Annotated in this window: 52 protein-coding genes (2 of these 52 running past the window's edge); 22 read left to right on the top strand and 30 right to left on the bottom strand. The window is 56.5% G+C overall.

The window, feature by feature from the left end:
• Both GS636_RS01345 and GS636_RS01340 read left to right on the top strand, forming a co-directional pair.
• Positions 1-9, top strand: partial view of a Ppx/GppA phosphatase family protein gene (locus tag GS636_RS01345; RefSeq protein ID WP_171668188.1) — the 3' portion only. Its footprint begins 1104 nt before the window's first position; only the last 9 of its 1113 coding nucleotides appear in the window; the start codon falls outside the window, past its left edge; it ends in the stop codon at positions 7-9.
• Positions 9-731: an RlmE family RNA methyltransferase gene (locus tag GS636_RS01340; protein WP_171089921.1), complete on the top strand. Its 723-nt coding sequence runs from the start codon at positions 9-11 to the stop codon at positions 729-731. Before GS636_RS01345 ends, GS636_RS01340 begins: the two co-directional genes overlap by 1 nt.
• On the opposite strand, the gene GS636_RS01335 is transcribed toward GS636_RS01340, so the two are convergent.
• The 3 genes from GS636_RS01335 to GS636_RS01325 all read right to left on the bottom strand — a co-directional run bounded on the left by GS636_RS01335 (position 728) and on the right by GS636_RS01325 (position 3765).
• The gene (locus GS636_RS01335) at positions 728-919 is read right to left on the bottom strand and encodes a hypothetical protein (protein WP_171183099.1); all 192 of its coding nucleotides are present in this window, start codon (positions 917-919) and stop codon (positions 728-730) included. The two genes, GS636_RS01340 and GS636_RS01335, sit on opposite strands and share 4 nt — an antisense overlap.
• A gap of 87 nt (positions 920-1006) precedes the next feature.
• A complete protein-coding gene (locus GS636_RS01330; protein ID WP_171668187.1) occupies positions 1007-2902 on the bottom strand; it encodes a multiheme c-type cytochrome in 1896 nt (631 codons plus the stop codon).
• Complete coding sequence (locus GS636_RS01325; protein WP_171183096.1) at positions 2899-3765, bottom strand: YihY/virulence factor BrkB family protein; 867 nt, start codon at positions 3763-3765, stop codon at positions 2899-2901. The genes GS636_RS01330 and GS636_RS01325 overlap by 4 nt, the downstream gene beginning before the upstream one ends.
• 170 nt (positions 3766-3935) lie before the next feature.
• Here GS636_RS01325 and GS636_RS01320 point away from each other — a divergent pair, with 170 nt between their 5' ends.
• The 8 genes from GS636_RS01320 to GS636_RS01285 all read left to right on the top strand — a co-directional run bounded on the left by GS636_RS01320 (position 3936) and on the right by GS636_RS01285 (position 12372).
• The gene (locus GS636_RS01320) at positions 3936-5021 is read left to right on the top strand and encodes an AI-2E family transporter (protein ID WP_171668186.1); all 1086 of its coding nucleotides are present in this window, start codon (positions 3936-3938) and stop codon (positions 5019-5021) included.
• Between the two features lie 3 nt (positions 5022-5024).
• Complete coding sequence (locus tag GS636_RS01315) at positions 5025-6137, top strand: acetoin utilization protein AcuC (protein WP_171668185.1); 1113 nt, start codon at positions 5025-5027, stop codon at positions 6135-6137.
• 117 nt (positions 6138-6254) lie between these two features.
• On the top strand, positions 6255-7232 hold the full coding sequence (locus GS636_RS01310) for a MoxR family ATPase (protein WP_171183091.1): 978 nt from the start codon (positions 6255-6257) through the stop codon (positions 7230-7232).
• Positions 7233-7249: 17 nt separating this feature from the next.
• Positions 7250-8197 (top strand): DUF58 domain-containing protein, encoded by a 948-nt coding sequence (locus GS636_RS01305; RefSeq protein WP_171668184.1) that lies wholly within the window; start codon positions 7250-7252, stop codon positions 8195-8197.
• Complete coding sequence (locus GS636_RS01300) at positions 8194-8667, top strand: DUF4381 domain-containing protein (RefSeq protein ID WP_171183087.1); 474 nt, start codon at positions 8194-8196, stop codon at positions 8665-8667. The genes GS636_RS01305 and GS636_RS01300 overlap by 4 nt, the downstream gene beginning before the upstream one ends.
• Positions 8667-9650: a VWA domain-containing protein gene (locus GS636_RS01295; protein WP_171668183.1), complete on the top strand. Its 984-nt coding sequence runs from the start codon at positions 8667-8669 to the stop codon at positions 9648-9650. Before GS636_RS01300 ends, GS636_RS01295 begins: the two co-directional genes overlap by 1 nt.
• A gap of 80 nt (positions 9651-9730) precedes the next feature.
• The gene (locus GS636_RS01290) at positions 9731-11152 is read left to right on the top strand and encodes a VWA domain-containing protein (RefSeq protein WP_253762612.1); all 1422 of its coding nucleotides are present in this window, start codon (positions 9731-9733) and stop codon (positions 11150-11152) included.
• The gene (locus tag GS636_RS01285; RefSeq protein WP_171668181.1) at positions 11149-12372 is read left to right on the top strand and encodes a BatD family protein; all 1224 of its coding nucleotides are present in this window, start codon (positions 11149-11151) and stop codon (positions 12370-12372) included. Before GS636_RS01290 ends, GS636_RS01285 begins: the two co-directional genes overlap by 4 nt.
• A gap of 2 nt (positions 12373-12374) precedes the next feature.
• Here the strand turns inward: GS636_RS01285 and GS636_RS01280 are convergent, their stop codons facing one another.
• A complete protein-coding gene (locus GS636_RS01280; protein WP_171668180.1) occupies positions 12375-13055 on the bottom strand; it encodes a Crp/Fnr family transcriptional regulator in 681 nt (226 codons plus the stop codon).
• Between the two features lie 198 nt (positions 13056-13253).
• Here GS636_RS01280 and GS636_RS01275 point away from each other — a divergent pair, with 198 nt between their 5' ends.
• The 3 genes from GS636_RS01275 (at position 13254) to cls (ending at position 17346) form a co-directional block, all read left to right on the top strand.
• Positions 13254-14864 (top strand): arylsulfatase, encoded by a 1611-nt coding sequence (locus GS636_RS01275; protein ID WP_171237539.1) that lies wholly within the window; start codon positions 13254-13256, stop codon positions 14862-14864.
• Positions 14865-14937: 73 nt separating this feature from the next.
• The gene (locus tag GS636_RS01270) at positions 14938-15912 is read left to right on the top strand and encodes an HAD family phosphatase (protein ID WP_171668179.1); all 975 of its coding nucleotides are present in this window, start codon (positions 14938-14940) and stop codon (positions 15910-15912) included.
• A gap of 21 nt (positions 15913-15933) precedes the next feature.
• Positions 15934-17346: a cardiolipin synthase gene (gene cls / locus GS636_RS01265; protein ID WP_171668178.1), complete on the top strand. Its 1413-nt coding sequence runs from the start codon at positions 15934-15936 to the stop codon at positions 17344-17346.
• Here the strand turns inward: cls and GS636_RS01260 are convergent.
• Positions 17343-17777 carry a two pore domain potassium channel family protein gene (locus GS636_RS01260; RefSeq protein WP_171668177.1) on the bottom strand — a complete coding sequence of 145 codons (435 nt, stop codon included), beginning with the start codon at positions 17775-17777 and terminating at the stop codon, positions 17343-17345. The two genes, cls and GS636_RS01260, sit on opposite strands and share 4 nt — an antisense overlap.
• Positions 17778-17953: 176 nt before the next feature.
• On the opposite strand from GS636_RS01260, the gene GS636_RS01255 reads away from it, so the two are divergent.
• The 3 genes from GS636_RS01255 to GS636_RS01245 are packed head-to-tail and all read left to right on the top strand — an operon-like array spanning position 17954 to position 22042.
• Positions 17954-18601 carry an ABC transporter ATP-binding protein gene (locus GS636_RS01255; protein WP_171668176.1) on the top strand — a complete coding sequence of 216 codons (648 nt, stop codon included), beginning with the start codon at positions 17954-17956 and terminating at the stop codon, positions 18599-18601.
• A complete protein-coding gene (locus GS636_RS01250) occupies positions 18598-21012 on the top strand; it encodes an FtsX-like permease family protein (RefSeq protein ID WP_171668175.1) in 2415 nt (804 codons plus the stop codon). The genes GS636_RS01255 and GS636_RS01250 overlap by 4 nt, the downstream gene beginning before the upstream one ends.
• The gene (locus tag GS636_RS01245) at positions 21002-22042 is read left to right on the top strand and encodes a lipocalin-like domain-containing protein (protein WP_171668174.1); all 1041 of its coding nucleotides are present in this window, start codon (positions 21002-21004) and stop codon (positions 22040-22042) included. Before GS636_RS01250 ends, GS636_RS01245 begins: the two co-directional genes overlap by 11 nt.
• Before the next feature lie 14 nt (positions 22043-22056).
• Here GS636_RS01245 and GS636_RS01240 read toward each other — a convergent pair whose 3' ends face one another.
• The 3 genes from GS636_RS01240 to GS636_RS01230 form a co-directional block, all read right to left on the bottom strand.
• Complete coding sequence (locus GS636_RS01240) at positions 22057-22488, bottom strand: universal stress protein (RefSeq protein WP_171183065.1); 432 nt, start codon at positions 22486-22488, stop codon at positions 22057-22059.
• Positions 22485-25094: a TRAP transporter permease gene (locus GS636_RS01235; protein WP_171183062.1), complete on the bottom strand. Its 2610-nt coding sequence runs from the start codon at positions 25092-25094 to the stop codon at positions 22485-22487. The genes GS636_RS01240 and GS636_RS01235 overlap by 4 nt, the downstream gene beginning before the upstream one ends.
• A gap of 98 nt (positions 25095-25192) precedes the next feature.
• A complete protein-coding gene (locus GS636_RS01230; RefSeq protein WP_171089876.1) occupies positions 25193-26161 on the bottom strand; it encodes a TAXI family TRAP transporter solute-binding subunit in 969 nt (322 codons plus the stop codon).
• A gap of 397 nt (positions 26162-26558) precedes the next feature.
• Between GS636_RS01230 and GS636_RS01225 the strand changes: the two genes are divergently transcribed.
• On the top strand, positions 26559-26906 hold the full coding sequence (locus GS636_RS01225) for a hypothetical protein (RefSeq protein ID WP_171668173.1): 348 nt from the start codon (positions 26559-26561) through the stop codon (positions 26904-26906).
• A gap of 160 nt (positions 26907-27066) precedes the next feature.
• Here GS636_RS01225 and GS636_RS01220 read toward each other — a convergent pair whose 3' ends face one another.
• The 4 genes from GS636_RS01220 to GS636_RS01205 form a co-directional block, all read right to left on the bottom strand.
• Complete coding sequence (locus GS636_RS01220) at positions 27067-27948, bottom strand: fructose bisphosphate aldolase (protein ID WP_171668172.1); 882 nt, start codon at positions 27946-27948, stop codon at positions 27067-27069.
• A 73-nt stretch (positions 27949-28021) separates the two neighbouring features.
• Positions 28022-29371: a cytochrome P450 gene (locus tag GS636_RS01215; RefSeq protein ID WP_171668171.1), complete on the bottom strand. Its 1350-nt coding sequence runs from the start codon at positions 29369-29371 to the stop codon at positions 28022-28024.
• The gene (locus GS636_RS01210; RefSeq protein ID WP_171668170.1) at positions 29368-30582 is read right to left on the bottom strand and encodes a hypothetical protein; all 1215 of its coding nucleotides are present in this window, start codon (positions 30580-30582) and stop codon (positions 29368-29370) included. Before GS636_RS01210 ends, GS636_RS01215 begins: the two co-directional genes overlap by 4 nt.
• 62 nt (positions 30583-30644) lie before the next feature.
• The gene (locus tag GS636_RS01205; RefSeq protein WP_171089861.1) at positions 30645-31397 is read right to left on the bottom strand and encodes a cytochrome c biogenesis CcdA family protein; all 753 of its coding nucleotides are present in this window, start codon (positions 31395-31397) and stop codon (positions 30645-30647) included.
• A gap of 106 nt (positions 31398-31503) precedes the next feature.
• Here GS636_RS01205 and GS636_RS01200 point away from each other — a divergent pair, with 106 nt between their 5' ends.
• Complete coding sequence (locus GS636_RS01200; protein WP_171668169.1) at positions 31504-31737, top strand: sulfurtransferase TusA family protein; 234 nt, start codon at positions 31504-31506, stop codon at positions 31735-31737.
• Between the two features lie 48 nt (positions 31738-31785).
• Here GS636_RS01200 and GS636_RS01195 read toward each other — a convergent pair whose 3' ends face one another.
• From GS636_RS01195 to purC, 7 genes are all read right to left on the bottom strand, one after another.
• A complete protein-coding gene (locus GS636_RS01195; protein ID WP_171668168.1) occupies positions 31786-34692 on the bottom strand; it encodes a ribonuclease E/G in 2907 nt (968 codons plus the stop codon).
• A gap of 497 nt (positions 34693-35189) precedes the next feature.
• The gene (locus tag GS636_RS01190; RefSeq protein ID WP_050603452.1) at positions 35190-36524 is read right to left on the bottom strand and encodes a sigma-54 dependent transcriptional regulator; all 1335 of its coding nucleotides are present in this window, start codon (positions 36522-36524) and stop codon (positions 35190-35192) included.
• Positions 36525-36536: 12 nt separating this feature from the next.
• Entirely contained in the window at positions 36537-38282 is a 1746-nt protein-coding gene (locus GS636_RS01185) for an ATP-binding protein (RefSeq protein WP_171668167.1), read from the bottom strand.
• A gap of 69 nt (positions 38283-38351) precedes the next feature.
• Entirely contained in the window at positions 38352-39020 is a 669-nt protein-coding gene (gene purQ, locus GS636_RS01180; RefSeq protein WP_171668166.1) for a phosphoribosylformylglycinamidine synthase subunit PurQ, read from the bottom strand.
• An 11-nt stretch (positions 39021-39031) separates the two neighbouring features.
• Positions 39032-40075 (bottom strand): zinc-dependent alcohol dehydrogenase family protein, encoded by a 1044-nt coding sequence (locus tag GS636_RS01175; protein ID WP_171668165.1) that lies wholly within the window; start codon positions 40073-40075, stop codon positions 39032-39034.
• A gap of 4 nt (positions 40076-40079) precedes the next feature.
• Positions 40080-40310 carry a phosphoribosylformylglycinamidine synthase subunit PurS gene (gene purS / locus GS636_RS01170; RefSeq protein ID WP_117872765.1) on the bottom strand — a complete coding sequence of 77 codons (231 nt, stop codon included), beginning with the start codon at positions 40308-40310 and terminating at the stop codon, positions 40080-40082.
• A 237-nt stretch (positions 40311-40547) separates the two neighbouring features.
• A complete protein-coding gene (gene purC / locus GS636_RS01165; RefSeq protein ID WP_171089849.1) occupies positions 40548-41303 on the bottom strand; it encodes a phosphoribosylaminoimidazolesuccinocarboxamide synthase in 756 nt (251 codons plus the stop codon).
• Positions 41304-41490: 187 nt separating this feature from the next.
• Here purC and GS636_RS01160 point away from each other — a divergent pair, with 187 nt between their 5' ends.
• Positions 41491-41808, top strand: a complete 318-nt coding sequence (locus tag GS636_RS01160) for a DUF1476 domain-containing protein (RefSeq protein ID WP_171089847.1) — start codon at positions 41491-41493, stop codon at positions 41806-41808.
• A gap of 121 nt (positions 41809-41929) precedes the next feature.
• On the top strand, positions 41930-42943 hold the full coding sequence (gene bmt / locus GS636_RS01155; RefSeq protein ID WP_171183043.1) for a betaine--homocysteine S-methyltransferase: 1014 nt from the start codon (positions 41930-41932) through the stop codon (positions 42941-42943).
• A 5-nt stretch (positions 42944-42948) separates the two neighbouring features.
• On the opposite strand, the gene GS636_RS01150 is transcribed toward bmt, so the two are convergent.
• From GS636_RS01150 to GS636_RS01105, 10 genes are all read right to left on the bottom strand, one after another.
• Positions 42949-43725, bottom strand: a complete 777-nt coding sequence (locus GS636_RS01150; protein WP_171668164.1) for an enoyl-CoA hydratase-related protein — start codon at positions 43723-43725, stop codon at positions 42949-42951.
• Between the two features lie 75 nt (positions 43726-43800).
• A complete protein-coding gene (locus GS636_RS01145; protein ID WP_171668163.1) occupies positions 43801-44256 on the bottom strand; it encodes a cytochrome c-type biogenesis protein in 456 nt (151 codons plus the stop codon).
• Entirely contained in the window at positions 44253-46217 is a 1965-nt protein-coding gene (locus tag GS636_RS01140) for a heme lyase CcmF/NrfE family subunit (RefSeq protein ID WP_171183040.1), read from the bottom strand. The genes GS636_RS01145 and GS636_RS01140 overlap by 4 nt, the downstream gene beginning before the upstream one ends.
• Positions 46218-46292: 75 nt before the next feature.
• A complete protein-coding gene (locus GS636_RS01135; protein WP_171668162.1) occupies positions 46293-46871 on the bottom strand; it encodes a holin family protein in 579 nt (192 codons plus the stop codon).
• Positions 46862-47473: a holin-associated N-acetylmuramidase gene (locus GS636_RS01130; protein WP_171668310.1), complete on the bottom strand. Its 612-nt coding sequence runs from the start codon at positions 47471-47473 to the stop codon at positions 46862-46864. Before GS636_RS01130 ends, GS636_RS01135 begins: the two co-directional genes overlap by 10 nt.
• A 149-nt stretch (positions 47474-47622) precedes the next feature.
• A complete protein-coding gene (gene ccmE, locus GS636_RS01125) occupies positions 47623-48069 on the bottom strand; it encodes a cytochrome c maturation protein CcmE (RefSeq protein ID WP_171089834.1) in 447 nt (148 codons plus the stop codon).
• A 7-nt stretch (positions 48070-48076) separates the two neighbouring features.
• The gene (argC, locus tag GS636_RS01120; RefSeq protein ID WP_171668161.1) at positions 48077-49105 is read right to left on the bottom strand and encodes an N-acetyl-gamma-glutamyl-phosphate reductase; all 1029 of its coding nucleotides are present in this window, start codon (positions 49103-49105) and stop codon (positions 48077-48079) included.
• 94 nt (positions 49106-49199) lie between these two features.
• Entirely contained in the window at positions 49200-50009 is an 810-nt protein-coding gene (locus tag GS636_RS01115) for a glutamate racemase (protein ID WP_171183034.1), read from the bottom strand.
• Positions 50010-50017: 8 nt separating this feature from the next.
• A complete protein-coding gene (locus GS636_RS01110) occupies positions 50018-50896 on the bottom strand; it encodes a lysophospholipid acyltransferase family protein (protein ID WP_171183032.1) in 879 nt (292 codons plus the stop codon).
• Between the two features lie 78 nt (positions 50897-50974).
• The gene (locus GS636_RS01105; protein WP_171668160.1) at positions 50975-54394 is read right to left on the bottom strand and encodes an indolepyruvate ferredoxin oxidoreductase family protein; all 3420 of its coding nucleotides are present in this window, start codon (positions 54392-54394) and stop codon (positions 50975-50977) included.
• 169 nt (positions 54395-54563) lie between these two features.
• On the opposite strand from GS636_RS01105, the gene GS636_RS01100 reads away from it, so the two are divergent.
• Positions 54564-55472 carry a LysR family transcriptional regulator gene (locus GS636_RS01100; protein WP_171089824.1) on the top strand — a complete coding sequence of 303 codons (909 nt, stop codon included), beginning with the start codon at positions 54564-54566 and terminating at the stop codon, positions 55470-55472.
• Between the two features lie 191 nt (positions 55473-55663).
• Here GS636_RS01100 and GS636_RS22620 read toward each other — a convergent pair whose 3' ends face one another.
• Positions 55664-55864: a hypothetical protein gene (locus GS636_RS22620; protein ID WP_253762611.1), complete on the bottom strand. Its 201-nt coding sequence runs from the start codon at positions 55862-55864 to the stop codon at positions 55664-55666.
• Between the two features lie 46 nt (positions 55865-55910).
• On the opposite strand from GS636_RS22620, the gene GS636_RS01095 reads away from it, so the two are divergent.
• On the top strand, positions 55911-57309 hold the 5' portion of the coding sequence (locus GS636_RS01095; protein ID WP_253284717.1) for a mechanosensitive ion channel family protein. The gene runs 701 nt beyond the window's last position; 1399 of the gene's 2100 nt are visible here — the first part of the coding sequence; the start codon lies at positions 55911-55913; its stop codon lies off the right edge, out of view.

Here is a 57309-nt window from a genome sequence, read left to right as displayed (position 1 = left end):
CCGTTCTGATGGCGAAGACACCAACTGGTAAAAACAACTCGGGCCGCGGGCAGCGCGACCTGAAGGTCAAGGTTAAAACCGCGCGCGGGCGCAAGCTCAGCTCGACCCGGTGGCTTGAACGACAGTTGAACGACCCGTATGTCAAACGCGCTCAGGCCGAAGGGTACCGCGGGCGCGCGGCTTTTAAGATACTGGAACTGGACGATAAATTCAGGTTTCTCGTACCGGGTGCGCGCGTCGTGGATTTGGGCTGTGCACCCGGAGGCTGGCTGCAAGTCGCGGTTAAACGCGTAAACGCCCTGGGCGAGAAAAGCGGTAAACGGATCGGCACTGTTTTGGGCGTCGACCTGCAAGAAGTCGAACCCGTTGCTGGAGCAACCGCCCATGTTCTGGATTTCATGGAAGACGACGCCGACGTAAAAGTCAAAGAATGGCTTGGCGGCAAGGCCGACGTTGTGATGTCAGACATGGCCGCTGCGTCTTCGGGCCACAAACAGACAGACCATTTGCGCATCATGGCCCTGTGCGAAACGGCGGCTTACTTTGCGTTTGATGTGTTGGAAGAAGGTGGCACCTTCGTAGCCAAGGTTCTGGCAGGAGGCGCCGAGGGCGATTTGCAAAAGCTGTTGAAGCAGAAATTCCAGAAAGTCGCCAACGTGAAACCTCCTGCTTCACGCTCGGACAGTTCCGAAAAATTTGTTGTGGCAACAGGGTTTCGCGGCGGAGATTAATCCTCGAGACGAATACGATCTTCGGTCAGGCACTGCGCACGGAAAGAGGCGTTTGCCATGCCCTGCAACATCAACGCTTCTCCATGTGACACGTATACTGGTGCGCGTCCGCGCAGCTCTTCTATGCGTTGGGCAAGTGAAACCGAACTGACACCCACAGTTGGTCGCTTTTTCGCATCATTGGACATGTTTCACCTCTGAACAGCACACTCATCCCGTCCGTAACGTGAAATTTTGCCCTGAAAATGGAGCAATTCGGGCGGGGATGTGCCGGATCAGGGACCAAGCTGTTGCGACAATTGCCGAAGGTTCGGGTCGTTTGGTAGCAGGTTCAGCGCCTCACGCAGCACAGCGCGCGCGGCATCGGGACCGCGATTGATATGCGCCAGTTGCACCAACATGGGCCACGCCTCGCCCCTTTGCGGGTCCAAAGTTACGACTTCGCGAAACGCCAGCTCGGCTGCTGGCGCGTTGCGCAGTGTCAAAGCCATACCTCCCAGAACAAGATGGGTTTCCGGGAAATCCAATCGGTTCGCAATTGCCTGCTGCCATTCTGACATGCCCTGCCCGGCCAGCGATTGTTGCTGAGGTGACAGAGCTTGCGGTGGTATCGTCAGGAACTCTTTCGCGGCAGCAATACGTACATTGCGCAACGGGTCTGACAACAAAGGCTCCAAACGCTGCACCTGCTCAACTGGGTTGGCCTGACGCTGCAGAGCAGCTGCATTGGCGCGGATCAAGGGGTCATCCTCTTGCAGCAATGACGAAGTCGCCGCGGCCAAGTCCGGGGAAGCGAAGGGTTGCAGCAAGTAGGCCGCTGTTGCCCGCACGATTCCGGCATTGGATGGGTCCATCGCAACGGCCAGCAAACCTTCGGGCGTGTCCAACCTGCCTTCAGCAGCGGCATTGAAAACCGTCCCAAAATGCAGGCCACGATGAGCGGCATCCGGGAACCACTCTTCAATCTGATTGGCCGCCCAGCCCTGATCCCGATCTTCATGACAGTCGGTACAGGCATCGACGCCCAGCCCCAGATCAGGCCGTGGGATGCGGAAGCTGTGATCGCGGCGCCCATCGACGCCCATATAAACCCTTTCAATCATATGGCAGCTTTTGCACTGCGCGCCGTCACTGTTTTCAGGATGATGATGATGCGCTGGCGTATCGTATTCTTTTGCTGTGAGCGTCGGGAAGTCCGGGTTCCCCGCCGGAGAATGACACTGCGTGCAAACACCGTTTCCTTCCGCTTTCAGTTCAGCGCTGTGGGGTTCGTGGCAGTTCATGCACCCAACGCCTTGCGCGTACATCTTGGATTGCAGGAACGAACCGTAGACATACACCTCATCCAATATCTGCCCGTCCGGGTGGTACGATCCGGGGCGCAACAGGGCCAGGTTATAGGCGTCGTGATAGGGCGTGCCGGGCATAGGGTTGCCATCGCCATGCGCCTCGCGCCGGGAATGGCACCCGGCACATTGCTGGATTTCCGACTCGGTTTGTCCCTTGCCCCAGTTCATCAGAAATCCTGCTGGTCCCAGGTCTTCTGAAATGACCTGTCCTTTCACCCAATCTATGTGAACAGAGCCAGGACCATGACAGGCCTCACACCCCACGCCGATTTCAACCTGTTGCGACGCATAGGATCGGGTTTCAGCGGAATAGTTCTTTTCGAACCCAGTGGCGTGGCACTCGGCGCAGCGACCGTTCCAATTTTTGTAAGGGCCAGTCCAATGCAACCCGTCATCCGGCGGCAAATCCTGATCGGGATAGAGATGAAACCACTCCTTGCGTTCCGTATCCCAGACCACGTCAAAGCTTTGTAAACGCCCCGGTTCGGTTTCAAACAGGTACTGCTGCAACGGCTCGATCCCGACGACAGAATGCACGTCATAGTCTGTTGCTACACCGTCCTTTTCGGTGACGCGGGCCGTATAACTGTCTGCGTCTTTTCCGAACTCGACTGTCATCCCATCAAGGTCAAATCGGGTTCCGTCAAAATCTGCAACCAGCGCGCCGTCATCCACTTTTGTCCAGGCCAGCGCATGGTGAGAGGTTGCCCAGGCTTCAGCTTCTTGCTGGTGGCAGTCGATACATTGATCTGAGCCTACATAGTCTTGGGCCTGCGCCCCACCGGCCAGCAGCAAGCAGAAAGTAAGAACAAAGGACCTCATGCCTTATCTCCGTCTGCTGCGTTGTTCAGGTCCATCAAAGCGCCGTTGTATTCTGCACCAAGGATCAGCATCGCCGAACACAGATACAAAAAGATCAAAGCGGCCATCGCACCAGCCAGCCCCGCATAGGTGGCGCTGTAGGTGGCGAATTGGCTGATGTAGATCGAAAACGCCCATCCACCTGCCGTCCATAATGCCAAAGTCAGCACCACTCCGGGCAGAATTTGCGAAAGCTTATGCCGACGGGTCGGCAGGATGAGATGGGCCAGAAGAACCGTGCCAGCTGGCACCCCCACCGTGAATGTCCAGCGCAGGCGATCGACCGAAAACCATTGCGTTACGGCTACGTCAGTGTGCTCAGCCACCAGATTGGTGTAGACCGGCAAAATCACTTCTACCGCGGCGATGACCAGAATAGCTGCACCCCCAAGTATAACCAGCACCAGACACAGCAGCCGGGTTTTCCAAAACGGCCAGCTGTCCTGATCGTGATAGGCTTGGTTCATGGCGGCGCGCACTGCTGCCACGCCGTTCGACGCAAAATAGATCGCCAGAAGACCACCCAACGTAATGACACCTGTGCCCGACCCGGCCAAAACCGCGCGTAGTTCAGCCACTATTGGATCTGCCACATCCTTGGGCCACGCGCCGAAAATCAACTCGATCAACTCATCGGTCACATAGCCTTGCGAAAGTGAACCGGCCAAGGCAACAGTGAACAGCACAAATGGAAAGAGTGCCATCATCAACGACATGGCGACATGGCTGCTCATGACGGGTCCATTTTTTCTGCCGAACCGGCGTAGCGCCAGCCACAGGGCCTGAACCAGTCGGCCGAATAGAGGATTCGCAGGTTTGGTCATCCTTCAACCCTAACCCACCGGAAAAAAACACAGAACCCGTCATCGGTATCAAATCGAAAAATGCGGTTAATCGCGTTGGTGAACGCATTGCATCCGACCGATTGCGCGTGCAGGATTACGCAGCACAATACCTCGAAGGCGCAGGCATCGTCGAACGAACAGGAAGGCAAATGACCCCGGATCAAAGTAACACCGATGTTCGACCCAGGTTGCGCCTGTCAGCGGTGCGCGACACATGTATCGTCGCGACTCTGATTGTCGTGGGTCTCTATGCCGGGGCGACGTTTTTGATTCCGCTGGCCATGGCGCTGCTTGTCAACGTTCTGATCCTCGCGCTTAGTGACCGGGTTTCAGCATTAACGCGCGCGCCGGTCTGGCTGGCCAATATTGCCGGCGTCACTGTGGTTTTAGCTGGTTTGTTCATGATTATGTACGTCCTGGGAAGCCAGGCCACACAGTTTGCACGGTCGATCAGCACTTATGAAAATCAGTTCGACGGCGCGGTGGAACGCATCACAGGACTGGTTGGAAATGACGTCACCAGGTTCATTCGGGACAATCTGGTCAATATTGACATGAATTTCATAGGTCGCCTGCTTCTGGGCAGCGCCACATCATTGCTGAACCAGTTCTTTCTCATCAGCCTCTATGTCGCCTTTCTGATGGCTGAACGTCTGGCTTTTCGCAAAAAGATCCAACTCGCCGCCGGAGATCCGAAGACCGGAGCTGAGTTTGCAACCATGCTGGATGCAATCTCGGTCAGCCTGCAGCGCTATGTTGGGGTTAAAACGCTGATCAGCCTAATTACCGCAGGCATCAGCTATACCGTGTTTCGCGCTTTAGGGCTGGAATACGCGGAAACTTGGGCGGTTTTGACCTTTGCGCTGAATTTCATCCCTTCCATCGGGTCAATCATCGCCGTGTTCTTTCCTGCCATGATCGCGTTGGTTCAGTTCGAAACCATCGGTCCGTTTCTGGTCATTGTTTTTGGCTGTGGGACACTGCAGTTTTTGATCGGCAATTTTCTGGACCCCGCGATGCTGGGACGCTCGCTAAACATGTCGGCATTTCTGGTTATTCTGGCCCTGACATTCTGGACAACTGTATGGGGCCTTATCGGTGCATTCCTGAGCGTTCCGATGACAGTGTGTATCCTGATTGTCTTTAGCCATATTCCTGCGTTGCGCCCGGTTGCCATCATGATGTCCCTGGATGGCAGATTGGGCGAGGATGATCGTCAGACCCCTGCCCGTTAAATCATGCAGAGTCCTATTTTCATCGGATCGGAAATCTACAGAAACTCCACCTACGGCTCGAAACACCCGCTGGCCATACCGCGGGTTTCCACCGTTATCGACCTGTGCCGCACGCTGGGTTGGCTGACGCCTGAAAACTATCGCGTCAGCCCCTGCGCCAAACCCAGTGCGTTAGAGACGTTTCATGCCCCGGATTACATCGCCGCACTGCAAAAGGCGGAACAGGAACAGTACGTGTCGGACCAAACGCGTGATCGTTACGCGCTGGGCACTTTGTCGAACCCGGTTTTTCCTGAAATGTATCGACGCCCTGCCACGGCTGCAGGGGGCTCCATGCTAGCAGCGGAGCTCATCCGCGACGGCGGTATCGTTTTTAACCCGGCGGGTGGAACACATCATGGGCTGGCAGATCGGGCCAACGGGTTTTGTTACCTCAATGATCCAGTCCTGGCGATCCAGACCCTGTTGAATGCGGGGCTCGACCGTGTGGTCTATGTCGACATTGATGCCCATCACTGTGACGGGGTTGAGGTTGCGTTTCATGGATCAACAAACCTGCGTATGATTTCCATGCACGAAGCGCGGCGATGGCCTTTTACCGGTACTCTAGACGATGACGCAGGCGGGGCCGCTTTCAACCTTCCGGTTGCCCGAGGCCTGAACGACAATGAATTTAGCGCGATCCTGGACGAACTGATCCTTCCTGCCACGGCAGCCTTCAAGCCGCAGGCCATCATCCTGCAATGCGGTGCGGATGCCGTGACAGAGGATCCTTTGTCGCGTTTGACCTTGTCCAACTCTTCGCACTGGAACGCGGTCGCCGCGCTAAAGGAACTCGCACCCCGATTTCTGGTGCTGGGCGGTGGCGGATACAATCCGTGGTCCGTCGGGCGGTTGTGGACCGGAGTGTGGGCCACTCTGAACGAGTTCGACATTCCCGATAGGCTAGACATAGACACCCAAGCAATTCTACGTGCGTTGACCTGGAACCGGTCGGCAGGCCGGAACCCACCCTCGCACTGGTTGGACACGCTGCGGGACATTCCTAATTTCGGGCCGATCCAAGATGAACTGAAACAGGACTTGCGCCGATTAGCCGCGCGGATTTCGTGGTAGATCGTCTGAATGAACATTGCTAACATACGGGCGTCACGACAGATTTTCTGCTCTCAGCCCTTTTTTTGAACAACCACGTTGCTGACGCCGAATGTGGACGCCGATTGGACCCGCTAAATGAATGCACTTAATCAGATAAATGATCTCAAGGCCCGCATGGGGCAATCCATCATCGGACAAACAGACGTAATCGACCGCTTGTTGATCGGGATGTTGGCCAACGGCAATTTGCTGATCGAAGGACTGCCCGGTTTGGCCAAAACCCGCGCGGTAAAGGCGATGGCCCGCAATCTGGACGCAAGTTTCAGCCGCATCCAGTTCACGCCCGACCTTTTGCCCTCGGACGTCACTGGTACTGAGGTCTTTCAGCAAACCGAAGAAGGCGGAAACTTCCGGTTCGAGCCTGGCCCGATCTTTGCCAATATCGTTCTTGCAGACGAGATCAACCGCGCACCCGCCAAGGTTCAGGCAGCGCTGCTTGAGGCAATGGAAGAGCGGCAGGTAACCGTCTCAGGTACCACACATAAAATGGAACCGTTGTTCATCGTGATGGCAACGCAGAACCCGATCGAACAAGAGGGTACCTACCCCTTGCCGGAGGCGCAGATGGACCGGTTCCTGATGCATGTCCAAATCACTTACCCCCCGGTCGAAGACGAAGTTGAAGTAATCCGACTAGTACGCAGAGAAGAGATTGCCGCAGGCCAAGGCGGGGCTAAGGATGCGCCGACGACGATCCCTCAGGACGCCGTATTTGCTGCGCGCGCCGAGATCGGGCAGATCCACGTTTCTGATGCGATGGACCGTTACATGGCCGATCTGGTGCAAGCCACTCGGACCCCCGGTGCGCTGAGCGAGGAATTGGCCAGTTGGATAGACATCGGCGCTAGCCCGCGCGCTTCGCTGGCACTGGACAAATGCGGACGCGCCCATGCCTGGATGAACCAGCGTGATTATGTAGACCCAGCCGACGTACGCGCCATCGCCCATGACGTATTCCGACATCGCATCACCCTAAGCTTCGAGGCGCAAGGCAGCGCGAAATCCGCCGATGATGTGATATCGGAAATCCTGCAGCTTGTTGCGCTGCCCTGATAGCTAAGGAACGCCGCGTGTCCCAGACCGCCGCATATCCCGACGACCCGCGCATCCATGTGGATTCGGACCACCTGCTACGGTTGGGGCCAAAGTCGCGCGCGATCAGCCTTTTGCCGCGTCAACCCGCCCGTTCTATCCTCAACGGACGGCACGCTTCGCGCTTGCGCGGGCGCGGTTTGAACTTTGAAGAGCTGCGCAACTATCTGCCCGGCGATGACATTCGCACCATCGATTGGAAAGTCACGGCTCGCACAGGAAAGCCGCACGTTAGGGTTTATACCGAAGAACGCGACCACCCGGCCCTTTTGCTGGTCGACCAGCGCGTTTCGATGTTTTTTGGCACACAAGTGTATATGAAGTCCGTGATCGCGGCCGAGGCTGCGGCGATTTCCGCCCACAGAGTGTTGGGCCAAGGCGACCGGGTCGGAGGGCTCGTCTTCGGCGACACTGATCTGGCGGAACATCGCCCGCAACGGCGACCTGCCGCGCTAACGCGTTTTTTGTCATCACTGGGCGCGCTGAACAGTAGTTTGCGCGCCTCGCAGCGCGACGATGCGACCGTGACTTTGAACGCCGTGCTGAAACAGGCCGCCCGCATTGCGCATACCAACACACTGATTTGCGTCTTTTCGGATTTCGACGGGTTGGACGACAGTTCCGAGATTTTGGTGCGTGAACTTGCCGCTTCTAATGATTTAATTTTATTCAATATTTCAGACCCAAGCTCTCGCGAGTTGGTTCCCAACCTCAGGCTGACTGTTTCGGATGGAGACAACCAGATCGAATTGAACAGCGCGGACACAGGTTTGTCGGACCGTATCCGTCATGCGATGGAAGATCGGCTGTCTCAGTTGCAAACTTGGTCACGCCGCTATGGCTTCCCCATCGTGCCATTGACGACGGCGGAACCAACCCTCGACCAACTGCTGAGGCTATTTGGCCATGCCGGAGGCCGCAGATGAGTGTAGACGTCGAAGGCAAATCACTGGTCGATCTGCTGGACATGCTCGAGCCCGCTCCTGCACCGGACCCGGTTTCCATGGTGCCGCAAACTTGGGGATGGCTCGCTCTTGCCGCTCTTGTTGCAGGACTGATTGCTTTTGGTTTTCATGCGTATTTTCGCCATCGACGGATGAATGCCTATCGGCGCGAGGCGCTGACTGAACTGGCGGTGGCAAAAGACAATCCCGCGAAGATCGCCGAGATCATGCGCCGCACAGCACTTGTTGCCTTTCCACGTAGTCAGGTTGCTTCCCTTCATGGAGACGAGTGGGTCAGATTTCTGACGCAAACTTCTGACCATACGCATTTTTCTGATGTAGAGGCTCGCGTTCTTACGGCGGCGCCCTACACCACCATGCCCGCCAGTCCCGAACTGACGAAGCTAGCACAGCAATGGATCAGGTCCCACAAACGCGAAAGGAATGCGTAATGTTTTCTTTTGCCGCGCCTTGGGTGTTCGTCCTGCTTCCGCTTCCCGCTTTGGTGTACTGGCTTGCCCCGCCTCACCGCGAGAAAAGCAGCTCGATCCGCATTCCTTTCTTCCGCCATGTTGCAAAGGCCGCTGGTGTCGAGCCCCGATCAGGGTCTGTCATCCCGCGCCGTGCGGCCTTTCAGACGGGAACCGTCGTTGTGATCTGGTGCCTTCTGATTTTTGCGATGGCCCGGCCTGAAAAGTTGGGAGAACCGGTCGTTGTTGAAAAGTCAGCTCGAGACGTGGTTCTGGCTTTGGACATCTCGGGTTCAATGGACCAGAGGGATTTCACCTCGTCAGACGGCGCGCCAACTCAACGCCTTGCTGCGGTCAAGGACGTATTGCGCCAGTTTATTGCGGAGCGACAAGGCGACCGGATGGCCTTGATCATCTTTGGCACCCGCGCCTTTGTGCAAGCCCCGTTTACCGAAGACCTCAACAGTTTGAACGGCTTTCTGGAGCAAACACAAGTCGGCATGGCTGGACCAAACACGGCTCTTGGGGATGCCATAGGACTGGGTATTCGCACCTTTGAATCCAGCGAGGTTGACCAACGTCTGATGATCGTCCTGAGCGACGGCGCTGACACCTCTAGCCGCATGACACCGGTCAATGCGGCGGCTATTGCAGCGGAAAAGGGCGTTGTCATCTATACGGTCGGCGTTGGCGACCCAGACGCGTCGGGCGAGGATCGCGTCGACCTGGATGCGCTAAAGGATATCACAGACAGAACAGGTGGAGCGTATTTCTTTGCCAATGATCAGGATGCGCTGGCCAAAACATACGCCCGCATTGATGAGCTCAACCCAAGAATTGTGGAAACGCAAAGCTATCGACCACGAGAAAGCCTTGCGCATTATCCACTTGGATTGGTCGTTGTGTTGATGCTGATGACATTGTCTGTCCAGCACGTCGCCCGACAGCACAAAGGTGCTGCATGACTGGCGTTTTAGCAGATTTCCATTTTATTCGAGCGGTTTGGCTCCTGCTCCTCATACCGATTGCAGTTCTGTGGTGGCTGATGCGCCCCAAGCCTAAACCCCGTGTTCAAGAGATGTCCGGGATTGCACCGCACCTTGCTGCTGCGCTTGAGTTGGGGGCTGACAATGCGAGACGCCTCTATCCAATTGACGTTGCGATGATTGCGGCGATTCTGGTCACACTGGCTGCCGCGGGGCCAACATGGTCACGGGCACCCAACCCGTTGGTCGCGGACACCGCTCCATTGGTAATCGCCCTGAAGGTAACCGACAGCATGGAAGAACCAGACTTGGCCCCGTCCCGACTGGATCGCGCCAAGTTCAAAGTCACCGATCTGATCAATGCGCGCGTGGGTGCCCGAACTGCCTTGATCGCATATGCTGGCACCCCGCATCGCGTCGCACCTTTGACCGAAGACGCCAATATCCTGCGCCCGCTGCTAGAGGGCCTCAACCCCGCCGTTATGCCAAAACAGGGGGATGCAGCCGCGAATGCGCTGACGCTGGCCGAGACGATCCTGAACGATAGCGAAACGCCCGGCGCTGTCCTGTTCGTGTTGGACGACCTCGACCCCTCGCAACTGTCGGATTTCGAGACCGCCACCGTGCCAGTGTTCTTTCTGACAATGCTGCCAAATGGTCAAAGCATCACGCAACTCGACGGCTTGAAAGGGACAACTGTGGTTCCGTTCTCAAGCGATGATCGGGATATCAACCGCTTACAACGTCAAATTCAATCAGCATACACAGCCGCACTGGATGATGATGACGGCCTAGACTGGCAAGACAAAGGATGGTTGCTGGCCTGGCCAGCCGCCTTTCTGTCATTGCTTTGGTTTCGCAGAGGTTGGGTGATCCGGTTGATACTGCTCACCTTCTGCATTTGGTCCCCGTCTGGCCCGGCTTATGCCGACGGCTGGCGGGATTGGTTCTTGACCCCGGACCAACAGGGTCAAATCGCGATGAACCAAAAGCGCTATGCAGAAGCGGCCGAGTTGTTTCATGACCCGTATCAGGAAGGCTATGCACGCCTAAAGGCCGGGCAATACCCTGAAGCTGCTGCGATTTTTGCCGAGCTGGATACGCCCGAAGCCGCGTTTTCCGAAGGTATGGCGCGCATACGTAACCGCGAGTATCGTCCGGCCATCGCGTCCTTTGAAGTCGCATTGGAACGCCGGCCGGATTGGCCAGAAGCTCAGCATAACCTCGAGGTCTCGAAAGCGATCCTCGACTATGTTGAAACTACGCGCGAACAGTCTGATACAGGTGAAGAAGCAGGGATCGGGGCTGATGACACGGTCTTTGACAACGACGCAGGGCGTGGTGAACAGACGAGCATTCAAGCCCCGACAGACGGATCGCAGGCCATGTCCGCTGATCAATGGATCAGCACGATTGATACCGACATGCAGGACTTTCTTCGCAACCGGTTCCTGTTAGAAAATCAGGAGCAGAAGCAATGAGATACCTCGCCCTTCTTATGCTTCTAATACCGACTGAACTGTTCGCCCAGACCGGCGTCCAGCCACAGGTGACCGCCGAAACACCTACGGAACCCGTCATCGTTGGGCAACCCGCAATTGTGCGCATCAAGGTACTAGTGCCAACATTCATGCCCTCGCCTCCGGTGTTACCGTCGCTTGAGCAGGAGAACCTGCTGGTGCGCCTGCCGGAACGTGCTTCGGGACCAGTGAGTGAAACCGTCGAAGGTGAAACCTGGTCCGGCGTTCAACGCAGTTATCGCCTCTATCCCCTGAGCGCCGGAGAAATTGCGTTTGGTGCGCAGGACGTCGTAGTCACCTTTGCCGACCCCGAAACAAATGCGCCGGTTCAGGTCAGCGTGCCCTTGCCGGACTTGACCCTGAACGCCGTGGTCCCAGAGGGCGCACGCGACCTGGATCCGCTTATCATCGCAACCGGTCTTACGGTAGATCAGCAGATCGACGGGGACCCAAATATGGAGAATGGTGGATTAATCACGCGCCGCCTGACCGCCAAAATCTCTGGAACAACGCCGTTTCTGGTGCCCGAATTGATCCCCGGCAACCCGGACCCGCTGCTGCGAGCCTATCCTAAAGAGCCACGCTTTACTGAAAATGAGGACCGGGGCGTTCTGTCCGGGCAGCGTGTGGACGAGGTCGTCTACCTTGCGCAGGACGGCGGCCAGACGCAGCTGCCTCCGATCTCGATTCGCTGGTACAATCTGGACAGCAACCAGGTCGAAACCATCGACATTGCCCCGGTCGACTTGACACTGGCCCGACCGCAATGGCAACCGCCAGACACAGAAATCATACTAAGGTTCGCAGTTTGGTTGGCCGCCTTTGCGTTGTTCTTATGGCTTACCATCCGTTTCCTGCGCCCGCGTGTCGACCGATTGCGCCAGCTTCGGCGGGATGCGTTCCTGGCTTCGCCCGACTTTGCGTTGGGTGAACTCAAGAATTCACTGCAAGATCATGATATTGCAGCGGCTTACACAGCTTTGGAAATGTGGAAGTCCCGCAGCGGCATGGCCAGTCAAACCACCAGTTTGGACCAACACCTCGCCCAGATTGGAGCCGCCAGATACTCGGCGCACCCCGACACCAAGACCGAGGATTGGGCCGCGGCGTTGTCGGCGCTCGCGTCACTGAAGCAATCCGCGCAATCGCCAGCGAACCCGTTGCCGCCGCTCAACCCCTGAGCTCAGCACTGACATGAGGCAATCAACTGCCGTCGGTCCTTCAGGCGCACACGCCCATACCCAAGCTCGATCAGCCCCAAATCCGCGAGACGATGCAAGTTGCGATGTAACGTCGGTTGGGAAACGGCCACCATTGCTGCCAGTTCATCCTGGGATATCACGATCCACCCATCGGATTTCGCGGTCCCCTCGTCCAAGTGCAACAGACGCAGAACAAGACGCTTTTCCGTTCCTGTCACGGCAAGATTGGCCATAATACGCAAAGCAGTTTGCATGTTTTCATGCGACAAGGCGTAAAAATCACGGATGTAGTCGGGATTATCGTCGACCAGCCTGTCCAACCGCGACGACGGGAAAAACAGCGTTCGCGTGGTTTGAGTGGCAACGACGCTCACCAGCCTGTTGGCGTCGGCAAACAGGGCCAGATCACCGATCCAGAACCCACCACCTTGTCTGTGAACAACGAATTCCTGACCATCATCAGCGGGGGCCGTGATCTGAACCGCACCTTCCAGAACCGCATAAACCCCATTGGCCAAATCACCATACAGATAAAGCGCTTCGTCCGCCTTGAAGTTTCTTCCTATCCCGCAGGCCAACAGATCCGCCTGAAACCGCGCCCCACGCGCACCAAACCAGCCAGAGCCCAACAATCTCTTTCTATCATACGGATTATCAAACATTAGTATTCTTCAATCTCATCATATGATAGGTTTCAAGACATTGTCATAGCCTAAGGTAAGGCTATCCGATTCTCGACGTAATGCGAATTTTTCCTGTCGGGAATCAATACGTTGTTGGACGATCTAATAAATAATGATCGCCTTCAATTACTTTTACTTCAACGGGTCATTAAAACCCGGTCAGTTCAGGAGCAAACTATGTCACCACCTCGTTCGATTACAGAAAGTTGGCGCAGCACAATCCGCAAATTCGCTGTAGCTTCGGTCGCGGTTGCACTGGCCCTGCCCGCATGGGCACAGGATCAAAAGCCCAACATCCTGGTTATCTGGGGTGACGATATCGGTCAGTCGAACATCTCGGCCTATACAATGGGCCTGATGGGCTACCAGACGCCAAACATCGACCGCGTTGCGAAAGAGGGCATGATCTTCACCGACTATTATGGCGAGCAGTCCTGCACCGCCGGTCGGTCGTCGTACATCATGGGTCAGTCGGTGTTCCGCACAGGTCTGTCGAAAGTGGGTTTGCCCGGTGCTGATCTGGGTATGCAAGTCGAAGATCCTACAATTGCGGGCCTGCTGAAGGACCACGGTTACGTAACCGGTCAGTTCGGTAAGAACCACCTTGGTGACAAAGATGAGCATCTGCCGACAAACCACGGTTTTGATGAGTTTTTCGGGAACTTGTATCACCTGAATGCGGAGGAAGAGCCGGAAAACGAAGACTATCCCGGCGATCAGGTTCTGGCCGATGGCCGCACGTTCCGTGAAGCGTATGGTCCGCGTGGCGTGATCAAGTCCAAGGCGGACGGCACGATCGAGGACACTGGTCCGCTGACCCGCAAGCGCATGGAAACGGTGGATGATGAAACTGTTGCTGCCGCAATCGACTTCATCAAGCGTGCGCATGAGCAGGGTCAACCCTTCTATGTCTGGTGGAACGGAACGCGCATGCACTTCCGCACCCATGTCAAAGATGAAATGCGCCAACAGGCCAACGAAATCTTTGGTGGCGTTGCCGACGAGTACACAGCCGGCATGATCGAGCACGACATGCATGTTGGACAACTGCTTGATCTGTTGGACGAACTTGGCATTGCCGACAATACCATCGTTCACTACTCGACCGATAACGGCCCGCACATGAACACATGGCCGGATGCCGCGGCCACACCGTTCTGGGGTGAGAAAAACACAAACTGGGAAGGCGGCTGGCGCGTTCCTTCAATGGTCCGTTGGCCCGGTCAGATCGAAGCCGGATCGGTTACGAACGAGATCGTGCACCATATGGACTGGCTGCCGACCTATCTGGCGGTTGCTGGCGATCCCGACATCAAGGAAAAGCTGAAAGCAGGTTATAGCTCGTCCGGCATGGGGCGTGACTACAAAGTGCATCTGGATGGCTACAACATCCTGCCCCTGTTGACCGGTGAGACGACTGAAAGCCCGCGCGCCGAGATCTTCTATTTCTCGGATGACGGCGACCTGACAGCGCTGCGCTACGACGACTGGAAGCTGATCTTCCTTGAGCAGAAAGCTTGGGCCACGCTACGCGCATGGATTGAACCTTGGACCGAGTTGCGCATCCCGCTGATCGTGAACCTGCGTCGCGACCCGTATGAGCGCGCCTATCGCACGTCCAACACCTACTATGACTGGCTGCTGGATCGCGCGTATTTCCTGGTGCCGGCTCAGCAATACGTGGGCAATTTCCTCTCAACCTTCGAGGAATTCCCACCGCGCCAGAAAGCGGCAAGCTTCAACCTGGATCAGGTTATGGAGAAGCTGACGACACCGACAAACAACTAAGTTGCGTGTAAATCCAAACCGGGCCGCCACTTTAATGGCGGCCCTTTTTATCTTGAAACTAAACGAGTAATTCATGCGATACTTAGTTCTCAGCACTGTTCTTGCCTGCGCCCCGCTGTCACTGCTTGCCGACCCACTGCCCAGTTGGACCAACAGTCATGCCAAAGATCAGATTGTAGCCTTTGTCGAAGGCGTGACCAGCCAAGACAGTCCCAACTATGTGACCCCATCGGACCGAATAGCTGTCTTCGACAACGATGGAACGCTTTGGGCCGAGCAGCCCGTTTATTTCCAATTCATCTTTGCCATGGACCGCCTTGCCGAAATGGCAGAGCAAGATCCGTCAATCCTGAAAACACCCGTACTGGAAGCCGCCGCCAAAGGAGATTTGGCAACGGTATTAGAGAGCGGCCATGACGCGTTAATTGAAGTCGTGAATACCACGCATTCCGGTGACAGCGTTGCAGAGTTCCAGGCTGCTGTGGCCGATTGGTTGGCGACAGAGCGTCATCCCGATACCGATCTTCCTTACGACCAGATGACCTATCAGCCGATGATCGAACTTTTGCGTTATTTGCGGGATGAAGGGTTCACCACGTACATTGTCTCGGGCGGTGGTCTGCATTTCATGCGAGTGTTCGCCGAAGAAGCCTATGGTATTCCGCCCAATCAGGTTTTGGGAACATATGGCAACACCAGCTATGAGGTGATTGATGGCACGCCGACGATCGTCAAGGCGCCGGGTATCGCGTTCATCGATGACAAAGAAGGCAAACCCATCAACATCGAACGCACAATCGGCAAGCGCCCGATTCTGGCCGGCGGAAACTCGGACGGTGATTTTGCGATGATGCAGTGGGTCACCGCCGGTGACGGTCCCAAACTGGGCGTGCTGATTCATCACACGGATGCTGACCGCGAATGGGCCTATGACCGCGAAAGCGCCATTGGAAAGCTGGCAGACGGGCTGGACAAAGGCCCCGAGATGGGTTGGGTCATTGTGGATATGGCGCAGGATTGGACTCGGGTCTACACTGGGGCAAACTGACAAACCCGGAGCCTTAACCCTATGTGGACATTGCTTGTTTCTGCCGTCGTCTTTGCCCTCTATACGACGGCAGCAGTGTTCGTGGTGCGCGCGGCGCAAACAGCGCGGACCCCTCAAGGCGCCGTAGGCTGGGTTGTGTTTTTGGTCTCGGCCCCTTTTATCGCAGTGCCCGCCTACCTGTTTCTGGGCCACCATCGCTTTCGCGGATACCGCATCGCACGTCAGGAAAGCGAACGCGTTGTCGAAGGCATCAAAACCTTCGCCGACTTTTCAAAACCCGATCCCGCGCGCATGTCGATTAACCCGCGTCCGTTCGAAGTTTTGGCGCATTTGCCGGTCTCACGCGGGAACGGGGCCGAGCTACTAATCGATGGGCAGGCCACATTTGACGCAATCTTCGACGCCATCGATGTGGCCAAAAGCTATATCCTGATACAATTCTACATCGTGCGCGCTGACGCGTTGGGCCTGCAGCTGCAGGAAAAGCTGATTGCTGCGGCCAAGCGAGGGGTGCGCGTCCGTTTCATGGCCGACGCGGTGGGCAGTTACGGCCTCCCCTCGGATTATCTTGAGGCACTTCAGGAGGCCGGGATTGACGTGGCTAATCCGAAGGATCAGCGCGGCCCCAATTTCCGATTTCAACTCAACTATCGAAACCATCGCAAAACCGTTGTCATCGATGGGGAAACCGGGTTCATTGGCGGTCACAACGTTGGCGTGGAATATCTGGGGCAGGACAAGCATTTCGGTCATTGGCGCGACACGCATCTGAAGATGACCGGCCATATCGTGCGCCAATTGCAGCTAATTTTCACCGAAGACTGGCACTGGGCCCGGGACGAAGATCTGATCGACGAGTTGGATTGGGCGGGCTCCGAAGCCGAGCAAGACATGAACGCCTTGTTGGTTGCCACCGGCCCCGGTGACGAAACGGAAACCGGTGCGATGATGTTCTTTGCCGCCATCGCTGCAGCTAAAGAAAGGCTCTGGATTGCTTCGCCTTATTTTGTACCGGATATCGACGTGATGACCGCTCTGCAACACGCGGCAATGCGCGGGGTGGATGTGCGCATTCTGGTGCCCGATATGATCGACCACCGCCTGCCCTGGCTGGCCGCATTCGCCTATTTTGACGAGGCCCGCGACTGCGGCGCGCGTATCTTTCGCTATACCGACGGTTTCATGCATCAAAAGGCGTTTGTCGTCGACGATGCGCTGGCGGCGGTCGGCACAACCAATCTGGACAATCGCTCATTCCGGCTGAATTTCGAGGCTATGGCGCTGTTTTTCGATACCCAAGCTGCAAACCGGGTCGCCGAGATGCTGCAAGCAGATTTCGAAAACAGTTACGAGTTGACACGCACCCTCGCACAGCAGCCGGCGCATATTCGTTTTGGTGCTCCTCTGGCGCGGTTGTTCGCTCCGATCCTTTAGGAAAAGAACCTGTCGTTGAACACGCGTGTCATCAACGCAACCATATAGGCAGTGGACAAGCCAAAGGTCAAAAGACCCGCAACCGAGGCAAAAGACCCAAAGATCCGCAGCGCCTCACCCAAAACGATATCGCCATAACCCAGTGTCGTAAACGTCACGAGCGAGAAATAGATGGCCGAGTTCCACGTCGGAAGTACATCCAGCAATACCCAGACAATGGCCCACAGCCAGACCTGTATTGTGTGTGTTGCAACAATAAAGGCCAGCGCTACAGCAATCGGAATGGCAACAGCCATAAAGTTGCTTTGCACCGTCAACTTAGGCTCGAGCTTGAGAAGGACCAGAGTGCACCAGGTCAACAAAATAATCTCGACCAAAAAGCAAAGGCCCAAAAAAGTACTGCCCCACATGATCTGGTGCAACAAGGTCATGTAATGTCATCCTGATTTGCAACGGAAACGCGTCTTCACAGAATGGACTGTGCTGTGGTTGCGCACAAGACCACCAGACGCCTTTTGCACCTGCGGCGAAACGCTCCGATGGTCGGTCTGCACTGGACATGAGTTAAAACTGTTGCACATCTTGCGGAGCAAAAGCGGGGCGAGCCATGGTGTTGACCATAGACAAGGTGCAGAAATCCTATCCCGGCGGGCGTCCGTTACTGCGCGATGTATCTCTGGTTCTGGATCAAGGGCAAACTTTGGCCCTGACCGGTGAAAGCGGCAGCGGCAAAAGCACCCTGCTGAACCTTGCCGCAGCCCTGGACAACTTTGACGGGGGCGAGATCATATTGGGGGAAACTCGTCTATCCACGCTGGATGATGCAGGACGGGCAGCACTGCGCCGGAAACATGTGTCGTTGGTGTTTCAACAATTCAATTTGATCCCGTCCCTGACGGTTGCACAGAACCTGTCCTTTCACGCGCGTCTTGCCGGTGTCGAAGATACCGCTTGGAACAGCCATCTGGCGGAACGACTGGGCCTGTCAGACTTGCTGGAACGTTACCCCGAGAACCTGTCGGGCGGTCAGCAACAAAGGGTTGCAATCGGGCGGGCCATGGCCGCGCGCCCCAAGCTGTTGCTGGCTGATGAACCGACCGGCAATCTGGACGAAACCGCCAGCGCAACCGTACTGGACCTGATGTTATCACTGGTTGCCGACACCAAAGCGGCATTGTTATTGGTAACGCATTCCCAACAAATCGCTGCGCGACTGGACCGTCAAGTCACGCTAAGCGGCGGGCGGATTCAATGACATGGCCCGTCATTCAGGCCCTGATGTCCCATTGGCGGGTGCATCGGTTACAACTGGCGACCTTGCTGATCGGCATCGCTTTGGCCACCGGTTTGTGGTCGGCTGTACAAGCCATCAACGCCGAAGCGCGTGTAAGCTATGCGCGGGCCAACGCTCAATTGGCCATCGGCCAATTTGACGAGCTTCGAGACCCGTCGGGACCGATTTCAGTCTCTCGTTATGTCGACCTGCGCCGTGCTGGCTGGCAGGTTGCAGCCGTTCTGGAAGGCCCATACCGTATCGGCGGGCGAACCTTGCGCCTGATGGGCGTGGATATGGTTGCCTACCCGGCCCTGCCTGCCGTGACTGAAGCAGAACAGAGCGCAGTACCGCCCGAGCCTGTGGACATGTTGACCTCCCCGGGCCGTGTTCTTGTATCACCCGAGCTAGAGGTGCTGCTGCGTGATCAAGACAACCTGCCCCCCATTCTGACCACCTCAGCCCTTCCCTCGGACGTCATTCTCACCGACATCGGCGTGGCCGAGGGCTTGTTGAACCAAACAGGCGTCATCTCGCGGCTTGTCGTGCTGCCGAACCAACCGCGCGACCTGCCCCCTCTCAATCAGGTCGCACCTGAACTGGACCGCATCAGCCCCTCAGCGCAAGTCGATACCGCTCAGTTGACCGACAGCTTTCATTTGAACTTGTCGGCGTTTGGACTTCTGTCCTTTGCCGTTGGGCTGTTCATCGTCAATGGCACCGTTGGTCTGGCCTTTGCCCAGCGACGCGGCATGATCCGCACCTTGCGTGCTTTAGGCGTGTCCATGCGTCGGCTTGTTTGGCTGGTACTGACCGAATTAACCCTGTTGGCCCTGATCGGAGGCAGTCTTGGATTGCTGTTGGGCTTCTTTCTGGCCGGAGCGTTGCTGCCTGATGTCGCCGCAACTTTGCGTGGGCTCTATGGCGCGCCTGTGACCGGACAACTGACGCTGCAACCTCAGTGGGTTTTCGCTGGTATCGCCATGGCAGTATTCGGAACCCTGCTGGCCAGCGGTCACGCATTGTGGCGCTTGTCCAACATGCCTTTGCTCGAAGGACCGGGCGTGCAGGCGTGGCAGAGCAATTCCCGCGCGCGCCACATCGTCGGAGCAATGGGTCTGATCCTGATAGTCGGAGGATCGCTGGCCTATGTCACCATTGGAGGGCTTGTTGCAGGTTTCACCTTATTGGCCGGATTGCTGACAGGTGCGGCCTTGCTGTTGCCATCGCTTCTGGCCATGGCTCTGTCTGTACTGGCGCGTACGGCGCGCGGTCCTGTTGCGCAATGGGTCTGGGCGGACCTGCGGGCGCAATTGCCTGGCCTGTCTTTGGCCCTGATGGCCCTGTTACTGGCCTTGGCGGCAAATATCGGCGTGGGAACAATGGTTTCCAGCTTCAGGTTAACCTTTATCGGCTGGCTGGATCAACGGCTGACGGCCGAGTTGTACGTGACTGCGCGTGACGAAGATCAGGCACGCGAGATGACCATTTGGCTGCGCCCTCAGGTCGATGCCATTTTGCCGATCCGCAGCGTAGAACTGCCCCATGAAACCGGCCCTTTATTCTTATACGGCGTGGTGGATGATACCGTGTACCGGCAACACTGGCCCTTGATTGCCTCAACCGCCACCGTTTGGGATGACGTGATGGCCGGAGACGCGGTGCTTATCAACGAACAATTGGCGCGCCGCGCGTCCTTGTGGCCCGGTGCCCAGCTACAACTTGCCCAGAACCACGTTTTGCCGATCGCGGGGGTCTATTCCGACTATGGCAATCCAACGGGTCAAGCCATCGTTTCAATGGCGCAACTGGATCGTATCGTACCAGGGACCGAGATGCGGAGGTTTGGTATCCGCATGCCACCGGAAGACGCGACTACGATGGCACAAACCCTGCGCGCCCAATTTGACCTGCCGCCGCGCGCAGTGGTTCAGCAAGCGGCCATGAAGGCGCAATCACTGGCGATCTTTGAGAAGACCTTTGTTGTGACATCGGCGCTGAACGTTCTGACCCTTGGCGTGGCGGGATTCGCCATCCTGACCAGCCTGTTGACGCTGTGGACACAACGCCTGCCGCAAATCGCCCCTGTTTGGGCGCTGGGGCTGAACCGGGCGCAACTGGCACGGCTGGAGCTTTTTCGCAGCGTGTTGCTGGCTGCACTGACGGCAGTCCTTGCGTTGCCGCTAGGACTGATCCTGGCATGGGTTCTGCTGGCAGTGATCAACGTACAGGCCTTCGGTTGGCGGCTTCCCATGTTCGTCTTCCCATGGGACTGGCTGTGGCTGTTTCTGTTGACGCTTCTGGCGGCCATAATCGCAGCAGCCCTGCCCGCGTTGCGGATGCTGCGCCTGCCCCCTGCCGACTTGCTGAGAGTGTTCGCCAATGAACGTTAGAACCCTTTTCCTCTGCCTGATCATCATTTTCCCACTTCCATTGTGGGCACAGGGCTATGCAGGTTTGGGCGGATCAGCCGAGGGCTTTGATGTTCCCGAAGAAGGATATGCGTTCGATTTCCCCAAGGATCATGGGCCCCATCCGGCTTACCGGATCGAATGGTGGTATCTGACGGCCAACCTCAAGGGTGAAGATGGGCGCGACTATGGTGTTCAGTGGACCCTGTTCCGATCTGCTCTGAAGCCCTTTGAAACCGCCGGTTGGCAAAGCCCGCAAATCTGGATGGGTCACGCGGCGACAACAACGCCTGACACGCATTACTTCGCTGAGCGTCTTTCGCGTGGCGGGATTGGTCAGGCAGGCGTAACCGCTGAACCCTTTGAGGCGTGGATCGACGAATGGCGCATGGCCGGTCCTGATTTCGACACCCTTACCCTGACGGCCAACGGAGAGGATTTCAGCTATGATCTGTCGCTGACCGCTCAGGGGCCATTGGTGTTTCACGGCGATGCAGGGTATTCGGTCAAATCTGCGGATGGTCAGGCCAGCTATTATTACTCGCAGCCTTTTTACGCGGTTGAAGGTGTTCTTCGACTGCCAGACGGCGATGTGCACGTCACAGGCCAGGGTTGGTTGGACCGTGAATGGTCGTCGCAGCCGCTTGCTGCGGATCAAAGTGGATGGGATTGGTTTTCCCTCAGCTTCGAGGGCGGCGACAAGATGATGGCTTTTCGGTTGCGTGGGGGGCGCGGCGACTTTACCTCGGCCACTTGGATCAATGCCGACGGCAGTACCGAGGCTATCCCTAACGGAACCGTCCAAATGACGCCGCTGGCCACGGACCAAGTCGCAGGGCGCGAGGTTCCAACACACTGGCGCGTTGCCTTACCGGATCGGGGTGTTGAAGTTGACGTTTCCGCCATCACACCCGAAGCATGGATGGGAACCCGCTTTGAGTATTGGGAAGGACCTGTCACCGTAACCGGAAGCCATGAAGGCATCGGATACCTTGAGATGACAGGGTATTGATCCCTGAAGTCTGTTCAGCGCACGACGTAAACAGAAACCGAAGAATGTCGCACAACACGTGATGCGTTGGGACCCAGCAGGTAATCCTTGAAATCCGGCTTGTGCGCACCGATTACGATCAAATCGGACCCGGCGCCTTCAGCAGTTTTCAGGATTTCCTGATAGGCCGTTCCTGTCGCCACAACATGGCGGATAGTTTCATTTCTCTCTGACCCCAGTGCTTTGACACACAGCGATGTCAGAGTGGCCTGCGCCTCTTCAAAAGCCTTGTCGTGGAAGTCGGCCTCAAAGAACCCTGACACCCAACTTTCACCAAAATCCGGCAGCACGGTCACAACATCCAGCTGCGCCCCTTCCAGGTCCGCCAGAGCGGCCGCCTTTTGCAGAACCGGCACATCAATCTCACCATTGCTGATATCAATGGCGCATAGAACTGAACGTGTCATGCAAGCACCTCTCGTCTGGCGGCCCGGCCGCGTTGCAAAAGCGCGATGAGGCCAAGAAGAACCATCGCAGGGATATAGACCAACTGCTTGGGTGGCTGACTTGACGGCAAGCTGACCGAGGTCAGGCTTACGGCCTCATCCCCATAATAATCGAAGATATCCAGATCGCCTGAAAGCGGTGTTCCTGGGAACGGTTCGTCCAGTTTAACAACGCCGTCTTCAGGGATCAGGATTAGCCCCAACGCCTCGACCCGCGCTGCGCCGCCGTCTTCCGAACCCACCGTGGCCACCACAGTTGTATCAGTCATTTCAAGCGTGTCGAAGTCTGGCCCGGACACAACAAGCCGCATCTCTGTTCCGGGTGGAACCTGACCGATTGTCTCTTCGAACGCAGCAGGTTCAACCGATTGGAACGGAGGCGAAATGCGGTCCATAAAGAAGTCCGGCCTGAACAAGGCAAAGGCCACAAAGATCAGCGCGATGCTTTCATAGATCCGGCTGTGGGTCAGGAAGTACCCCATTGTACCGGCAGTAAAGACCAGAATGGCTATGGTGGCGAATATGGCGACGATTATGCCTTCGACCCATGTCACATCGATCAACAACAGGTCGGTGTTGAAGATGAACACAAACGGCAACGCCACAGTGCGCAGGCTGTAGAAGAACGCCGTGAAACCGGTCTTGATCGCATCACCACCCGAGACAGCAGCGGCCGCGAAACTGGCCAGACCCACAGGCGGTGTCACGTCCGCCATAATACCGAAGTAAAAGACAAACAGGTGGACAGCGATCAGCGGCACGATCAGCCCGCTTTGCGCGCCCAGTTCGACAACCACACCAGCCATCAACGAGCTGACGACGATATAGTTCGCCGTGGTCGGCAGGCCCATACCTAGGATCAGGCTGAGGATACCGACCATGATCAGCATCAGGATCAGGTTGCCACCCGAGAGGAACTCGACCAGATCGGCCATCACCTGTCCTACACCGGTCAGCGTCACCGTACCCACGATCACGCCCGCCGTGGCTGTGGCCAAAGCGATCCCGATCATGTTCCGCGCGCCGTCGATCAGGCCCTGCCACAGGTCGGCCACACCGTCGATAAAGCGGTTGTACACATCGCTTTCGCCGCGGAAGACCGCCTTGAGCGGTTTTTGCGTCAGCAGGATCACGAACAGTAACGCGGTTGCCCAAAAGGCTGACAAACCAGGAGATTTCTGTTCGATCATCAGGAAATAGACAAGCACAATAATCGGCAGCAGATAGTGCAGACCTGCCTTGTAGATGTCTGCAATGACCGGCAGCGTGACCTCTTTGGCGTTTGGATCGTCGGGCTCAAGATCCGGCACCTGAGCGGCCAGATAAAGCAACACGACATAGATCGCGCAAACGATCAGGCTAAGGATCAATCCAGCCGCCGAAGGTGCCCAACTTGTCACCGCATCCACCGGGAATTGCGAGCTATAGCACAGACCGGCAAATACCACGAAGAAAGACAACATCCCAACAACGGTCCGCGCCAAATGCACATCCCGGTCGCCCAGGGTTGGCATGTTCCGCTTAACCGCTTCAAGATGGACGATATAGACCAGCGCGATGTAGGAAATCGCAGCAGGCAAGAAGGCGTGGGTGATGACCTCAACATATGAGATGCCCACATATTCCACCATCAGGAAGGCCGCAGCGCCCATAACCGGTGGCATGATCTGGCCATTCACCGAAGACGCAACCTCGACCGAACCCGCCTGTTCGCTGGAAAAGCCCACCCGTTTCATCAACGGAATGGTGAAGGTGCCGGTGGTTACAACGTTGGCAATCGACGAACCCGAGATCAGCCCGGTCGCGGCAGAGCCCACAACGGCAGCCTTCGCAGGGCCGCCACGCAGATGGCCAAGCGCCCCGAAGGCCATTTTGATGAAATAGTTCCCTGCCCCGGCCTTATCCAACAAGGCGCCAAACAGAACGAACAGGAAGACGAATTTCGTGGAAACGCCAAGAGCGATGCCAAACACACCTTCTGACGTGATCCACATATGGCTCATGGCCTTTTTCAGGCTCGCGCCTTTCCAGCGGATAACTTCGGGCACCCATTCGGATGAACCGAAGAAGACATAAGCCAAAAAGATCGTCGCGATGATCGCCATGGCCGGGCCAAGCGCGCGGCGCGCGGCCTCGAACAACAGTAGCAGGCCGCCCAATGCGATCCACTTGTCCGTGTCATCGGCAAGCCCGCCCGCATTGACGATCTTGTCGTAGAAGAAATACCCATAAAGCGCGACAAACGCGCCCAGAATACCCATGATCCAGTCCTGAATCGGGATATAGTTCCGAGGGCTGGACTTCAGCGCCGGATAAGCCGCAAAGGCCAGAAACATCGCAAAAGCCAGATGGAACTGGCGCGAGTTATTCACAACGCTTCCGGGAAGGACATAGTTCGAGATTGGCGAGGCCAGAACAACCTGAAAAATCGACCAGATCGCCGCTACGATGGCCAGAAAAATCCCGACGTTGCCGACCGGGTTGCGCCCGCCGGCGTCGGAAGACGCAACCAGATCCTGAAGCTCTTCTTCAGATAGCGGGCGATTGGATTGTGTGTCGGAACTCATAAAATGTCTCCCCGTCACGGCCTTTTTCGGCCTTTTGGAACCCCGTTTTACACGGGTTGTGTGCAGGGCGCCCGAAGGCACCCTGCGTCAGGTCTGGCTTACTGAATCCAGCCTTTTTCTTTGTAGTACTTTTCAGCACCCGGATGCAGCGGTGCCGACAGGCCGTCCGCGATCATCTCTTCGGGCTTCAGGTTGGCAAATGCAGGGTGTAGCTTTTTGAAGTCATCGAAGTTCTCGAAGACCGAGCTGACAACCGCATAGACCGCATCTTCCGATACGTCCGCTGACGTCACAAAGGTTGCGCCCACACCAAAGGTCGACGTGTCGCCATCAGATCCACGGTACATGCCACCGGGAATGGTTGCGGTGCGGTAGAACGAGTTATCGTTGACCAGTTTGTCCACGGCTTCGCCGCTGACATTCACCAGAACCGAGTCACATGCGGTGGTGGCTTCCTGAATCGAACCCGAAGGGTGACCGACGGTGTAAACCATCGCATCGATCTGGTTGTCGCACAGTGCAGCCGACTGTTCAGCCGCCTTCAGTTCGGTCGCCAGTTCGAAATCGCCCGTGGTCCAGCCCATTTCACCCAGCAGAACCTCCATGGTGCCGCGCTGACCGGAACCGGGGTTGCCGATGTTGACGCGCTTGCCTTTCAGGTCCTCAAAATTGGTGATGCCGGAATCGGCGCGGGCCACAACGGTGAACGGCTCGGGGTGAACCGAGAAAACGGCGCGCAGGTTTTCGAACGGGCCAGCCTCTTCGAACTTCGAGGTGCCGTTATAGGCATGGTACTGCCAGTCTGACTGTGCCACACCAAACTCCAGTTCGCCTTCGCGAATGGTGTTGATGTTGTAGACCGAACCACCGGTCGATTCGACCGAGCAGCGCACGCCATGTTCCTTGCGGCCTTTGTTTACCAGACGGCAGATCGCACCGCCGGTCGGGTAATACACGCCGGTTACGCCACCGGTGCCGATTGTGATGAACTCTTCCGCATACGCGGCTGGTGCCATCATGGCCGCCGTCACAAACGCGCCAAGGCTCAGTTTGCTGCTGTTTTTCATGTTTTAACTCCCAATTTTTTATCTGGCAGTTGGAACCCAAATGGGTCGGCCTGCTCAGGGAAGCGTGCCGATAATACAATCCGGCCCGTCCCGCAACAGGTACAACTCTTTGAATTTTCCAATTTCTCCCAACCCTTGTGAGGTTTCATTCAGAGACGCTGATTGTCAAGGCCGCCGCCCGGTCTGACCGCCTCAAACCGCATATATGAGCTTGAATTGCGAAGTTTCCCCATCAGCGCAATGCGCGCTGACCCGGTATTTCCAACGACACTTAAAGTTCAAACATACGCCTCATTCCTGGCGCAAATGGAAGGCACCTGCTCGTCAGGTTCGGATGTAATGATTGCCCATATTGCCGGACCCAGCGAACAGAAAACCCCCAACTTTGGACTTCAAAATGGCAAAGAAATACCTCTGCGTGCTCGCGGTTGCGGCTGCGGCAGCAACCCCTGCTTTGGCAAATAACGCTCTGAAACAAGATGATTTTTCAGTTGAATGTGTGTCAGATGTGGACGGCAGCAACGTAACTTTGAAACGGTCAGGCGGTTCGGACAAAGGCCATCTTTCCACAGGCGACCTTGAAGGCGAAGCCGCAATTTATCCTGTCGGAGAATCAATGACGTTTTTGCTGATGCAGGACGGGCAGGTCGTCACGTTTGTCGTGAACTATGACAGCTTGAAATACGACATGATGGTCAAAGGCGCGGTTCAAAAATTTGACCGGGGCACGTGTCCGGTATCCTGAGGAGCCCAACACGAGATAGCTTCCGCCAAATGGCGCTATTTCGGCGTTAAAACTGAACGCTCAGCTTTGCGGAATTTTGAAATCAAATACCGGATTTAAGCCGAGCGGTCAGAAAAAAGAAGCGGCGCATGCACGCCGCTTCTTTTGTTTTATCAGCGACTTAAGCAGAAGCCTTAAAGATCTTTTCAATGTTGCTGCCCAGGGCGGCATTGAACTCGGCATCAGATTGCTGTTTCGACAGACCTTCGGTCAGCGCACGCGAAAACGACGCGATCATCTTGCCGTTCTGGCCCAGCAAATCACACGCCTGCTCGGTCGAATACCCACCTGACAAGGCAACCACGCGCACCACGCGCGGGTGATCAGCCACTTCATCATAAAGGTTTGCCGTGCTGGGGATCGTCAGTTTCAGCATGATGTCCTGCCCCTCGGCCAACTGATTCAGGTTTTTGAGGATTTCAGCCTTCAGGATGTCTTCCGCCTCGGCCTTGGTTTCCGAGTTGATGTTAACCTCGGGCTCGACGATCGGAACCATGCCTGCGGCAACGACCTCGCGGGCCACATCGAACTGCTGCGCCACAACGGCAGCGATGCCTTCGGCGTTGGCTTCATGAATCACCGAACGTTCCTTGGTGCCAAACACACCCTCTGCCGTGGCCAGCGTTTCGGCCAGACCCGGGATCGGTTTCATCATCTGGACGCCATTCGCGGTCTCTTCCAGACCTTTGTCGATTTTCAGGAACGGAACGATGCCTTTGACCGACCATAGGTAATCCGCAACCTTGCGGCCGTCGATTTCTTCACCCAGCGTGCGTTCAAACAGGATCGCACCGATCACTTTATCCTTGGTGAAGTCGTCCGCCAGAATGATCCGCGCGCGCATGTTCTGGATTTCACCAAACATCTCTTCTTCCGAGGCGTAATCCGATGCGTCCACCCCATACAGCGCCAGCGCCTTGGGGGTCGATCCACCACTTTGATCCAGTGCGGCGATAAAGCCTGCTCCGTTGGACATCTGTGCGCGCTGTTCTGCTTTCGACATAATGATTTCCCGTTCAAGAATGATTCCGATTTCATTCCTCGCATACAGCACGGTGATGGACGATGGTAGTTTGTTAGCGCTCAACCAACCTCAACCAAATCCCGTCCTTGGACCGAACGGTCAGATGCGCCACCGGAACCGGCGTTTTTCCGGGGATTGTTTCGAATTTGAATTGACGTAACAGCATCGACAGGATCAGGGGGGCCTCAACCATCGCAAATCCCGCCCCCGTGCACGCTCTTGGTCCGGCAGAGAACGGGATGTAGGCATTGCGCTGACATGTTTTGCCATTCTCTGTCTTCCAGCGCGAGGGATCGAACCCGTCGGGATTGTCCCAAAGCCGTTCTTGCCGATGCAGGTGCCACGGGCTGACGACAATTTGTGCACCCTTCGGAACCTCTCGATCGCGAAACTGTTCAGGACATTGCGTTTCCCGCACCATCATTGGCACCGGTGGATAAAGTCGCAACGCCTCGCGAAATACATCTCGGGCGACGTTCAGCCTGGACATGGTCGTAAAGGACGGATCCGGATTTGCCTGTGCCTCTTCGGCGACTTTCTCTTGCCAGTCAGGGTACAGGGCCAGCAGATAAAGCGTCCAGGCCAGAGCCGAAGCGCTGGTTTCATGGCCCGCCAGAAAGAAGATCGCGACCTGATCAATCATCTCGTCGGTTTCAAAACACTTCCCAGTGGCGGGATCGGGTGTTGTCATGATTTTTGTGGCCAGATCGTTTGGTGCCGTCCCATCAGCAATGGCCGCAGCGCGAACCGCTGTAAGTTTCTGGATCAAACGCCTGATATCACGCGCATTCCGCCGCGTGTCGCCGGCATGTAGACGAGGAACCCAACGAGGCAGGGGCAAAAAGGCTGCAAGGTTCAAAAGCGGTTGCCGCCTTTGATAGGCGCGGAATTTTTGGAACACTTCGGCTGCGATTTCATTTTCGATAGGCACCGAAAACAGTGTTCTGAAAATGACATCTGCGGCGACATGGCTGGTGATTTCTTCAACTTCAATCTCCATTCCAACACTGGAGCACAGCCGATCCGCGCAGGCTTGTGACGCGTCTCGCATCGCCGGAAACGTGTCTTTCAACCGCCCGCCTTCGAACGCTGGATCAATGATACGACGTTGTCGCTTCCATGCCTCACCGTTTGTCAGAAATACAGACTCACCCAAAAGCGGCCGCAAACCTTCGCTGATCCGGTTGGATTTCGGGAAATCTTCGGGCCTCTTTTTCAAAACCAGATCAACCAGTTCCGGCTGATTGATCATGTAAGATCTAAAGAACGGCGTTCGAAATTCCGCCATCCACGCGCGATAGAGCCGTTGGGGCTGTGCCGAAAGCAGGTCTTTCCGAAACAGTCTCAGATACTGCCACAGCGAAACTTTGTCTGGGCGTGGGGTCGGTTTTGGCGGGATCATGCGTGAACCGTAGTGTATTTTGAAACGGGCTGATCAATACGTGACGGTGAAGGCGCCCGCCCGGCAAATCGTGCAGCCAAGGTTTGGGGGCCCGCGGTGATCCGAAAATAATCGTATGCACCCGGACGGTCAAAGGCGCAGAGATACTGAAAATGCAGTTTGAAGAAACGCCAACGATCAGCCTTCCAGCGCTCAGGTGACAGTGTTTGAGTAAACGCTGCCGACAAAACCAGAGGCCACTTCTTATCAGGGCTGCCCACACCGCTGACTGCAACCGGGTCGCATAGCGCAAAGGCGCAGCCATCGCCGGGGGCGGTAAAATCGACCCATGCCACAGTGGGTTGCTTGGATAGAAACTGCAGATCCGCGCGTAGACGGTGTGCGTTTGGCAGGAAGGAAACCATGGGAACCACCTGCCCCAAAGTCAGAAACGACAAAACCGGTCCTTGGTCAGACACATCACTATCACGGATCAGATCGGCCAGCACCGACACACCCAGATGCGCGCCCGAGCTGTGACCGATCACCAAAACCTCGTCCACCTCTTCAGTCAAAGCGTCTTTGATCAGGTCTTGGAATGTGTCCAATCGCGACTGCAACTGCCGCGGAGTTTCCCCCTTTAACTGCGCGGAATATGCGTAGTCATGCATCAGGTAATAGGCAAACAGCCGGTTGTCGATTGTGCGAAACCAACGTAACACCGCATAAGCCAGAACACCCGCCGGAACCAAAGCCCACAGCCCAACCATTGGGACTAGCAGTTTCGCCGTCGCCCACGCAAACAGCAGCGCGACCAGCAATTGTAAAAGCAACATGCCAACCGGATATAGCGCAGCAATCACCGGCCCTTTTCTCAGCCCCATCAACCGACGCAGAGTACCCGTTGAGATGTAGGTCCAAGCGGTTCGCGCCAGTTGCAGATAGGTGGACAGGATCGATCCCGTCATGCTGTCCCGCACGATATCCGACCAGACCAGCACATCGACATCCGTGTGCACCCGTTCGCCATCCTGAAGCGATGTGACATGCCAGCCAAAGACGTCAGCTCGCGGCTTGGCTGACACGGAAATCTCATAGCCGGAAATCTCAGCCTGGGCCTGTGCCTCAGACCGATACAGCTCCCGGTATCGTCTGGGCGGAAACGGATCATAACCGGGAATGTAAAACACCCGACGTTTGCGCACCTGAGGCTGATTTGTCTGACTGCTCATGCCCTTACCTTCTGCCGTGCAGGTTAACGCAGGCTTGAGGTCAAGGTAAGGGGGTCAGCAGTTCATCCAAAATTTGCCAAAGCCGGGAAGGTTTCCAGCAACCACCAGCTGAACCGTGTGAACAGGCCGGTGATCAGCATGATGCCCACGAACAACAGCAATCCACCCATGACCTTTTCGATCGTACCCATGTAAGGCTTGATGCGGTTCATAACGGTCATCGATCGGTTCAGGAACATCGCCGCCAGAAGGAATGGAATACCCAGCCCTGCTGCATAGACGCCCAGCAAAACCGTACCACGCGCCACTGATGCCTCATTCGCCGCCAGCGAAAGGATCGCACCCAACTGAGGCCCAATGCAGGGCGTCCAGCCAAAGGCAAACGCCAAACCCAGAATATACGCCCCAAAAACCGAGCCACCGGAATCACCGGTATCGATCCGCGCTTCGCGGTCCAGAAACGGGATGCGGAATACGTTCAGGAAGTGAAGACCAAACACGATCACCACCGCACCCGAAAGCTTAGCAAAAAGCACCTGATTCTGAAGAACAAATGCCCCGAAGGCAGACGCGGTAAAGCCCAAAAGCAGAAAGACGGTCGACAGACCCATCACAAAGAACAAAGCCGACATCGTTGCCTTGCGCCGCGCACGGGCCTCGTCCTGCATCTCGTTGATTGTAACGCCGCTCATATACGCCAGATAAGGCGGCACGATGGGCAGCACGCATGGTGAAAGAAAGCTGATCAAGCCACCCAACAGCGCGACAAACATGGCGGGCAACAGTCCCGCGTCTATGATTTCAATTCCGAACATGTCTCTGCACATAAGTGATGAATGTCGATCCGTCACGGGGCCATTCAGTCACATCCTCGTGGTTGGAATCTGGACAATATTTCAACTTGGTCCTATCCCGAAATGCATGACCGAGATTACTGATACTTTGGACGCCCTCGGGCTTTTGTGCCCTCTGCCCGTTCTCAAAGCCCGCAAACGGCTTAAATCCTTGCCTGCAGGGGCCGTACTGCGGGTGCTGGCCGATGATCCTGCGGCTATCGTCGATGTTCCACATTTTTGCTCCGAGGCCGGACACAAGCTTCTGTCTCAAGAACTTGACGGGGCGCATCAGGTTTATCTGATCCAAAAAGCCGTCTAAAAATCCTTCGGGTTACAAAAAAGGCGGGCTCCTCAGCCCGCCTTTTCGCTATTTACCCAGCGACCACCACCCGCGTCGCTTCGGCTTGGCGGGGCCTGGTTCCGGTTCTTCTGCTACTGTTTCCAGCACAGGCTCAGGCGTCTCTTCCACAGGAGCTTCTACTGCGGGCTCAACCTCATCAGCAGTGACCTCTTCAACCGCTTGCGCCGCGAGTTCTTCCACAACACCAGACGTCTCTTCGGCTGGCGCATCCTCGACACTGGCCTCTTCTGCGTTCACCGGTTCCTCTGGTGCAACATCAACAGTCTCAGCTTCCGCCTCAAGAGTTTCGCCTTGTTCCTGAGCCACCTCGGGCACCTCGGCCTCAGGGTTTTCTGCAGCGTCCTCGGCCACAGGCGCCTCAGCTACGGTCTCAGCTTCAACACCTTCAGTTGCTTCAGCCTGTTCAACCGTTTCCTCGGCCGCAACGTCCTTTTTCCGGCGACGCGGAGCACGTTTACGCTTGGGCTTGGCAGGCTTTTCTTCCTCTGCCGCTTCCGCTTCTACGACGTCAGCCGCACCTTCTTCATCGGCGGCATCACCAGAAGCGTTCTCCTGCGCCTCTCCTTCGGAGCTTTCGTTGGATTGCTCTGCGGCATCACCATTGCCCCCACCCTTCTTGCGCCGACGACGGCGACGTTTGCGCTTGGGCTTGGCATCATCTTCGGTTGGGGTGGTATCGTCCTCGACCTCTTCCTCGTCAGACGAGTCCACCATGTCCATCAGAGACGCATCCACAGAAACGACAGGCGCAGTGGCTTCAGGCACAATCCGGCTGGCGGTTTTAAATTTCTCCATCGAGAAATCGGGGCTCACCAAGTGGATGTCGCCTTCGATCCGCACAGACAGGCCATACCGGGCTTCGATCTGAGCAATGTGCTCACGCTTCTGGTTCATCAAGAAGTTGGCAATGCTGACCGGGCAGCGCACCAAAACTTCACGCGAACGACGGCGTGTGCCTTCCTCTTCGATCTGACGCAGAATCGACAGAGCCATGTTGTCGTCCGAACGGATCAGACCGGTGCCGTGACAGGCCGGACATGGCTGCGTCGTGGCCTCGATCATACCAGGGCGCAGGCGCTGACGGCTCATCTCCAAAAGGCCAAAGCCCGAAATCCGGCCGACCTGAATACGCGCCCGATCAGTTTTCAGCTTGTCCTTCAGACGCTTTTCAACCGCAGCGTTGTTCTTGCGCTCGTCCATATCGATGAAATCGATGACGATCAGACCGGCCAAATCCCGAAGACGCAGCTGGCGTGCCACCTCTTCGGCGGCCTCCAGGTTTGTCTTCAGCGCGGTCTCTTCGATCGAACCTTCTTTGGTCGCGCGCCCTGAGTTCACGTCAATCGCGACCAGGGCTTCGGTCACGCCGATCACGATGTAGCCACCGGATTTCAGCTGAACCGTCGGGTTGAACATGCCCGCCAGATAGCTTTCCACCTGATAGCGCGCGAACAAAGGAAGGGCATCTTCATACCGCTTCACGTTCTTGGCGTGGGACGGCATGATCATTTTCATGAAGTCCTTGGCGATGCGATAACCGCCTTCACCTTCAACCAGAACCTCATCGATGTCTCGATTATAAAGATCGCGGATCGACCGTTTGATCAGATCGCCTTCCTCATAAATCTTCGCTGGCGCAATCGACTCCAAAGTCAGTGCGCGAATCTGTTCCCACAAACGCTGTAGATATTCATAGTCACGCTTGATCTCGGACTTGGTGCGTTTGGCACCCGCAGTGCGGATGATCAGACCAGCCCCGGTCGGCACATCAATGTCCGCCGCGATTTCTTTCAATTTCTTGCGGTCGGCGGCGTTGGTGATTTTACGGCTTATACCGCCACCGCGCGCGGTGTTCGGCATCAATACGCAATAGCGACCGGCCAAAGACAGATAGGTTGTCAGTGCAGCACCCTTGTTGCCGCGCTCTTCCTTGACCACCTGCACCAGCAGGACCTGACGAACCTTGATGACTTCCTGAATCTTGTAACGACGCGGGCGCGGTTTGCGTGGCGGACGGATGTCTTCGCTGTCATCTTCGTCAGCCACAGATTCAATCGAGTCGTCTTTCGACGAGGCATCAGCGCTCTTGCCTTCAGCATCCTCGTCTTCCGCACCCTGATCGCCGTCTGCATCTGCAGCAGCTTCACCCGATGTCTCAACATCGTCAGAAGCAACCGCCTCCGTCTCTGCCTCATTTGCCGATGCGTTATCAGCTTCTGCGCTTACTTCTGTCTCATCGCTTGAGGCCTCACCAGCGTCTTTACTGACTTCACCTGTGTCGTCGCCGGCTTCTCCGGGCGATGCAGACGTGTCTTCCACCTCAGAAGCAGATTCTTCTGCCGCGTTATCTGACGCAGTTTCTGCCGAAGTCGCATCGCTGTCTTCCGGCTCTTCTACCGGTGTTTCAGCCACGATCTCCATCGGAGAGGTTCCCTCGGGCACCTCTGCATCTGCATCTTCGCCATCGGCCAAATCGATGGTTTCCATACCGGTTGGCTCGGTCGAAACCTCCATTGTCTCAACCGGATCGTCCGACTTCACATCTGCCGCCTTGGAACGCGACCGAGACCGCCGCTTTTTGGGCTTGGCTTCTTCGGCTTCGTCACGCGCCTTCATTGCCTCGGCATAGGCGCGCTCTTCCTCCATCAACGCCTCACGGTCGGCGACGGGGATCTGATAGTAGTCCGGGTGAATTTCCGAAAAGGCCAGGAATCCGTGACGGTTCCCACCATAGTCGACAAACGCCGCCTGCAGCGACGGCTCAACCCGTGTTACTTTTGCAAGGTAGATGTTGCCTGCAAGCTGGCGTTTGTTTTCGGATTCAAAATCGAACTCCTCGACCTTGTTTCCGTCGACCACCACGACGCGGGTTTCCTCCGCGTGGGTGGCATCGATAAGCATTTTCTTAGCCATGTTTCCTTGGTGCACCGCGCCAAACGCGTTGTCCTGACCTGTCCAGGCGGACAGGCGCTTTTGGGGAGGTGTCTTGTCAGGGCGATTTCAGACGGCGCGCGGCAGGGTCTGGCGCTGTGGCCCCCTGCCCGGTCTCTCAATCGTTGCGCGCGCGTCATCGCGGTTCTTCTCCGACAGGCGCAGTTTCTGCAGCCCGCCCATTTATTCCTTTCACCCGACGTATCGGGCTCAGGTACTCCACTGCCCGCAATCGGGGCACAATCGGTCTGCTTCGCAGCGAAATTAACGTGCAGCAAAGCAGCGAAACTCAAAGATTCGGGACTTAAGAGCGCTAAAAAGGCCCGGCCCGTCCGAACACAATAAAAGCAGTCCTGTGGAAAAGACAATGGGCAAACTGCATCAAGACCGCCGACGCAGCGCGGGATCTCTTCATCTGGCCTAAAATACCTCGGGGGAGTCGCCAAAGGCGACGGGGGCAGAGCCCCCATTCGCAACGCTTAAAGATAGTCTGATCGCTGAAGCCCGTATTTCGCCATCTTTTCGTTCAACGTCCGGCGCGGCAGGCACAATTCGTCCATAACCGACGCGATCGACCCCTTGTGGCGGCGCATTGTGTTGTCGATCAGCATCCGCTCGAACGCTTCGACATATTCCTTCAACGGCTTGCCTTCGGTGGTCATCACCGGCTGCATCTCTTCATGGTCGGACATCAACAATGACGCAATCGTTCCTGATCCTCGACGTGATTGTAGCACGGCACGCTCGGCAATATTGATCAGTTGACGCACATTGCCTGGCCACGGGGCCTGCAACAATTGCGCCGCTTCCTGCGCACTGACCTGAGGGGCATCGCAGCCATATTCCTCTGCAAATTGCTCGCTGAGGCGCGTGAAGAGGGTCAGGATATCCTCGCCGCGCTGACGAAGTGGCGGCATGGTGATCCGCAATGCCGCCAACCGATAGAACAGGTCGGGGCGCAGAACGTCTTCTGATGTCTTCCCCGCTTCCTGCAGGTTCGAAATCGCAACAATCCGCGTTTCAGCAGGGGTGCCCTGCTCGTTCATCACGCTCAGCAGTTTGGCTTGCAAGGTATCGCTCAGCGCCTCGACATCTTCCAGCACCAGTGTCCCGCCGCGTGCTTCTTCGATGGCCGGCAGTTGCGCATCCTCAGGCATCATCGGGCCAAACAGGCGTTTGGCCAGCGCGTCTTCCTCTAACGCGGCGCAGGACACCAGAACAAACTTCTTGCCTGCGCGGCTACCCACCGCATGCAGCGCATGCGCCACCAGCGTTTTGCCGGTTCCCGTCTCACCGTCGATCAACACATGACCGTCGGCTTGCCCAAGATCCAGAATATCCTCACGCAGCCTTTCCATAACCGGGCTGGCACCGATCAGCTTGTTCATGATCTGCGTGCCACCCGACAGCTCACGCCGCAGCGCCCGGTTGTCCAGTGTCAGACGGCGTGCATTGCTGGCGCGTTTGGCCAGTTCGGACATGCGATCAGGGTTAAACGGCTTTTCAAGGAAATCGAACGCACCAACGCGCATCGCCTCAACCGCCATCGGAACGTCGCCATGCCCCGTGATCATGATGACTGGCAGGGTGCTGTCGGCCCCCATCAGCTTTTTCAAAAGCTGAATTCCATCCATCCCCGGCATCTTGATGTCCGAAATCACAATCCCCGGATAATCCGGTCCCAGAACCTTGAGCGCATCTTCCGCGCTGGCAAAGGTTTCAGTGTCGTATCCGGACAAAGCAAGCCACTGGCTGATCGACTGGCGCATGTCCTGTTCGTCATCCACAATGGCAATTTTCATGGCCTGTGCCATAGTCATTCCTCGTTATTCCGCGGCCTCAAGGCCGTCGCTTCCCAGTGCTGGCAACTGCATTTCAAACACCGCGCCACCATATTGGCCGTTGCGCGCAGTCAGCCGTCCCCCATGGTCGTTCACGATCCCCGACGAGATGGCAAGCCCCAGTCCAACCCCGTCGCCAGGCTGTTTGGTAGTATAGAACGGCTCGAACAGGTTCTCGATATCCTCGATACCGTGCCCGTTGTCCCGCACGGTCAGAACCGCCATGTCGCCCGCCGCCAGGATGATTTCCACATCCGGCTCTGCTACCGATTTGGTGGCATCCAGCGCGTTTCGCAAGAGGTTGACCATCACCTGCTCGATCCGCATCCGGTCCCCCATCACCATGACAGGTTCTTCCGGCAGGATCTGAGTGATCTTCACATGACGCTGACGCAGTTGCGGCTCCATCATGGACAAGGCCGAGGCCAGCGCTTCACCAAGGTTTACAGGCGAAAATGCATCCGCCCCTTTGCGGGCATAAGACTTGAGCTGGCGCGTAATCGCCCCCATCCGCTCGATCAGACCGTCGATGCGTCCAAAGCTTGCAAGCGCCTCTTCCGGTCGGTTGCGCCGCAACAACAGACGCGCCCCGGCGAGATATGTTTTCATTGCAGCCAGAGGTTGATTAAGCTCGTGACTGACCGCAGCCGACATCTCGCCCAAGGCGGCCAGTTTCGAACTTTGCGCAAGGGTCTGTTCCGCCAAATCCAGCGTCTTTTCAACCCGTTCCCGCTCAGCAATTTCCCGCTGTAGCCGTGCGTTCAATGCGCGAAGCTCTGCCGACTCGCGCTGAAACAGGGCCATGCGCAAGGTGGCCCGACGGCTGAGCGCATAAAACGTCAGCGCCAGAAGAATCGCAAATCCCATGATTTCCAGCGCAAGCACGCTGTTCACCTTTTCGCGGATCGACTCAAAGGTGGTGAACGACGTCATTTGCCAACCCCGGAACGGGATGCGTGTTTCCATGCGCATCACGGCCTCGCCTTGCAGGTAGGCATCCGGCGGCAAAGCCGTCCAATCGGTAGTAGCCCGAATAGCGCGTTGAATTGCGCCTTGCGGCGGTTGCCGCAGCATCGCCGTGCTCTCTTCCAACCCACGCCAGCGGGGCTCGGTAGACAGGATGATGGTTCCGGTACTGTCGGTGACCATCACCGCGTCCGAAATACCGGCCCAGGCGCGTTCGAATTTCTGAAGGTCAACCTCGACAACGATGACCCCCAGAATTTCCGATCCGTTTTCCAGTCGCCGGGAATACACAAAGCTGTATCCGCCGGATTCCCTGGGAATGACCGAAAAGATCGTGGCATTAGACCGGATGGCATCCACATAATAAGCTGTATTTCTGTGCCCCTCACCCAGCTTGTTCCGATCCGTTGCAGCAACGGTTCGACCATCACTGTCCAAGAGCATCAGCGAGGCCGCTCCAATTTCTTCAACGAAGGAAATCAGGCGCTGGGTCGACAACGTATAATCACTGGATTGCAGCGCTGAAATCAGGGTCGGGTCTCGTGCCAGCAACTGTGGCACGATCGAGTTTCGACGCAACTCACTCAGCAGGTTGCCGGAATACAGTGCCAGTCGCAGCTCTGCCCGGTTTCGCGTGGATTCCGTGAACCTGTCGGTCAACAGGCTATTGGTGATCCAGACCGTGGTAATTGTTGCAAGCAGCAGAACAAGAACGGCAACGCGCAACCGCCAGCCCAGCGGAGCACCGCGAAGCGGTTTCAACATATTTGACCAAGCTGATCGCACGTCCGAGTTCATGGCCAGACGTTACGCGCGGGCGCGCGCGACCTCAAGTCACGCTGCTTCAAACACGCCTGACAATGCGCGGAACAGCGCCACTCCGTCGGTGCCACCATGCCCTTCATCTGCCGCACGCTCGGGGTGAGGCATCATCCCAAGTACGCGGCGGTTTTCGGACAGGATGCCAGCGATGTCGCCAACCGAGCCATTGGGATTCTCGGTATAGGTGAACGCGATGCGATCCTGATCCTTCAGGGCCGCAAGTGTTACATCATCCGCGAAGTAGTTGCCGTCATGGTGCGCGATTGGGATACCGATCACGTCGCCTGCATTATAGCCCCCGGTAAACACGCTGTCGCTTGTTTCGACCTTTAAGCCCACTGTTTTGCAGATGTATTTCAGCCCGGCATTGCGCAGCAACGCGCCAGGCAGGATGCCGGTTTCCGTCAAAACCTGAAACCCGTTGCAGATACCCACGGCATAGCCGCCGCGTTCGGTATGCTCGACCACCGCCTTACAGATCGGAGATTTGGCGGCGATGGCACCGCAGCGCAGATAGTCTCCATAGGAAAAGCCACCCGGTACGCCCACGATATCAACACCGTCGGGCAAGGCCGCGTCTTTGTGCCAAACCATATCAACCTTGAAACCGGCCTGCTCAAAGGCGACGGCGAGGTCTCGGTCACAGTTGGATCCGGGGAATACGATTACGGCTGCGCGCATGGCGGGCCCTCCTACGAGACAAAATCTGTAACCACTGCAACACCCGGAGGGGTTGGGTGGTCAAAGGCGGCAAGCTCAGCACTCACCTGGTTAAGAGTTATTTTGCGCGTGACCAGCGGGCTCAGGTCAATCCTGCCCCCTGCGATCAGCGACAACAAAGACGGGTAGCGCCAGCTTGGCATGCCCCGCGTTCCGAAAACAGAAAGCTGGCCGGAATAAAGCACGTCCATCGGCAAAGCCATCTGTGTGTGATCACCGGCCGGCATGCCGATCTGCACCATGCGGCCCATTTTGCGCAGTGACCGCATCGCAGATACGGTTGTGACTTCGATGCCCAAAGCCTCAATCGCAACATGCGCGCCGCCGCCAGTGATGTCTTTTACAGCCTGCGGCGCATCACATGTTGTGGCATTGACAACCGCATCAGCCTCCAAAGACTGTGCATAGTTCAGCTTGTCATCCGCAATGTCGACCACGACGACCCGTGCGCCAAGAGCCTTGCCTAAAAGCAGCGTGGAAATTCCAACACCGCCGCCGCCGAAGACAGCAATCCATTCCCCACCCTGAACCTGCGCCCGTCCGACCAAAGCCTGCCAGGCCGTTGTCACACGACACCCCAAGGCTGCAGCAACTTCGGGCGCAATGCTATCGGGCAATGTTGTGAGGTTCGCATCCGCATGGGCCACTGCGATATATTCCGCAAAAGCACCATCACAGGTGAACCCAGGAACAATCTGGTCATTACAGATTGTCTGGTGCCCCTGCGCGCAGTCTGCGCAATGCCCGCAAGCCAGAATGAACGGCGCGATGACCTTGTCGCCCACCCGCCAGCGGGTGACCCGAGAACCGACCGCGACAACCTCACCACAATATTCATGACCGGGTGTCATCGGAAGGATTACGTCCGGGTCCGCGCCTGACCATGCATGCCAATCGGATCGGCACACGCCACACGCCAAAACCCGAACCACAACACCATCTTCGGCGGGTTCGGGATCGGGCACGGTCGCAACCTCAAGCGGTTGACGGTAGGTGATCAGACGCGCGGCCCGCATTCGATCAGACCAGTTCGATCTCGTAGCGTTCGATAACGGTGTTGGCCAACAGCTTTTCGCACATTTCGGTCACATCTGCCTCGGTCGCGCCATCGGCCAGTTCAAGATCAATCACTTTGCCCTGACGGACACCTTCGACCTGATCAAAGCCCATTGCGCCCAATGCGTGCCGAACTGCTTCGCCCTGCGGGTCCAGTACCCCGTTCTTGAGCATCACATGAACCCGTGCTTTCATTTTGGCAACTCCACCTTCGGGCCGCTATCCATGGCCCATTTCGTTGCGCGGGGGATAGCGTGCCTGACCGTTTTCGACAACCCTGTTTCCCAAGCAGTTTGCCGCAGTTGTCATCACGCAAAGCGAGTCTTCCCATTGATGATCAACAGATGAACCTGCCTAGACCGCAAAAACCCAAAATGCGCCGTGGTTTTTGCCGCGGCGCACTTTAGTTGAAACAAAAGTTCCCTGAACGGGTCAGTTGATAAGTGTCGGCTTGGTGACATTGGTATTCGGCAGCACACCCAAACGGCGCGCAACTTCTGAATACGCATCGGTCAGATTGCCCAGGTCACGACGGAACACGTCTTTGTCCAGCTTCTGGCCGGTTTCGATGTCCCAAAGGCGGCAGCTGTCGGGGCTGATTTCGTCAGCCACGATCAAACGCTGATAATCCCCTTCGAAAATGCGTCCGATTTCGATCTTGAAGTCCACAAGGCGGATACCAACCGCCAGCATCACACCGCTCATGAAGTCGTTCACGCGCAGCGCTAGGCTGAGGATATCGTCCATGTCCTGCTGGCTGGCCCAGCCAAAGGCAGCGATATGTTCTTCGGTGACCAGAGGATCACCCAACGCATCGTCTTTATAGCAATATTCAACGATCGGGCGCGGCAGCTGTGTCCCTTCGGCTATGCCCAGACGTTTAGACATCGATCCGGCGGCATAGTTTCGAACGATCACTTCCAACGGAACGATTTCGCAATTGCGCACCAGTTGTTCGCGCATGTTCAGGCGGCGAATAAAGTGGTTCGGAATACCGATCTGGGTCAGGCCGTTCATGAAGAACTCGGACAGGCGATTGTTCAACACGCCTTTGCCGTCAATCACATCCTTCTTTTCAGCGTTGAATGCTGTGGCGTCATCCTTGAAATACTGCACGATCGTGCCCGGTTCGGGGCCTTCATACAAAATCTTGGCTTTGCCTTCGTAGATTTTCTTGCGACGCGCCATAAGCGACCTTTCCAGTCTGAGCAAAGGGAATGAGTCCCCTCTCGTTGGCGTCCTCATAGTGCAAGCACTCTTTTCCCGCAAGTTCATGCACCCGAGAGGCTTTGACGCAGCGCAAATACCTTGCGCCCGGGACGTCGTATGGTCATATCATCAGGAAAGAAGATGTAACCCAAGAGGTCCTCACCCAATGACCACGTTCGACGAACGCGAAAACGCTTTTGAAGCCAAGTTTGCCCATGATGAAGAAATGCAGTTCAAGGCGCAGGCCCGCTGCAACAAACTGCTGGGCCTGTGGGCGGCAGAAAAGCTGGGCAAATCCGGCGCAGAAGCCGAAGAATATGCCAAGACCGTAGTAGTCGCCGACTTCGAAGAAGCCGGACACGAAGACGTTGTCCGCAAAGTCGCCGGTGATCTGGGTGATTTGTCTTCGGCCGAAGAAATCCGCGCCAAGATGGCCGAGATTCTGCCCGAAGCCAAAGCTCAGGTCATGAGCGAGGCCGACTAAGGTTTTCTTACACAGCTCATGATCTTCATGAGTTTTATGAATTTGATTTGACGCCCCTGTCATGTGACATGGGGCGTCTCTATTTTTAACGGCGCTTTGCGCCTTTTTCTGGAATAACCCAATGACAAACGCGCTGAGCAAGCTTCTGGAAACCAAAGATGCCATTTTGGCTGATGGTGCCACCGGAACAAATCTGTTCAACATGGGCTTGCAGTCTGGTGACGCGCCCGAACTTTGGAACGTGGACGCCCCCGACAAGATCCGAGCGCTGTATCAGGGTTCGGTGGATGCGGGCAGTGACCTGTTTCTGACCAACACCTTTGGCGGTACGTCCGCACGGCTCAAGCTGCACGAAGCTCAGAATCGCGTGGGCGAGCTAAACCGCATCGGTGCTGAACTCGGACGCGAGGTGGCAGACAAGGCCGGGCGTCCCGTCGTGGTTGCAGGATCTGTTGGACCAACCGGTGAAATCATGGAACCGGTCGGCAGCCTGACGCATTCCGACGCGGTGGAAATGTTCCACGAACAAGCAGCAGCGCTGAAAGAAGGCGGTGTTGATGTGCTCTGGGTGGAAACCATCAGCGCCCCTGAGGAGTTCCGAGCCGCGGCCGAAGCATTTGCACTGGCTGACATGCCGTGGTGTGGCACGATGAGCTTTGATACCGCTGGGCGCACAATGATGGGTGTGACCTCGGCCGATTTGGCGCAAATAGTCGAAACGCTGTCCAACCCACCCATCGCCTTTGGTGCAAACTGTGGAACCGGCGCATCAGACATTTTGCGCACAATTCTGGGCTTTGCAGCGCAAGGCACAGAGCGTCCCCTGATCTCCAAGGGTAACGCGGGCATTCCGAAATACGTGGATGGTCACATCCATTATGACGGCACGCCCGAACTTATGGGCCAGTATGCAGCTATGGCACGCGATGCCGGCGCGACAATCATTGGCGGTTGCTGCGGAACAATGCCAGATCACCTGCGCAAGATGCGTGAAGCTTTGGATACCACCTCGCGCGGCGAACGCCCGACTTTGGATCAGATCACTGATGCGTTAGGTCCGTTCACGTCGGCCTCTGATGGAACGGGCGACGAGGCTGTCCCTGAACGCCGCACGCGCCGCCGCCGCCGCGCCTGAATGAATTAGCGCCCTTCGAATTTCGGAGGGCGTTTTCCCATGAAAGCCACCACACCTTCGGCGAAATCGCGCGAGCGACCACATTCGCCCTGCAGATGCGCTTCGGTCGCAAGCTGCTGAGGCAATGTGTTTTCATAAGTTCCACGAATGGCCTGTTTGATCGCGCCGTAGGCTGCTGTCGGACCATTGGCCAGGTATTCTGCCCGTTTCCGCCAATGCGCGGCGAAAATGTCATCGGGCACAGATTCCCAGATCAAGCCCCAGTCATCCGCTTGTTTCGCGCTGATCTTGTCGGCGAACAACGCCGCACCCATCGCCTTGGCCAGCCCCATCTGGCGCGGCATGAACCAAGTTCCTCCGGCATCCGGTAACAAACCGATCCGCGCAAAGGCTTGCAGGAAATACGCGCTTTCAGTTGCGATCACAACATCCGCGCAAAGGGCGAGGTTCGCCCCTGCCCCGGCCGCAGCACCGTTTACAGCCGCAATTGTGGGAACCGGACAGCTGTGGATCGTTTCCAGCATTGGTTCGTATTCGTCGCGCAAGGACCGCTCCAAATCGATCTTGCCGGTTGAGGACGCATCGCCCAGATCCTGCCCGGAGCAAAAAGCGGGACCAGCGCCGGTGATCACGATGCACCGGGCTCGGGTTGCCGCGTCTTTCATTGCATGGGTAATTTCAGCGCGCATCTGAGTTGTCAGAGCGTTCATTTTGTCAGGTCTGTTCAAGGTCAGAACCGCCAGACAGTCCGTAATGTCCAGAACAACTGTTTCGTAATGCATGAAAACCCTCCCGTCGCGCCAAGCGTTTTCGAACACTTACTGGCCCAATCAAGAAGGTAAAGGCAGAACCAAACGTCAGTCTTCAAGAATTCGGCGCAGACGCTCCTTTTCGTCTTCACTCAGCGTCGTGCTTTCAACTGACGCATGAGCTTTGGCACGGTTGCGCAGAAAGTTCAGCCCAACCCCAGCCGCAATCAACAGCATGATAGGGCCAGCGAGCCAAAGGAACAGGTTCGAGCCGCTGGTGGTTGGCTTAAGCAAAACGTACTCACCATAGCGATCAACGATAAACGCGATGGCCTGTTCGTCGGTATCACCTGCAACCAGACGTTCCCGCAGCAGCAAACGCAAATCACGCGCCAGATCGGCGTTGCTTTCGTCGATGCTTTCGTTCCGACAAACAAGGCAACGCAATCCGGTGCTGAGGTCGCGAGCCCGTTGTTCTAGCACCGGATCATCCAAAACCTCGTCTGGCTGCACCGAAAACACGGGTGTCGCCAGCATCATCAGGATCAGTACAAGGCGTTTCATTCTGCGGGTACTCCGCCAACCGGGGTTTTTCGCGCCCCCGCAGCCACCCGGAACCGCCTGTCACACAGGCTGAGGATACCGCCAAGTGACATCAGGATGCAGCCAGCCCAGATCCAGTTCGCGAACGGCTTGATATAAGTGCGCATGACCCAGCCCCCATCTGCCTGTTGATCACCGATCACAACGTAAAGATCACCCAGGAAACGGTAATCAATCGCGGCCTCGGTCGTGGGCATGCGGGCAACCGGATAGTCCCGCTTTTCAGGGTGAAGTGTCCCAATCGGGCGTCCATTCTTTTCAACCAGAACATCTGCCGTGGTCGAGAAATAGTTCGGCCCTTCAACCAATCGCACGTCTTGTAGAGTCAGCGTGAACTGCCCCACTTCAAAGGGCTGATTGGGTTGCGCGACGCGGATATCTTCGGCCTCCCAAGCGGTTAGACCAGCCACGGCAAAGATGGTGACGCCCAGACCCGTATGCGCGACCGCTTTACCCCAATCTGCACCCGGCAGGCGGAACAGGCGTTTCAGGCTGCCGTTGCGGCCCGTGCGGCTCCACAAATCGATGGCGGCCCCAAACGTAATCCACGCCCCAAGGAACAGACCCACCGGCCCCAGCGCGCTGCGTCCGGTCTGCATCGCCCAAACAAGCAACGCAATCGCCAGCGCCAGCCCAAAGGCGTAACGCAGAGACCAAGCCGTCTTTCCAATCCTTCCACGTTTCCAAGGAAGCATCGAACCGATCGGCAGGATCAGCCCGAGTAGCACCATAAACGGAGAGAATGCGGCGTTGAAAAACGGAGCCCCGACCGAAAGCTTCCGGTCGAACATCATCTCGGCCACCATTGGCCACATGGTGCCCACAAAAACAACGAAGCAACTGACGGCCAGCAGAACATTGTTGGCCACCAAAGCGCTTTCGCGGCTGACCATGCCAAAGACGCCCTTGGCCTCCATCGCTTGGGCGCGCGCGGCAAACAATGTCAGCGCCCCACCAATGAAGAACACCAGGATCATCAGGATGAACACACCACGTTCAGGATCGGTGGCGAAGGCATGAACCGAAGTCAAAAGACCCGAACGCACAATGAACGTGCCGATCAGTGAAAATCCGAACGCGATAATCGCAAGCAGAATAGTCCAGCTTTTCAGCGCTTCGCGCTTCTCCACAACGATGGCAGAGTGCAGCAAAGCGGCTGCCAGAAGCCAGGGCATGAACGACGCATTCTCGACCGGATCCCAGAACCAGAACCCACCCCAGCCCAATTCGTAGTAAGCCCACCATGACCCCAGCGCGATACCAATGGTCAAAAACACCCAGGCCGCCAGTGTCCAGGGTCGTACCCAACGCCCCCATGCTGCATCGACACGCCCTTCGATCAGGGCCGCGATGGCAAAGCTGAACGCCATGCTCAGACCCACATAACCAAGATACAGAAAGGGCGGATGAAACGCCAAGCCCGGGTCTTGCAACAACGGATTCAGGTCGCGCCCGTCAAACGGCGCAATTGCAAGTCGGTCAAACGGGTTCGACGTGAACAGGATAAAGGCAAAAAACGCGACCGCTATCGACGATTGCACCGCCAGCACGCGCGCCTTGAGCGTCGGCGGCAACCCACCTCCAAAGAACGCGGCCAATGCGCCAAACAAGGTGACAATCAACACCCACAGCAACATGGATCCTTCGTGGTTCCCCCATGTGCCACTGATCTTGTAGATCATCGGCTTGGCCGAATGGCTGTTTTCAACCACGATCCTCAGGGAAAAGTCCGACACGACAAAAGCCCAGATCAACGCACCGAAGGAAAACGCCGTCAAAAGGAACTGAACGATGGCGGAAGGCTCGGCAAATGCCATCCATCCGGCCCAACGTTTCGAAGCCCCGATCAAGGGCACTACACTTTGCACGATGGCGACAAAGAAGGCGAGGATAAGGGCGAAGTGGCCGAGTTCTGTAATCATGCCCCGGAATATACTCCGGGGCCAATCCGGGGGCCAATAACTTTCGCCCGATCCGGGGGCACATAGTGTCGCGGGTCACGCCCTGCGATGCTTGCGCCAATCATCCAGCGCCGGGTTGGCATCGGGGTGCGTAATATCCTGCGACAAATCGGAACCTGATCCGGGACCTGCAGCGCCCGGACTATCGCTGCGCAGTTCGCGCAGCTGCTCGAGATTGTTCAGAACAGCAGGCAATTGCAGCATGGTCGCACTGATATCCTTCTGAAACTCTTGCGTTTTCAACTGATGCCGCGCCCCAAAATAGAAGGACACGATGACACCCAACAACCACCACATGGGCTCTGGCACCAAGGCCATGCCCTGCATCCTTGCAGCAAACCACAACGGGTCCACCATGGCGGCCACAAACAAACCCAATGTTCCCGAGGCCAAAGCCGGGCGCGGCAACCGGTTTACCCCATCCATGAATCGGTCAAATGATCCTTTTTGCGCAGTTTGAAACTCGCCTCCAAACTGCAACATGGCCTGCGCTTGCGCCTCGGCACCTCTCTGCGCACTTGCTTCAGTGTTCTCACGGTAAATCTCAACGGTTTCCCGAACCGCGTTCCGCCCGTTCCCGAACAACAGCGCCAAAACACCCGAGATCAACCCCATGCCGCAACCCTTCCCTGAAACTCGGCGTCAGAAAGATGGTATCGCTCTGACAAAAACTCTTCCGCGCGTTTGATCCAGCCACCTTTGCCCCCCGACCGGCTGCGCGCATATTTCCTCGAGGCCGGTCGCCGATCAGCAAGGCGAAAATAGTAGTTCCGCCGCGCCACCCCGTAGGCATCCCGCAAAGCAATTGGCTCCGGTTGCGCTGCTTTTTCGCAAGCTGCTGCGGTCTTGGCACCAATTACGCCATCCACCGCCACGTTGAATCCCATGTCCCGCAACAACCGCTGCAGGATCTTTATCGCCTGCGCCCCGGCGTTCACATACATGTCAAAGACCGAAGCCTGCAGTAGATCAGGCAACCGCGAGATGCCTGGCTTCACAAAGTAATGACGTACGAATATCTCGACAGCCTGCTGATGGGTCAATCCCTCCACGTCACGTCGGTCAACCACATCGTCGCCATTCAAATCCAATCCCAAACGCCGCATAGTGTGAATGGTTACGCCATATTTTGTGGCCCCACCGGGATCGTCCGGATCATCCACAAACCCGCCTTCCCGCGCCACGATCTCTTTCGCGATCTGCCGAACCGTTTGCATCATCTTCCCCAACTCGTTGATCAGAGCAACGGTCCTGCAAACGCCTTACGACACGGTAATTGCAAAGGGCGCTGCCCGCCAATTGCGCGCAACGCCCCGCTTCTTCTGTTCAAAAATACCTCTGCCAGAGGCACGCAGCACAGCTGCGTTCAGCTTCCCTCTGCTTCTTTATAAACGCCTTGCTCTTTCAGCGCGTCCATAACCTCTTTCGGCATGTAGGTTTCATCATGTTTGGCAAGGATTTCAGTCGCTTCGAACACGCCGTTCACATAGCTTCCGGTGCCAACCATACCCTGGTTCTCGGTAAACAGATCAGGCAGGACACCGGTAAACGAAACCGGGACACTCTCGCCCCCATCTGTAACCACAAAATGCACGGTTTCACCCTGCCCGCGAATGATCGAGCCTTCTTCCACCAGCCCGCCAATGCGGAACACCTCGGTCGGTTTCGGCGGCTCGGCAATTACCTCGCTGGGTGAACGGAAAAAGTTGATGCCATCCTGCAAGGCCCACCCAATCAAAGCCGTCGATGCCACCAAGGCAACGACCGCTACCAGAATGACTTGTACTCGACGACGTTTCTTGAGCGTTTTCATACCGTCCTCACGGGAATAGAGGGGCCATCATCAGGCCCAAAGTTTCATCCTCACCTAACATCAGGTTGGCGTTCTGCAAGGCTTGGCCACTGCTACCTTTTGTCAGGTTATCCAGCGCGGCAATCACGATTGCGCGACGTTCGATTCTGTCTGCGACCACACCGATATGACAGAAGTTCGACCCTCTGACGTGATGGGTCGAAGGTGCCTCTCCCATAGGCAGCATCTGGATAAAGGGCTCGTCTGCATAAATCTTTGCCAGCGTTTCATAAACGCTTTGTGGATCACCCTTTACATAGGTCGTTGCCAGAATGCCCCGGTTTGCCGGAATCAAATGCGGCGTGAACTGTACATGCACAGTGCGACCTGCAAGCTTCGAGAATTCCTGATCAAACTCACCCAGATGCCGGTGCGTGCCACCGATAGCGTAGGCATTGGCACCTTCGCTGAGCTCTGCGTGCAGCAGGTTTTCCTTCAGCGACCGGCCAGCGCCCGACACGGCGCATTTCAGATCCAGCACAATATCATCCAGATCAATGACACCGGCAGAGATCAACGGACGCAGCACATACTGCCCTGTTGCCGCGTTGCAGCCTGTACCAGCGACCAACCGCGCTGACCTGATTTCATCCCGATAGAACTCGGTCAGACCATAAACGGCTTCTTCCTGCTGTTCCAAAGCGCTGTGCGGGTTGCCATACCACTTCTCATACTCATCCGGGTCCTGCAGCCGGAAATCCGCTGACAAATCAATGATCTTCAAGTCTTTCGGCAGGTCCCGGATCACCTCTTGGCTAGTTTTGTGCGGCAAAGCGCAGAAACACAGATCAACATTGGAAAAATCGATCTCGGAAATCTTGCACAGATCCGGCAAGTGCATGTGCCGCAGATGCGGAAACACCTGCGCCATGTTCATGCCCGCCTTCCGTTCGGCAGCCAAAGCAACAATGTCCATGTTCGGGTGCTCGGCGATCAGCCGCACCAGTTCAGCGCCGGTGTACCCAGAAGCGCCCAGAATTGCGATTTTGTGGGTCATGTCAGACCTCTTCTTTGCATGTGTCACATATCACGACCGCCGATGTGACGGTCTTTGAATTAGAAAATTCGGGGAAGTGCGTCCTTGACCTAAATCAGGCCGCCTCGAACGAGATTTGTCGTCGGAGGAATTGCGTTGCACGATCACTGACAAAACCCGGCTTGCCCGTGGTCAGGTAGCCACCTGCGCCATCGCCCAACATATTGGGGTGGCGTTGCAGATAATCGGCCAGGCTTTCGGCCACCAGATCCCCTTGGCTAAAGACCTGAACATCTGAACCCAAGGCGGCCTGAAAGGTCTCGGCCATCAACGGATAGTGTGTGCAGCCTAAAATCGCGGCCTGCGGCTCGGGCATTTTTCGTTTCAAAGCATCCACATGGCTACGCACCAGAGCCTCCGCCAGGATCATGTCGCCATCTTCAATAGCATCGACCACGCCGCCACAGGCCTGCGCCTCGACATCCACACCGATTGCGCGGAATGCCAGTTCCCGTTGAAAGGCCCGGCTGGACACAGTGGCAGGCGTGGCGAACAACGCCACGTGCTTGACAGCCACTTCGCGTGGTGGAGAGTTGTCCCCCCATTGCCTCTCAGTCAGGGCTTCGATCAAGGGAACAAAGACGCCCAGCACCCGCTTGCCGTCGGGCACGCCTTCTTCCTGCATCCGGCGCAAGGCGGCAGCGCTTGCGGTGTTGCAGGCCAGAATCACCAGATTGCACCCGCGATCCCACAGCGCGTGCACGGCCTTACGGGTCAGCTGATAGATATCCTCGGCATCACGCACACCGTAAGGTGCATGTGCACTGTCCGCAAAATACAGGAAATCCACGTCGGGCAGCCGTTGCTGCGCGGCGTTCAGGACGGTCAGACCGCCCAAACCGGAATCAAAGATACCTACTGCCATTTGCCCCTTCAGGCGCGATGCCGTTCCTCAAATTCATAGCCGTAGTCATATGACTCCAACGGCTCTGGAGACAGCTCATACGTGGCTTTGCGCAGGAAATCCATCATCTTGCGCGTATCCTTACCCAATGGATCCAGAACGTCGCGCCCTATAGGTTCTCCGATCACCACTTTCACAGGCGTATCCACGCGCTTTTTGAATTCTTTGATCAGCAAGCCCATGCGCAGCGTGTTGTGCAAATGGCTTGCGATCTGGAACAGGCGCGACGTGTGCCCATCAAAGAAAACCGGCACCACGGTGGCATTGGACTTTGCCACCATCCGAGCGGTAAAGCCGCGCCAACCCGGATCCATAGGATGGGCAAACGGCTTGACGCCGGTGCTGACCGTGCCTCCGGGGAAAATACCAATCGCCCCGCCCTCGCCCAGATAGTTGAGAGCCGTTTTGCGCGTCTCCAAATTCAGCTTCATCGCTTCCTTCGTTTCATCAAACGAAATAGGCAGAATGATGCGGTTCAGATCCTCGGCCTTGCGGAACACCCGATGCGCCAAAATGCGGAAATCTCCGCGTGTCTCCGACAGAATGTGCCCCATCATTAGGCCATCCAGAATGCCATAGGGATGATTGGCAATCAGGATCAGGGGGCCATCTGCCGGAATGTTCGCAAGAGATCCGCCCACAACATCCAATGTCAGACCATAGCGTTCGACCATAACGGCCCAAAAGTCGCGCCCGTTGGCAACGTCTTTCTCGTATCCATCCGCGCGTTTGATCAGGCGCATTCGACCCGTGGTATTCTCCATAAGTTTGATAACCATTCGCCCGCCTTTGGTTTCAGCGGAATGGGCATAAGAGATGTCACGAACAGCATGACGACGAGAAGGCATTTGGGTCTCCGGTTTGTTGCCTGCAAAATAAGTGCAAGTAACAATTTTGCCTAGCCATCGTGACAGGGTTGTGACGAGTTACTCCGCCGCAGCCTTCAACTCAGGCCCACCGCTTCGGATCGATGCCAGCAACTCCTCGCGCCGCTTGGCTGCTTTGGCCTCGTTTTCCTGCAAAACAGGTCCGAAACCACGGATATCCAGCGGCAGTCGAGCCAACGCAGAGATCGCATCACGCGTGTCCTGCGACAATAAAGGCAGCACTTCGCGCATGTCTTTTTCGTACTGCCGGATCAAAGCACGCTCCATCTTGCGTTCGGACGAATACCCGAAGACATCGAACGGCGTGCCGCGCAGGGCCTTCAACTTGGTCAGCAGCTTCAATGGACCCATGACAGATTCGCTGAATGCGCGCTTCTTGGGCCTGCCGTTACTGCCCGATCCTCCGAAAATCGGCGGCGCCAGATGAAACGTCATCTTGAAGTCGCCATCAAACTCGGCGGCTGCCTTTTCCCGGCTGGTCAGCAGAAGGCGAGCAACCTCGTATTCATCCTTGTATGACAGAAGCTTGTGATAGCCCTTTGCCACCGCTTCGCGCACCTCGGAATCCTCTACACTGTCCACCAACTTACGATACCGCTTTGCCAGCCGGGCACTTTGGTAATCAGTCAGGTGCTGCGCACGGAACTCGATGATCTGGTCCAGCGTTTTGGGCATCTCGGCCACGGTTGGGGACAGTATGGACTGCACCTCATCCGGATGCAGCACCGCCCAACGACCGATATCAAACGCACGCTTGTTTCGTTCGACCGCCGTTCCGTTCAACTCAATGGCGTCAAAGATCGCCTGATGGCTGACGGGCAACAACCCGCGCTGCCAGGTCGCGCCAAAGATCATCATGTTGGAATAGATCGAATCCCCCATCACGGCGCGCGCCAGATCGGTTGCGTCAAACAATGAGACATCTTCTTTCAGCCGCGCCTGCAAGGCCAGTTCCAACTGATCGGCTGGAATGCGAAACTCTGTATTGCGTGTGAAATCGCCCGTAACCGTTTCATGGCTGTTTACGACTGCGCCGGTGCGTCCGGTGCGAGTCAGGCCCAAGGTCTTCGCCCCGGCGGAAACCACCAAATCACCGCCGATCAGTGCATGGGCCTCGCCTGTGGCAACGCGGATCGCGCTGATATCTTCGGGACGATTGGCCAGACGGCAGTGGATATGAACCGCGCCACCTTTCTGCGCCAGGCCCGCCATTTCCATCATGCCGGCGCCTTTGCCATCGATCTGCGCGGCCTGAGCAAGAATTGCACCAAGGGTGACGACGCCTGTACCACCAACACCCGTGATGACCACGTTGTGCGTTCCCTTGATCGCGGGAAGCTCCGGCATCGGCAAATCCGGCAGATCGATCTCGGTCGTTGCCTCTTTGCGGATTTTCGCACCCTCAAGGGTCACGAACGAGGGGCAGAACCCGTTCAGGCAGGAAAAGTCCTTGTTGCAGCTTGACTGATCAATCGCTCGCTTGCGGCCCAGTTCAGTTTGTTTCGGCACGATCGACACGCAGTTCGACTGCACCCCACAATCTCCACAGCCTTCGCAAACATCGGTGTTGATGAACACACGTTTGTCCGGGTCTGGGAATGTGCCTCGCTTGCGACGGCGACGTTTTTCAGCCGCGCAGGTCTGAACATAGACAATGACCGAGACGCCTTCGATCTCGCGGAATTTCTCCTGCACCTGCATAAGATCCGCGCGCTCATATGTCTGAACGCTTGCAGGCAGCGCCTTGAAGTTTACGTCTTCCTTTTCGTCATAGACCAAAGCGACCTCGCGGACGCCCATCGCCTTGACCTCGGCAACGATCCGTTCTGCAGTCAGGTCGCCTTCGTTGTCCTGCCCGCCGGTCATGGCGACCGCGTCGTTGAACAGGATTTTGAAGGTGATGTTCGTTCCTGCAGACAACGCCGCCCGGATCGCCTGAACGCCCGAATGGTTATAAGTGCCGTCGCCCAGGTTCTGGAACACATGTTTGGTAGTCGCAAACGGAGCTTCACCTATCCAGTTCGCGCCTTCACCGCCCATTTGGGTGAAACCTGTCGTCTCGCGGTCCATCCACTGAACCATATAGTGACAGCCGATACCGGCATAGGCGCGGCTGCCATCCGGCACTTTGGTGGAACTGTTATGCGGACAGCCCGAGCAGAAATACGGAAGCCGTGTCGCGATTTCCTGCGCGTTGTCGGCCCGGCGAGCTTCGGACAAGGATGCAAGCCCGGCGTTGATGCCTTCAGTCTCGCGCCCCTCTTCGATCAGGATTTCACCCAGTTTTTCGGCGATCATGATCGGATCAAGCGCGCCACGCGTGGGGAATAGTTCTTCCCGGTGCAGCGTCCCCGCCCCACCTTTGTACCAGCCATAAACTCTGCGGCCGCGCCGGTCGTCAAAGATGGCCTCCTTGACCTGAACTTCGATCAGCTTGCGCTTTTCCTCGACGATCACAATCAAGTCCAGCCCTTCGGCCCAGTCATGGAACCCGGCCATATCCAGGGGGAAGGTCTGCCCAACTTTGTACGTGGTGATCCCCAGCCGTTCGGCCTCAGCCTCGTCGATATTCAAAAGCGACAGAGCATGGGATAGGTCCAACCAATTTTTACCTGCTGCGACGAATCCGATCTTGGCCCCCGGCTTGCCCCACATCCGCTTGTCGAGCTTATTGGCATGGGAAAACGTTTCGGCCGCGAACCTCTTGTAGTCGATGACACGCGTTTCCTGCAGATGCGGGGTATCGCCCAAACGAATATTCAACCCGCCGTCCGGCATGTCGAACTCGGGCAAAACAACCTGCATTCGGTCAGGGCTACCGTCCACAACCGATGTGACCTCGATCGTGTCTTTCATCGTTTTCAAGCCAACCCAAACGCCAGCAAAACGACTAAGAGCAAAGCCGTATATGCCGTAGTCCAGAATTTCCTGAACGCCAGCGGGGCTGACAATCGGCATATACATATCGACCAGAGACCATTCTGACTGGTGCAGAACGGTCGAGCTTTCGCCGGTGTGATCATCGCCCATTGCCATAAGGACGCCGCCGTGCTTGGCCGTACCGGCCATGTTCGCGTGACGCATAACGTCACCGGATCGATCAACCCCTGGACCTTTGCCGTACCAAAGTCCGAAAACCCCGTCGAACTTGCCGTCGCCCCGCAACCCTGCTTGCTGACTGCCCCACAGGGCGGTCGCGGCGAGATCTTCGTTTAAGCCGAACTGAAACGTCACGTCGTTTTCGGCCAGCGGTTTTTGAGCCCGCATCATTTGCTGATCAACAGCGCCAAGGGGCGACCCCCGATACCCAGTTACAAGACCCGCCGTATTCAGGCCCGCCTGCCGATCTCTGGCTTTTTGCATCAGCATCAACCGAACAAGCGCCTGAGTTCCGTTCAACAGAACGGGGTTTTTCTCAAGATCGAACCTGTCGTTCAATGTTATCTGTGGCTGACTCATCAGACGTCTCCCCTCGTCAGATCAGTGTGCTTTATTTCGGTGCATTTTAGGTCATAATTTCTGACCTGTATAGGATTTATCCACTGATAAGTAACGATTTCGCCCTTTGAATGTGGAACTTGTCACCTCTTTCATATAGGCGTTCAAATGGATAACGAAAGTTGCGGCGATGGATTGGGACAAGCTTAGAATATTTCACGCAGTAGCCGATGCAGGCAGCCTCACCCATGCGGGTGACAAGCTCAATCTGTCTCAATCTGCCGTGAGCCGGCAGATCCGTGCCCTGGAAGAATCGCTGGATTCCACCCTTTTCCACCGTCACGCCCGAGGGCTGATTCTCACCGAGCAGGGTGAATTGCTTTTCGACGCCACTTCCGCCATGTCAAAACGTCTTGATGCAGCAGCCGCGCGCATTCGGGACAGTGAGGAAGAGGTTTTTGGCGTCTTGCGCGTCACAACGACCTTTGGTTTCGGCACACTCTGGCTGGCCCCGCGCCTGCCAAAATTGTACGAGGAATATCCCGACCTCAATATCGATCTGATGCTGGAAGAGAGGGTTCTGGACCTGCCCATGCGCGAGGCAGATGTTGCCATTCGAATGAAAGAGCCCAGCCAGGCCGATCTGGTTCGCAAGCGCCTGATGACAGTGCAAATGATGCTGTACGCGACTCAGGACTATATTGAGACCCATGGCGGAATGCTGAAATCGCTTGAGGAAATCAAAGATCACCGCTTGATCTGCCAGACCCCTGCGGCACCACAGGTCGGTGCAAGTGCCGCCATGGTACGTCACCTGATGACTTATAATCCCGGCTCATTGCTGACCGTGAACAACTATTTCGGTGTCCTGCAAGGGGTTCTGCACAATTTGGGCATTGGCGTTCTGCCGGACTATGTGACCCAGGATTTTCCGCATCTTGTCCCAGTCTTGTCTGACATCGAAACCGCTGATGTTCCTGTTTATTTGGCTTACCCCGAAGAACTCAGACATTCTAAACGCGTTGGTGCGTTCCGAGATTTTGTCCAGGACGAGATCATTGCACAGCGCAAGCAACTGAAACAGATGGGAAAACTCTAGCTATGCGCCCATAGCATATCGGACATGAAGTCTTTACAGGGTTAAATTCCTTGAACGTTCACAAACTGACCCCTAAATGAGCAATCGAAGGCGGTGATGCTGAAACGCTCATCATCTTCATACCTCCCTGTTGGACTACGGCCGAGCTTATAGCTCGGCCTTTTTTTTCGTGCTGTCGCAATTTCCCCGTTTCACAAAGCGAAATCTTCTGGGAAACCGGCGCGATTTTTCATATGATCCCGAAAAACAACCAAAAATCTCGTGATCGAGGGCAACAAATCAATGCTTAATCCACTCCGCCTCTGTTTGGCGCTGGTTTCCATTTTCTTTCTTTCTTTTCCAGCTTTTGCACAGGATACCGCCTCGTCCGGGTCGGCATCCTCAGTTTCCATTCCAGAAAATCTGACCCCTGAACAAGTAGACGACCTGGTCGCACGCATGTCGGACGATCAGGTGCGCGCCATCCTGCTTGAACGTCTGGATGCCGTCGCCAAGAAACAAGCCGAAGAAAAAGAGAAGCAGGAAGATCCTCTGACCGAGATCAATGAGATCTGGGCCGAAATGGTTTCATCCTGGACTCATGTAATGACGACGATGCCAAATATCGTCACAGCTCAAATAACTGCGTTCAGCAATTTTTCTGGGACATTTGGAACAACCGGGGTCTTTACCCTACTGGGGCTTATCCTTTCGGTCCTGGTGGTTGGGTATATCGCAGAAAAGCTGTTCGGCCTGTTCACCCGCCGTTGGCACAAAACAACCGAGGTGGCGGACGAAGCGGATCTTTGGGGCGCCGCGCGCTACCTTTTCAGCCGCTTTTGCCGAGAAATTGCCGGGTTGATCGTTTTCTACGTCGTCATACGCGCAGTTGGTCGCGGTCTACTGACACCTGAACAGATCACTTATGCTGCTCCATTTGTCTTCTACCTGATCTGGGTTCCACGCTTGGGCGCGGCGGTTTCTCGGTTCGTGCTGGCCCCGCAGAAACCACAGTATAGGTTGGTCAATATCAACGACCATTGGGCAAAATACCTTCACCGCAACCTGATCGGACTTTTGGTCCTGATTGGCTTTACGTTGTTCATCCTGCGCTTCAACGCGCTGAACGGCATTTCGGGTGACGAGACACGGATCGGGTTCTGGCTCAACGCGGCTATCCATATCTATATCGGTTGGATCGCCTGGACCGCCCGCGAAGGGTTGTCGCAGATGATGCTGGGAACAGACCCCGATTACACCAAGTTCGACGAGGAAGTGGCCCGGTATTACCCCTACTTCGCAATCGGGGTTTCGGTGGTCATTTGGCTGCTGGTCGAGTTTCTGGTTGCCCAGCGAAATCCGGCAACGCTCAGACTGCTTGTCGGCGGCGCGCATTTCGCAACGATGTTCTGGTTGCTGATTGCACCTGCGCTCGACACGCTCATCCGCGGGTTGGTGCGTCACCTGCAACCTCCGATGTCTGGCGAAGGCCCCCTGGCCGAACGGGCCTACAGATCTGCCAAGCGCAGCTATATCCGCATCGGGCGCGTTGTGGCTGGTCTGTTTGTGGTCTTCATGATTGCAAGGGCTTGGCAGCTGGATCTACGCAATGTCGCCTCGGCCGGAGTCAGCGCCGAAGTGGGTGGCGCCGTGATCGAGTTCCTGCTGATCATCGCTGTCGGTTATATTCTGAACGAGTTCGTGTCGCTCTACATCAACAGGCGTCTGGCGCGTGAACAAACAGCGGCAGAAGCGCTGGATGAAGAAGCCGGCGGCGAAGGTGGCGGCGCTGGTGGATCGCGTCTGGCAACGGTGCTGCCGCTGCTGCGGATCACCGCTCAGATCACCATTGCGGTCA

Source organism: Ruegeria sp. HKCCD4884, from assembly GCF_013110855.1.
Lineage (GTDB): Bacteria > Pseudomonadota > Alphaproteobacteria > Rhodobacterales > Rhodobacteraceae > Ruegeria.
This window is presented reverse-complemented; position numbering and strand designations above follow the sequence as displayed.

Excerpts from the sequence above, each read along its gene's own strand:
- GS636_RS01280 (WP_171668180.1), bottom strand. The coding sequence starts at position 13,055 with ATGTTTGATAATCCGTATGATAGAAAGAGATTGTTGGGCTCTGGCTGG.
- GS636_RS01230 (WP_171089876.1), bottom strand. The coding sequence starts at position 26,161 with ATGAAAAACAGCAGCAAACTGAGCCTTGGCGCGTTTGTGACGGCGGCC.
- GS636_RS01245 (WP_171668174.1), top strand. The coding sequence starts at position 21,002 with ATGAACGTTAGAACCCTTTTCCTCTGCCTGATCATCATTTTCCCACTT.
- purQ (WP_171668166.1), bottom strand. The coding sequence starts at position 39,020 with ATGCGCGCAGCCGTAATCGTATTCCCCGGATCCAACTGTGACCGAGAC.
- GS636_RS01185 (WP_171668167.1), bottom strand. The coding sequence starts at position 38,282 with ATGTTGAAACCGCTTCGCGGTGCTCCGCTGGGCTGGCGGTTGCGCGTT.
- GS636_RS01235 (WP_171183062.1), bottom strand. The coding sequence starts at position 25,094 with ATGAGTTCCGACACACAATCCAATCGCCCGCTATCTGAAGAAGAGCTT.
- GS636_RS01240 (WP_171183065.1), bottom strand. The coding sequence starts at position 22,488 with ATGACACGTTCAGTTCTATGCGCCATTGATATCAGCAATGGTGAGATT.
- GS636_RS01255 (WP_171668176.1), top strand. The coding sequence starts at position 17,954 with ATGGTGTTGACCATAGACAAGGTGCAGAAATCCTATCCCGGCGGGCGT.
- GS636_RS01210 (WP_171668170.1), bottom strand. The coding sequence starts at position 30,582 with ATGAGCAGTCAGACAAATCAGCCTCAGGTGCGCAAACGTCGGGTGTTT.
- GS636_RS01160 (WP_171089847.1), top strand. The coding sequence starts at position 41,491 with ATGACCACGTTCGACGAACGCGAAAACGCTTTTGAAGCCAAGTTTGCC.
- GS636_RS01200 (WP_171668169.1), top strand. The coding sequence starts at position 31,504 with ATGACCGAGATTACTGATACTTTGGACGCCCTCGGGCTTTTGTGCCCT.
- GS636_RS01330 (WP_171668187.1), bottom strand. The coding sequence starts at position 2,902 with ATGAGGTCCTTTGTTCTTACTTTCTGCTTGCTGCTGGCCGGTGGGGCG.
- GS636_RS01135 (WP_171668162.1), bottom strand. The coding sequence starts at position 46,871 with ATGGGGTTGATCTCGGGTGTTTTGGCGCTGTTGTTCGGGAACGGGCGG.
- GS636_RS01130 (WP_171668310.1), bottom strand. The coding sequence starts at position 47,473 with ATGCAAACGGTTCGGCAGATCGCGAAAGAGATCGTGGCGCGGGAAGGC.
- GS636_RS01270 (WP_171668179.1), top strand. The coding sequence starts at position 14,938 with ATGCGATACTTAGTTCTCAGCACTGTTCTTGCCTGCGCCCCGCTGTCA.
- GS636_RS01335 (WP_171183099.1), bottom strand. The coding sequence starts at position 919 with ATGTCCAATGATGCGAAAAAGCGACCAACTGTGGGTGTCAGTTCGGTT.
- GS636_RS01325 (WP_171183096.1), bottom strand. The coding sequence starts at position 3,765 with ATGACCAAACCTGCGAATCCTCTATTCGGCCGACTGGTTCAGGCCCTG.
- GS636_RS01285 (WP_171668181.1), top strand. The coding sequence starts at position 11,149 with ATGAGATACCTCGCCCTTCTTATGCTTCTAATACCGACTGAACTGTTC.
- GS636_RS01320 (WP_171668186.1), top strand. The coding sequence starts at position 3,936 with ATGACCCCGGATCAAAGTAACACCGATGTTCGACCCAGGTTGCGCCTG.
- GS636_RS01295 (WP_171668183.1), top strand. The coding sequence starts at position 8,667 with ATGTTTTCTTTTGCCGCGCCTTGGGTGTTCGTCCTGCTTCCGCTTCCC.
- GS636_RS01150 (WP_171668164.1), bottom strand. The coding sequence starts at position 43,725 with ATGCATTACGAAACAGTTGTTCTGGACATTACGGACTGTCTGGCGGTT.
- GS636_RS01340 (WP_171089921.1), top strand. The coding sequence starts at position 9 with ATGGCGAAGACACCAACTGGTAAAAACAACTCGGGCCGCGGGCAGCGC.
- GS636_RS01220 (WP_171668172.1), bottom strand. The coding sequence starts at position 27,948 with ATGTCGAAAGCAGAACAGCGCGCACAGATGTCCAACGGAGCAGGCTTT.
- GS636_RS01315 (WP_171668185.1), top strand. The coding sequence starts at position 5,025 with ATGCAGAGTCCTATTTTCATCGGATCGGAAATCTACAGAAACTCCACC.
- GS636_RS01190 (WP_050603452.1), bottom strand. The coding sequence starts at position 36,524 with ATGGCACAGGCCATGAAAATTGCCATTGTGGATGACGAACAGGACATG.
- GS636_RS01110 (WP_171183032.1), bottom strand. The coding sequence starts at position 50,896 with ATGCCTTCTCGTCGTCATGCTGTTCGTGACATCTCTTATGCCCATTCC.
- GS636_RS01115 (WP_171183034.1), bottom strand. The coding sequence starts at position 50,009 with ATGGCAGTAGGTATCTTTGATTCCGGTTTGGGCGGTCTGACCGTCCTG.
- purS (WP_117872765.1), bottom strand. The coding sequence starts at position 40,310 with ATGAAAGCACGGGTTCATGTGATGCTCAAGAACGGGGTACTGGACCCG.
- GS636_RS01225 (WP_171668173.1), top strand. The coding sequence starts at position 26,559 with ATGGCAAAGAAATACCTCTGCGTGCTCGCGGTTGCGGCTGCGGCAGCA.
- GS636_RS22620 (WP_253762611.1), bottom strand. The coding sequence starts at position 55,864 with ATGGAAACTGAGGATGCCGACCCGGACGAGGCGGTATCCTGTGCAAAA.
- GS636_RS01100 (WP_171089824.1), top strand. The coding sequence starts at position 54,564 with ATGGATTGGGACAAGCTTAGAATATTTCACGCAGTAGCCGATGCAGGC.
- GS636_RS01175 (WP_171668165.1), bottom strand. The coding sequence starts at position 40,075 with ATGCGGGCCGCGCGTCTGATCACCTACCGTCAACCGCTTGAGGTTGCG.
- GS636_RS01290 (WP_253762612.1), top strand. The coding sequence starts at position 9,731 with ATGCGCCCCAAGCCTAAACCCCGTGTTCAAGAGATGTCCGGGATTGCA.
- GS636_RS01275 (WP_171237539.1), top strand. The coding sequence starts at position 13,254 with ATGTCACCACCTCGTTCGATTACAGAAAGTTGGCGCAGCACAATCCGC.
- GS636_RS01145 (WP_171668163.1), bottom strand. The coding sequence starts at position 44,256 with ATGAAACGCCTTGTACTGATCCTGATGATGCTGGCGACACCCGTGTTT.
- ccmE (WP_171089834.1), bottom strand. The coding sequence starts at position 48,069 with ATGAAAACGCTCAAGAAACGTCGTCGAGTACAAGTCATTCTGGTAGCG.
- argC (WP_171668161.1), bottom strand. The coding sequence starts at position 49,105 with ATGACCCACAAAATCGCAATTCTGGGCGCTTCTGGGTACACCGGCGCT.
- GS636_RS01205 (WP_171089861.1), bottom strand. The coding sequence starts at position 31,397 with ATGTTCGGAATTGAAATCATAGACGCGGGACTGTTGCCCGCCATGTTT.
- GS636_RS01310 (WP_171183091.1), top strand. The coding sequence starts at position 6,255 with ATGAATGCACTTAATCAGATAAATGATCTCAAGGCCCGCATGGGGCAA.
- GS636_RS01195 (WP_171668168.1), bottom strand. The coding sequence starts at position 34,692 with ATGGCTAAGAAAATGCTTATCGATGCCACCCACGCGGAGGAAACCCGC.
- GS636_RS01215 (WP_171668171.1), bottom strand. The coding sequence starts at position 29,371 with ATGATCCCGCCAAAACCGACCCCACGCCCAGACAAAGTTTCGCTGTGG.
- cls (WP_171668178.1), top strand. The coding sequence starts at position 15,934 with ATGTGGACATTGCTTGTTTCTGCCGTCGTCTTTGCCCTCTATACGACG.
- GS636_RS01250 (WP_171668175.1), top strand. The coding sequence starts at position 18,598 with ATGACATGGCCCGTCATTCAGGCCCTGATGTCCCATTGGCGGGTGCAT.
- purC (WP_171089849.1), bottom strand. The coding sequence starts at position 41,303 with ATGGCGCGTCGCAAGAAAATCTACGAAGGCAAAGCCAAGATTTTGTAT.
- GS636_RS01105 (WP_171668160.1), bottom strand. The coding sequence starts at position 54,394 with ATGAGTCAGCCACAGATAACATTGAACGACAGGTTCGATCTTGAGAAA.
- GS636_RS01300 (WP_171183087.1), top strand. The coding sequence starts at position 8,194 with ATGAGTGTAGACGTCGAAGGCAAATCACTGGTCGATCTGCTGGACATG.
- bmt (WP_171183043.1), top strand. The coding sequence starts at position 41,930 with ATGACAAACGCGCTGAGCAAGCTTCTGGAAACCAAAGATGCCATTTTG.
- GS636_RS01140 (WP_171183040.1), bottom strand. The coding sequence starts at position 46,217 with ATGATTACAGAACTCGGCCACTTCGCCCTTATCCTCGCCTTCTTTGTC.
- GS636_RS01260 (WP_171668177.1), bottom strand. The coding sequence starts at position 17,777 with ATGACCTTGTTGCACCAGATCATGTGGGGCAGTACTTTTTTGGGCCTT.